Source organism: Streptomyces sp. NPDC043680 (genome assembly GCF_056436685.1).
In genome coordinates this window covers 62,402-118,971 of record NZ_JBWKCE010000010.1, presented here as the reverse complement: position 1 = coordinate 118,971, position 56,570 = coordinate 62,402, and the positions used below count along the sequence as shown (strand labels likewise).

At 72.0% G+C, this 56,570-nt stretch carries 52 protein-coding genes (2 of these 52 running past the window's edge); 22 read left to right on the top strand and 30 right to left on the bottom strand.

The window, feature by feature from the left end; translation table 11 throughout:
• Positions 1-4: the beginning of a polyprenyl synthetase family protein gene (locus tag AC0666_RS21305; protein WP_468584964.1), read on the bottom strand. The gene continues 1,007 nt to the left of window position 1, outside the view; the window shows 4 of its 1,011 coding nt (coding positions 1-4); its start codon is at positions 2-4; its stop codon lies off the left edge, out of view.
• Between the two features lie 237 nt (positions 5-241).
• Here AC0666_RS21305 and AC0666_RS21300 point away from each other — a divergent pair, with 237 nt between their 5' ends.
• The gene (locus AC0666_RS21300; protein WP_478708131.1) at positions 242-2,251 is read left to right on the top strand and encodes a CocE/NonD family hydrolase; all 2,010 of its coding nucleotides are present in this window, start codon (positions 242-244) and stop codon (positions 2,249-2,251) included.
• 40 nt (positions 2,252-2,291) lie between these two features.
• On the opposite strand, the gene AC0666_RS21295 is transcribed toward AC0666_RS21300, so the two are convergent.
• A complete protein-coding gene (locus tag AC0666_RS21295) occupies positions 2,292-3,131 on the bottom strand; it encodes an HAD family hydrolase (protein WP_468962769.1) in 840 nt (279 codons plus the stop codon).
• Positions 3,132-3,272: 141 nt separating this feature from the next.
• Here AC0666_RS21295 and fahA point away from each other — a divergent pair, with 141 nt between their 5' ends.
• From fahA to AC0666_RS21255, 8 genes are all read left to right on the top strand, one after another.
• A complete protein-coding gene (fahA, locus tag AC0666_RS21290) occupies positions 3,273-4,496 on the top strand; it encodes a fumarylacetoacetase (RefSeq protein ID WP_468584969.1) in 1,224 nt (407 codons plus the stop codon).
• A 139-nt stretch (positions 4,497-4,635) separates the two neighbouring features.
• Complete coding sequence (locus AC0666_RS21285; protein WP_468962767.1) at positions 4,636-5,406, top strand: GntR family transcriptional regulator; 771 nt, start codon at positions 4,636-4,638, stop codon at positions 5,404-5,406.
• A 66-nt stretch (positions 5,407-5,472) separates the two neighbouring features.
• Positions 5,473-5,700, top strand: a complete 228-nt coding sequence (locus tag AC0666_RS21280) for a 4Fe-4S dicluster domain-containing protein (RefSeq protein WP_030298062.1) — start codon at positions 5,473-5,475, stop codon at positions 5,698-5,700.
• A 14-nt stretch (positions 5,701-5,714) separates the two neighbouring features.
• Positions 5,715-7,070 (top strand): ABC transporter substrate-binding protein, encoded by a 1,356-nt coding sequence (locus AC0666_RS21275; RefSeq protein WP_468962766.1) that lies wholly within the window; start codon positions 5,715-5,717, stop codon positions 7,068-7,070.
• Entirely contained in the window at positions 7,067-7,990 is a 924-nt protein-coding gene (locus tag AC0666_RS21270; protein WP_468962765.1) for an ABC transporter permease, read from the top strand. Before AC0666_RS21275 ends, AC0666_RS21270 begins: the two co-directional genes overlap by 4 nt.
• Positions 7,991-8,195: 205 nt before the next feature.
• On the top strand, positions 8,196-8,951 hold the full coding sequence (locus AC0666_RS21265) for an ABC transporter ATP-binding protein (RefSeq protein ID WP_478708130.1): 756 nt from the start codon (positions 8,196-8,198) through the stop codon (positions 8,949-8,951).
• A 35-nt stretch (positions 8,952-8,986) separates the two neighbouring features.
• Positions 8,987-11,710 carry a fumarate reductase/succinate dehydrogenase flavoprotein subunit gene (locus tag AC0666_RS21260; protein WP_478708129.1) on the top strand — a complete coding sequence of 908 codons (2,724 nt, stop codon included), beginning with the start codon at positions 8,987-8,989 and terminating at the stop codon, positions 11,708-11,710.
• A 106-nt stretch (positions 11,711-11,816) separates the two neighbouring features.
• Positions 11,817-12,431, top strand: a complete 615-nt coding sequence (locus AC0666_RS21255) for a Uma2 family endonuclease (RefSeq protein WP_361718748.1) — start codon at positions 11,817-11,819, stop codon at positions 12,429-12,431.
• 63 nt (positions 12,432-12,494) lie between these two features.
• Here AC0666_RS21255 and nuoN read toward each other — a convergent pair whose 3' ends face one another.
• Genes nuoN through AC0666_RS21185 form a run of 14 tightly spaced genes read right to left on the bottom strand, consistent with a single transcriptional unit; the run spans position 12,495 to position 28,458 of the window.
• Positions 12,495-14,141 (bottom strand): NADH-quinone oxidoreductase subunit NuoN, encoded by a 1,647-nt coding sequence (gene nuoN, locus AC0666_RS21250; protein WP_478708128.1) that lies wholly within the window; start codon positions 14,139-14,141, stop codon positions 12,495-12,497.
• 5 nt (positions 14,142-14,146) lie between these two features.
• Positions 14,147-15,739, bottom strand: coding sequence for an NADH-quinone oxidoreductase subunit M (locus tag AC0666_RS21245; protein WP_468584980.1), 1,593 nt, complete (start codon positions 15,737-15,739; stop codon positions 14,147-14,149).
• 1 nt (position 15,740) lies between these two features.
• Entirely contained in the window at positions 15,741-17,681 is a 1,941-nt protein-coding gene (gene nuoL, locus AC0666_RS21240; RefSeq protein ID WP_468962758.1) for an NADH-quinone oxidoreductase subunit L, read from the bottom strand.
• 14 nt (positions 17,682-17,695) lie between these two features.
• The gene (gene nuoK / locus AC0666_RS21235) at positions 17,696-17,995 is read right to left on the bottom strand and encodes an NADH-quinone oxidoreductase subunit NuoK (RefSeq protein ID WP_356850827.1); all 300 of its coding nucleotides are present in this window, start codon (positions 17,993-17,995) and stop codon (positions 17,696-17,698) included.
• Entirely contained in the window at positions 17,992-18,807 is an 816-nt protein-coding gene (locus tag AC0666_RS21230) for an NADH-quinone oxidoreductase subunit J (protein ID WP_468962756.1), read from the bottom strand. Before AC0666_RS21230 ends, nuoK begins: the two co-directional genes overlap by 4 nt.
• Positions 18,804-19,436, bottom strand: coding sequence for an NADH-quinone oxidoreductase subunit NuoI (nuoI, locus tag AC0666_RS21225; RefSeq protein ID WP_468584986.1), 633 nt, complete (start codon positions 19,434-19,436; stop codon positions 18,804-18,806). Before nuoI ends, AC0666_RS21230 begins: the two co-directional genes overlap by 4 nt.
• On the bottom strand, positions 19,429-20,814 hold the full coding sequence (gene nuoH, locus AC0666_RS21220; RefSeq protein ID WP_468962755.1) for an NADH-quinone oxidoreductase subunit NuoH: 1,386 nt from the start codon (positions 20,812-20,814) through the stop codon (positions 19,429-19,431). Before nuoH ends, nuoI begins: the two co-directional genes overlap by 8 nt.
• Positions 20,811-23,333, bottom strand: a complete 2,523-nt coding sequence (locus AC0666_RS21215) for an NADH-quinone oxidoreductase subunit G (RefSeq protein ID WP_468962754.1) — start codon at positions 23,331-23,333, stop codon at positions 20,811-20,813. Before AC0666_RS21215 ends, nuoH begins: the two co-directional genes overlap by 4 nt.
• Positions 23,330-24,679, bottom strand: coding sequence for an NADH-quinone oxidoreductase subunit NuoF (nuoF, locus tag AC0666_RS21210; protein WP_468584991.1), 1,350 nt, complete (start codon positions 24,677-24,679; stop codon positions 23,330-23,332). The genes AC0666_RS21215 and nuoF overlap by 4 nt, the downstream gene beginning before the upstream one ends.
• A complete protein-coding gene (gene nuoE, locus AC0666_RS21205) occupies positions 24,676-25,401 on the bottom strand; it encodes an NADH-quinone oxidoreductase subunit NuoE (RefSeq protein ID WP_468962752.1) in 726 nt (241 codons plus the stop codon). Before nuoE ends, nuoF begins: the two co-directional genes overlap by 4 nt.
• 50 nt (positions 25,402-25,451) lie before the next feature.
• On the bottom strand, positions 25,452-26,795 hold the full coding sequence (locus AC0666_RS21200) for an NADH-quinone oxidoreductase subunit D (RefSeq protein WP_356850820.1): 1,344 nt from the start codon (positions 26,793-26,795) through the stop codon (positions 25,452-25,454).
• Positions 26,795-27,532, bottom strand: a complete 738-nt coding sequence (locus AC0666_RS21195) for an NADH-quinone oxidoreductase subunit C (RefSeq protein WP_468962750.1) — start codon at positions 27,530-27,532, stop codon at positions 26,795-26,797. Before AC0666_RS21195 ends, AC0666_RS21200 begins: the two co-directional genes overlap by 1 nt.
• Entirely contained in the window at positions 27,529-28,083 is a 555-nt protein-coding gene (locus tag AC0666_RS21190; protein WP_356850818.1) for a NuoB/complex I 20 kDa subunit family protein, read from the bottom strand. The genes AC0666_RS21195 and AC0666_RS21190 overlap by 4 nt, the downstream gene beginning before the upstream one ends.
• 15 nt (positions 28,084-28,098) lie before the next feature.
• Positions 28,099-28,458, bottom strand: a complete 360-nt coding sequence (locus tag AC0666_RS21185) for an NADH-quinone oxidoreductase subunit A (RefSeq protein ID WP_030028256.1) — start codon at positions 28,456-28,458, stop codon at positions 28,099-28,101.
• Positions 28,459-29,225: 767 nt separating this feature from the next.
• Between AC0666_RS21185 and AC0666_RS21180 the strand changes: the two genes are divergently transcribed.
• A complete protein-coding gene (locus tag AC0666_RS21180; RefSeq protein ID WP_468584996.1) occupies positions 29,226-30,053 on the top strand; it encodes a C40 family peptidase in 828 nt (275 codons plus the stop codon).
• A 93-nt stretch (positions 30,054-30,146) separates the two neighbouring features.
• Here the strand turns inward: AC0666_RS21180 and AC0666_RS21175 are convergent, their stop codons facing one another.
• Positions 30,147-31,127 (bottom strand): hypothetical protein, encoded by a 981-nt coding sequence (locus AC0666_RS21175; RefSeq protein ID WP_478708127.1) that lies wholly within the window; start codon positions 31,125-31,127, stop codon positions 30,147-30,149.
• 22 nt (positions 31,128-31,149) lie between these two features.
• Positions 31,150-31,596 carry a hypothetical protein gene (locus tag AC0666_RS21170; protein ID WP_478708126.1) on the bottom strand — a complete coding sequence of 149 codons (447 nt, stop codon included), beginning with the start codon at positions 31,594-31,596 and terminating at the stop codon, positions 31,150-31,152.
• A gap of 222 nt (positions 31,597-31,818) precedes the next feature.
• Between AC0666_RS21170 and AC0666_RS21165 the strand changes: the two genes are divergently transcribed.
• From AC0666_RS21165 to AC0666_RS21145, 5 genes are read left to right on the top strand one after another with little or no spacing between them, the layout of a single operon-like run.
• Positions 31,819-32,271 carry a hypothetical protein gene (locus AC0666_RS21165; RefSeq protein ID WP_468962744.1) on the top strand — a complete coding sequence of 151 codons (453 nt, stop codon included), beginning with the start codon at positions 31,819-31,821 and terminating at the stop codon, positions 32,269-32,271.
• Positions 32,268-33,863 carry a peptidoglycan-binding domain-containing protein gene (locus AC0666_RS21160; RefSeq protein WP_478708125.1) on the top strand — a complete coding sequence of 532 codons (1,596 nt, stop codon included), beginning with the start codon at positions 32,268-32,270 and terminating at the stop codon, positions 33,861-33,863. The genes AC0666_RS21165 and AC0666_RS21160 overlap by 4 nt, the downstream gene beginning before the upstream one ends.
• Positions 33,860-34,702 (top strand): ABC transporter ATP-binding protein, encoded by an 843-nt coding sequence (locus tag AC0666_RS21155; protein WP_468962742.1) that lies wholly within the window; start codon positions 33,860-33,862, stop codon positions 34,700-34,702. Before AC0666_RS21160 ends, AC0666_RS21155 begins: the two co-directional genes overlap by 4 nt.
• Positions 34,699-35,919 (top strand): ABC transporter permease, encoded by a 1,221-nt coding sequence (locus tag AC0666_RS21150; RefSeq protein WP_478708124.1) that lies wholly within the window; start codon positions 34,699-34,701, stop codon positions 35,917-35,919. The genes AC0666_RS21155 and AC0666_RS21150 overlap by 4 nt, the downstream gene beginning before the upstream one ends.
• A 47-nt stretch (positions 35,920-35,966) precedes the next feature.
• A complete protein-coding gene (locus AC0666_RS21145) occupies positions 35,967-36,314 on the top strand; it encodes a hypothetical protein (protein ID WP_468962738.1) in 348 nt (115 codons plus the stop codon).
• Positions 36,315-36,360: 46 nt separating this feature from the next.
• Here the strand turns inward: AC0666_RS21145 and AC0666_RS21140 are convergent, their stop codons facing one another.
• Positions 36,361-37,644: a geranylgeranyl reductase family protein gene (locus AC0666_RS21140; protein WP_356850809.1), complete on the bottom strand. Its 1,284-nt coding sequence runs from the start codon at positions 37,642-37,644 to the stop codon at positions 36,361-36,363.
• A 99-nt stretch (positions 37,645-37,743) separates the two neighbouring features.
• Between AC0666_RS21140 and AC0666_RS21135 the strand changes: the two genes are divergently transcribed.
• Positions 37,744-38,268, top strand: a complete 525-nt coding sequence (locus AC0666_RS21135) for a GNAT family N-acetyltransferase (protein WP_468585002.1) — start codon at positions 37,744-37,746, stop codon at positions 38,266-38,268.
• Positions 38,269-38,290: 22 nt separating this feature from the next.
• Here AC0666_RS21135 and AC0666_RS21130 read toward each other — a convergent pair whose 3' ends face one another.
• The 7 genes from AC0666_RS21130 to AC0666_RS21100 form a co-directional block, all read right to left on the bottom strand.
• Positions 38,291-39,202, bottom strand: a complete 912-nt coding sequence (locus AC0666_RS21130; RefSeq protein WP_361718689.1) for a glutaminase — start codon at positions 39,200-39,202, stop codon at positions 38,291-38,293.
• Between the two features lie 12 nt (positions 39,203-39,214).
• Positions 39,215-39,904 (bottom strand): demethylmenaquinone methyltransferase, encoded by a 690-nt coding sequence (locus tag AC0666_RS21125; RefSeq protein WP_361718686.1) that lies wholly within the window; start codon positions 39,902-39,904, stop codon positions 39,215-39,217.
• A 144-nt stretch (positions 39,905-40,048) separates the two neighbouring features.
• Positions 40,049-40,699 carry an imidazolonepropionase-like domain-containing protein gene (locus tag AC0666_RS21120; protein WP_468962735.1) on the bottom strand — a complete coding sequence of 217 codons (651 nt, stop codon included), beginning with the start codon at positions 40,697-40,699 and terminating at the stop codon, positions 40,049-40,051.
• A 7-nt stretch (positions 40,700-40,706) separates the two neighbouring features.
• Positions 40,707-41,906, bottom strand: a complete 1,200-nt coding sequence (gene mqnC / locus AC0666_RS21115; RefSeq protein ID WP_468585007.1) for a cyclic dehypoxanthinyl futalosine synthase — start codon at positions 41,904-41,906, stop codon at positions 40,707-40,709.
• A gap of 85 nt (positions 41,907-41,991) precedes the next feature.
• A complete protein-coding gene (locus AC0666_RS21110) occupies positions 41,992-43,701 on the bottom strand; it encodes a serine/threonine-protein kinase (protein WP_478708123.1) in 1,710 nt (569 codons plus the stop codon).
• A 79-nt stretch (positions 43,702-43,780) separates the two neighbouring features.
• Positions 43,781-44,629, bottom strand: coding sequence for an MBL fold metallo-hydrolase (locus AC0666_RS21105; protein WP_468962731.1), 849 nt, complete (start codon positions 44,627-44,629; stop codon positions 43,781-43,783).
• 250 nt (positions 44,630-44,879) lie between these two features.
• On the bottom strand, positions 44,880-45,749 hold the full coding sequence (locus tag AC0666_RS21100) for a menaquinone biosynthetic enzyme MqnA/MqnD family protein (protein WP_478708122.1): 870 nt from the start codon (positions 45,747-45,749) through the stop codon (positions 44,880-44,882).
• 237 nt (positions 45,750-45,986) lie between these two features.
• On the opposite strand from AC0666_RS21100, the gene AC0666_RS21095 reads away from it, so the two are divergent.
• Positions 45,987-46,190 (top strand): cold-shock protein, encoded by a 204-nt coding sequence (locus AC0666_RS21095; RefSeq protein WP_030012116.1) that lies wholly within the window; start codon positions 45,987-45,989, stop codon positions 46,188-46,190.
• Positions 46,191-46,367: 177 nt separating this feature from the next.
• Here the strand turns inward: AC0666_RS21095 and AC0666_RS21090 are convergent, their stop codons facing one another.
• Complete coding sequence (locus tag AC0666_RS21090) at positions 46,368-48,038, bottom strand: lytic transglycosylase domain-containing protein (RefSeq protein ID WP_478708121.1); 1,671 nt, start codon at positions 48,036-48,038, stop codon at positions 46,368-46,370.
• A gap of 259 nt (positions 48,039-48,297) precedes the next feature.
• Between AC0666_RS21090 and AC0666_RS21085 the strand changes: the two genes are divergently transcribed.
• Complete coding sequence (locus tag AC0666_RS21085) at positions 48,298-48,699, top strand: hypothetical protein (protein ID WP_468585014.1); 402 nt, start codon at positions 48,298-48,300, stop codon at positions 48,697-48,699.
• A 6-nt stretch (positions 48,700-48,705) separates the two neighbouring features.
• Here the strand turns inward: AC0666_RS21085 and AC0666_RS21080 are convergent, their stop codons facing one another.
• Entirely contained in the window at positions 48,706-49,149 is a 444-nt protein-coding gene (locus AC0666_RS21080) for a MarR family winged helix-turn-helix transcriptional regulator (protein ID WP_478708120.1), read from the bottom strand.
• 92 nt (positions 49,150-49,241) lie between these two features.
• Here AC0666_RS21080 and AC0666_RS21075 point away from each other — a divergent pair, with 92 nt between their 5' ends.
• Positions 49,242-49,688, top strand: a complete 447-nt coding sequence (locus AC0666_RS21075) for a VOC family protein (RefSeq protein ID WP_468962721.1) — start codon at positions 49,242-49,244, stop codon at positions 49,686-49,688.
• A 43-nt stretch (positions 49,689-49,731) separates the two neighbouring features.
• Positions 49,732-50,178 (top strand): SRPBCC family protein, encoded by a 447-nt coding sequence (locus AC0666_RS21070; RefSeq protein WP_468962719.1) that lies wholly within the window; start codon positions 49,732-49,734, stop codon positions 50,176-50,178.
• Positions 50,179-51,997: 1,819 nt separating this feature from the next.
• On the opposite strand, the gene AC0666_RS21065 is transcribed toward AC0666_RS21070, so the two are convergent.
• Positions 51,998-53,725, bottom strand: coding sequence for an AMP-dependent synthetase/ligase (locus AC0666_RS21065; protein WP_478708119.1), 1,728 nt, complete (start codon positions 53,723-53,725; stop codon positions 51,998-52,000).
• Between the two features lie 117 nt (positions 53,726-53,842).
• On the opposite strand from AC0666_RS21065, the gene AC0666_RS21060 reads away from it, so the two are divergent.
• Complete coding sequence (locus AC0666_RS21060) at positions 53,843-54,853, top strand: AraC family transcriptional regulator (RefSeq protein WP_468962715.1); 1,011 nt, start codon at positions 53,843-53,845, stop codon at positions 54,851-54,853.
• Positions 54,854-55,021: 168 nt separating this feature from the next.
• On the top strand, positions 55,022-56,200 hold the full coding sequence (locus AC0666_RS21055) for a lipase family protein (RefSeq protein ID WP_468962713.1): 1,179 nt from the start codon (positions 55,022-55,024) through the stop codon (positions 56,198-56,200).
• Positions 56,201-56,211: 11 nt separating this feature from the next.
• On the opposite strand, the gene AC0666_RS21050 is transcribed toward AC0666_RS21055, so the two are convergent.
• Positions 56,212-56,570: the final stretch of an alpha/beta hydrolase gene (locus tag AC0666_RS21050; protein WP_478708118.1), read on the bottom strand. The gene runs 1,279 nt beyond the window's last position; only the last 359 of its 1,638 coding nucleotides appear in the window; the start codon falls outside the window, past its right edge — the gene reads right to left on this strand; its stop codon occupies positions 56,212-56,214.

Below are 56,570 nucleotides of genomic sequence, written 5' to 3'. Positions count from 1 at the left end.
TCACGAGGGGTACTCCTGTCTGCTGACGATCACGCTGACGATCACCTGGATTGTCGATGTGTCGCTGCCATCACTCAAGCCAGCGTATCCGGTCTGTTTTCGATCACCGAGAGCGCCCGTCATGTCGCCGCCCGCGCACCGCCCGATACACGCCGGTATGTTTCATGATGGGGCGGAACGACCGGAGCATGCCTTTCAGCCAGAAGCGCGACCGACCTGGCGGACCGGGGAGTCGAATCCGATGATCATCCGTACCGACTTCCCCTACGACACCGCCCACGAGGACGTCCGCATCCCCCTGCAGGACGGCGTCGAACTGTACGCCCGGATCTGGCGCCCCCGGACGGACGAGGCGGTTCCGGCGCTGCTGGAGTACCTGCCCGGCCGGCTGACGGACCGGACCGCCCCGCGCGACGCACAGCGCCACCCGTGGTACGCGGGCCACGGTTACGCGTCGGTCCGGGTGGACGTACGGGGCCACGGCTGCAGCGGAGGGAGTCCCGGCGACGCGTACGGCGCCCAGGAGGCCGCCGACGGGGCCGCGGTGGTGGAGTGGCTCGCGCAGCAGCCGTGGTGCGCCGGCCCGGTGGGGATGTTCGGGATCGGGCGGGGCGGTACCGGCAGCCTCCGGATCGCCGCTCTGGCGCCGCCGGCCCTGAAGGCGGTGGTCGCTGTCTGCTCCACGGACGACCCCTACGAGAACGGCGTCCACTACTGGGGCGGCTCGGCGACGGCCGCGGGCATGTGCGCGCGGTCGGCGGCCCTGACGGCCTTCGCCGCGCGCCCGCCGGATCCGCTGTTCGCCGGCGACGGCTGGCGTGAGCAGTGGCTCGCACGGCTGGAAGCGGTCGAGCCGCCGCTCCACACCTGGCTGGCGCACCAGACCCGGGACGCGTACTGGCACCTCGGCAGCGCCGGTGAGGACCTCGGGGCGGTCGGCGCGGCGGTGCTGGCGGTCGGCGGCTGGCACGACCCCTTCCGGGACACGGTGCTGCGGCTGCTGTCCGCCCTGCCCGCCGACCGGGTGCGCGGGCTGATCGGCCCGTGGGCGCACCGGTACCCGGACCACGGGCTGTCGCCCGGCCCGGCCGTCGGCTTCCTCCAGGAGACGCTGCGGTGGTGGGACCACTGGCTCAAGGGCGCCGACAACGGGGTGATGGACGAGCCCCTGCTGCGTTCCTGGATCTCGGGGTCGCACCGGCCGGCGACGGCGTACGAGCACCTGGAGGGCCGCTGGGCCGGCGACCCGGCGTGGCCCTCCCCGGCCGTCGCCCCCGTCACCTACGGGCTCCAGGGCGCACCGGTGATCGTGGCCTCGCCCCAGCACACGGGCGTGGACGCCGGGCGGTTCGTCCCCTCCGGCGACGACGCCGACCTGCCGCCCGACCAGCGGGAGGAGGACGCGAAGTCGGCGTGCTTCGAGTTCCCCGTGCCGGACGCCGGCCCGGTGGAGGTCCTGGGCCGGCCGCAGGTCACCCTCCGGCTGCGGCTGGACGTGCCGTACGGGCAGGTGGTCGCGCGGCTGTGCGACGTGGCCCCGGACGGCGCTTCCACCCTCGTCACGCGGGGGGCGCTGAACCTCTCGGCACGCCGGGGCCGGGAGAAGGCGGTGCCGTGGCCGCTGGGCGCCTACGAGGACGTGTCCTTCGAGCTGAGCGCCATCGGGCACGCCTTCCCGCCGGGCCACCGGATCCGGCTCGCGCTCTCCTCGGCGTACTGGCCCTGGGTCTGGCCGCGGGCCGGTTCGGAGACGGGCTGGACGCTGGAACCGGCGGGCAGCGCCCTGACCCTGCCGGTGCGGTCCGCGGCTGCTGCCGCGGCGGACTCCGGGATCGTGTTCGAGGCCCCGGAACAGGCGCCGCCGCTGGCGGTGGCGGTTCCGGCCACGCTGGACGAGCCGGTGCCCGGGCGGCTCGTCGTACGGGACGTCGCGAGCGGGACGTGGCGCCTGGAGGTGGATCCCCGGTACGGGGGCACGCGCATCTACCCGGACGGACTGGAGGTCGTCGAGGAAGCGCTGGACGTGTACGAGATCCAGGAGGCGGATCCGTTGTCGGCGCGGACCCGCTCGGACTGGCGGATCCGCATGCACCGGCCCGAACTGGCGTGGGACACGCAGGTCGAGACCCATGCGGAGACCACCTGCGACGAGGGCGGCTTCGTCGTGGCGAACGAGGTGGTGTGCAGGGAGGGCGACGAGGTGGTCTTCCACCGCACGTGGCAGCGCCGCCTCCCCCGCGCGGCGACCTGAGGGCCGGACGGCCGGCGCCCGGACCTGAGGGGCAGCCCCCTCAGCCGAACAGCCGCTCCAGGACCACCGCGATGCCGTCGTCCTCGTTGGACAGCGTGACCTCGTCGGCCACGGCCACCAGCTCCCGGTGCGCATTGGCCATCGCCACCCCGCGCGCCGCCCACGCGAACATCGGGATGTCGTTCGGCATGTCACCGAAGGCGATCGTCGACCCCGCCGCCGCGCCCAGGACCTCCGCCGCCAGCGCCAGCCCGCTCGCCTTGTCCACGCCCGGCGGCTGGAGTTCCACGGTGTGCTCCCCCGCCATCGTCACGTTGACCAGGTCCCCGACCACCGACCGCGCCACCCGGGTCAGTTCGTCGTCGTCCAGTTCCGGGTGCTGGAGCAGCACCTTGTTGATCGGCGAGGCCCACAGGTCGGACCGGCGCCGCACCCGCACGGTCGGCAGGTGCGGGTGCCACATCCGGTAGCCGGGCCCTATCAGCATCTCCGCGTCCACGCCCTCCTGGTTGACCGCTGCGTAGACCTCCCCGATCTCCGCCTCGATCTTGCCCAGCGCCACCTCCGCCAGGTCCCGGTCCAGCGGAACGGAGTGCAACAGGCGCGCGCCCGCCACGTCGTACACCTGCGCGCCCTGCCCGCACACCGCGAGCCCCGTGTAGCCGAGGCCGTCCAGGACGTGCCGGACCTGGGGAACGGGGCGCCCTGTGACGATGATGTGCTGGGCGCCCGCGGCGCGCGCCCGCGCGAGCGCCGCGTACGAGCGGGCCGAGACGGTGTCTCCGGCCCGCAGCAGGGTCCCGTCCAGATCGGTGGCCACGAGTGCGTAGGGGAGGGCGGAATGCACGGCGGAATGCACGGAAGTCACGGCGGAAGTCACGGGCGCAAGGATACGGACCCCATTGGACAAGTCCTACAAATAGCGCCCGAATCCGGCCTCCCGCAGGCCCCACCAGCCACGTAACGTGTCAACAAGCCCCCGGGACACCCCCGGACCACATCGAAAGCGAGGCAGCACCCCATGCCCCAGCAGAGCCCCCTCGATGTCCCCGAGGGCGACCCGTTCGGGCCGCACAACCTCCCGTACGGCGTCTTCTCCACGCCCGAGGAGCCGCGCCACCGCATCGGTGTGCGCATCGGCGGCCACGTGCTCGACGCGGGGGCGGTCGCGGCCGCGCTCGGCTCCCCGTACGCCGCACTGCTCGGGCAGACCTCCCTCAATCCGCTGCTGGCCGCCGGCCGCCCCGTCTGGCGCGACGTGCGGCGTGCGCTGACCGCCTGGGTGACCGACCCGGGCCACCGCGCGACGGTCGAGCCGCACCTGACGCCGCTGGACGCCGTCACCCTGCACCTGCCCTACGAGGTCGCCGACTACGTCGACTTCTACGCGAGCGAGCACCACGCCACCAACGTCGGCAGGATCTTCCGCCCCGACGGCGACGCGCTGACGCCCAACTGGAAGCACCTGCCGATCGGTTACCACGGCCGCTCCGGCACCATCGTCGTCTCCGGCACCGAGGTCGTGCGCCCCAGCGGCCAGCGCAAGGCACCCGCCGACCCGGCGCCCGTCTTCGGGCCGTCGGTCAAGCTCGACATCGAGGCCGAGGTCGGCTTCGTCGTCGGCACCCCCTCCGAACTGGGCCGTCCGGTGCCGCTCGGCGAGTTCGAGGACCACGTCTTCGGGCTGTTCCTGCTCAACGACTGGTCGGCGCGCGACATCCAGGCCTGGGAGTACGTGCCGCTGGGCCCCTTCCTCGGCAAGTCCTTCGCCACCTCCGTCTCCGCCTGGGTGACCCCGCTGGACGCCCTGGAGGCCGCCCGGGTCACTCCGCCCGCCCGGGACTTCCCGCTACTGCCCTACCTCGACGACGCCGGGGCCGAGACCCCCGGCGGCTTCGACCTGCACATCACCGTCTCCATCAACGGGCAGGAGGTCGCGCAGCCGCCCTTCGCGTCGATGTACTGGACCGCCGCGCAGCAGCTCGCGCACATGACGGTCAACGGGGCCTCCCTGCGGACGGGCGACGTGTACGGCTCGGGCACGGTCAGCGGCCCCGAGGTCGGCCAGCGCGGTTCCCTGCTGGAGCTGACGTGGAACGGACGCGACGCCATCGAGCTCGCCGACGGCAAGCGCACCTTCCTGGAAGACGGGGACACCGTCACCCTCACCGCCTGGGCCCCGGGCCCCGACGGCACCCGGGTCGGCCTCGGCGAGGTCACCGGCCGCATCGTGGGATCCCGCTAGTCCGAACTGTGAACGGCGGGGTGGCGGATCTTTCCGCCACCCCGGCGAAACCGCAGGCCACAGCCCCGCCCCCGCACCGCGGGGTGGCGCAATACTGCTGCAACACCACTGTCGCCGCACCGCCGGTACGTTCCCTGCCATGCCAGCCGAACGCACCTCCGCCCACACCGCCCCGGTCGCCGCCGCGCGCCGGCGGCGACTGCGCGCGGACCAGGCGCGGCAGCTCGCCGACCTGCTGCGCCACCAGATCCTGGCCGGCGGCTACCCCGGCGGGGTCCTCCCCCTGGAGGACCGCCTCGCCGCCGAGTACGGCGCCGGGCGCAACACGGTCCGCCAGGCCCTCGACCTGCTGCGCGGGGAACGGCTCGTCGAACGCAGGCCCGGGGTCGGGACCGTCGTCGTCTGCGAGAAGTACCCGCACGGCCTCGACCGCCTCCAGGGCCTGGCCGAAACCCTGCGCGAGCACGGCAGGGTCACCAACGAGGTCCGCACGGTCGGCCCGGTGCGGGCCCCCGCCCCCGTCGCCGGCCGGCTGGGCCTGCCCGAGCACACCGAGGTGCTCTACATCGAGCGGCTGCGGCGCCTGAACGGCCTGCCGCTCTCCCTCGACCTCACGTACGTCCCGCTGGACGTCGGCACAGGACTGCTCGACTGCGACCTGGAGAACACCGACGTGTTCCGGCTGCTGGAAACCCTGTCCGGGCAGCCGCTCGGCCACGCCGAGATCACCCTGGAAGCCGTCAACGCCGACGCACACTCCGCCGCCGTCCTCAACGCCCCGCGCGGGGCCGCGGTCCTGCTGCTGGAGCGGCTCACCCACCTGCGCGACGGGCGCCCCGTGGACCTGGAGTTCATCCGCTTCCGCGGCGACCGGATCACCATGGGCGGCCTGCTCCACCGCTCCCTTTGAAGCCCCTCCCTCCCGTCCCCTCCTCGCCACGCCCCCCTTCGCCAAGACCCTTCCCTGGAGACAGCCATGCCTCTGGTCCCCCAGCGCGGCGACGTGCCCGTGACCATCGACGAGTCCCTGTGCATCGACGGCTGCACCCTCTGCGTCGACATGTGTCCGCTCGACTCGCTCGCGATCCACCAGGACAGCGGCAAGGCCTACATGCACGTGGACGAGTGCTGGTACTGCGGCCCCTGCGCCGCCCGCTGTCCCACCGGCGCGGTGACCGTCAACATGCCCTACCTGCTCCGGTGAAAGGCCCCCTCCCCATGCCCAGCACCAGAACCCCCGTACGCCTCGTCCCCCTCGCCCTCGCCGCCCTCCTCGCCCCGCTGGCCACCGCGTGCGGCAGTGCGTCCGGGGCGGACGGCGCCAAGACCGTCACCGTGACCGTCGGCTACCAGTCCAAGACCATCAACACCGTCACCGCCGGCACCCTGCTGCGCTCCCTCGGCTACTTCGAGCAGGAGCTCGCGGCCCGCGGCAAGAAGGACGGCGTCACGTACAAGGTCGACTGGCAGGACTACGCCACCGGCGCGCCCATCACCGCGCAGATGACCGCCGGGAAGGTCGACATCGGTTCGATGGGCGACTTCCCGCTGCTGATCAACGCGGCACGCGGCCGCGAGCTGAAGCAGCCCACCCGGCTGGTCTCCGTCACCGGCTACAACCTGCGCGGCGGCCTCAACACCGTGGTCACGGCCCCTGATTCGAAGCTGGAGTCGCTCGCCGACCTGCGCGGCAAGAAGGTGTCGACCTCCGTCGGCTCGGCCGCGGACGGCACCCTCGTACGGGCCCTGCAGCGCGCCGGGATCGACCCGTCGAGCGGCATCCAGAAGCTCAACCAGCAGCCCAGCGTGGGCGCTTCGGCCCTCCAGGCGGGCAGCGCGGACGCGCTGTCGCAGTTCGTGGCGTGGCCGGGGCAGCTGGCGTACGAGGGGAAGGCGAGAGCCCTCTACGACGGCGCCGAGCTGAACGTGCCGACTTTCCACGGGGTCACGGTGCGCGAGAAGTTCGCCGCGCAGCGGTCGGGGGTGCTGGACGACTTCCTGCGGGCGCAGCGCAAGGCGACCGACTACCTGCGGACGAACCCGGTCGCGGCGGCCGAGTCGGTGGCGAAGGAGACGGGGCTGCCGGCCGAGGTCGTCTACCTCTACAACGGCGCCCACGGCATCGCGACCTTCGATCCGGCGCTGCGCCCGGAGTTGGTCGCGGCGCTGAAGGCGGACGTGCCGGTGCTGAAGGACGCGAAGCTGGTGGCGGACGTGGACGTGGACGCGTTCGTGGACCCGGCTCCCCTGAAGAGGGTCGCCGCGGGCCAGGATTATCCGGTGGCCACGCCCGCCCGCGCCGAGCTCTGGCGGCGCGGCCAGGCCCGGGCGGAGTCCTTCGACTCCCCGCGCGAGCTCCTCAAGGCGGCGAAGGGGGCCGACGTCCGGGCGGCCTACGTGCCGGACGCGGTGACCGGAACCCTCTGGTTCGCGGACCAGGCGGTCTGGGTGGCCGAGGGCTCCGACCTGCGGGCCTTCGTCACCCGGGCGGGCGCCACGGCGTACGTCGACCGGCACCGGGAATCCGGGGCGCGGATCGTGGGCTTCGCCGAGGCCGGAGCCCTGGCCTCATGACCCCGGGGCGCCGACTGCTGCGCGCGGCCTCGCTCGGGGCGGCACTGGTCGCATGGCAGGGGCTGACCTCGTGGGACGTGAACCTGGGGCTGCTGCGGTTCGAGCAGTTCCCGACGGTGGGCGAGGTGGCGTCGAGGCTCCTGGAGCGGGCGTCGACCGGTCCGTACTGGCAGGACCTCGGCTCCAGCCTGAGCCGGATCGTGACGGGCTTCGTGCTGGCCGCGGTGCTGGGCGTGGCGGCGGGCACGGCCATCGCGCGCTCCCGGACGGCCGCAGACCTGCTGGGGCCGCTGGTGGAGGTGCTGCGGCCGATCCCGGCGATCGCGCTGGTGCCGGTGGCGATCCTGCTGTTCCCCTCGAACGAGCAGGGGATCGTCTTCATCACCTGCTCGGCGGCCTTCTTCCCGGTGCTGGTCTCGACCCGGCACGCGGTGGCGGCACTGTCGCCGGTGTGGGAGGAGGCGGTCCTGACGATGGGCGGTGGGCGGTGGCGGGTCCTGTTCTCGGTGATCCTGCCGGGCGCCCTGCCGGGCATCTTCGGCGGGCTGTCGGTGGGGATGGGGGTGGCGTGGATCTGCGTGATCTCCGCCGAGATGATCTCGGGGGAGTACGGGGTCGGGTACCGGACCTGGCAGGACTACACGGTGGTGGACTACCCGGCGGTGTTCGTCGGCATGGTCACCATCGGCGCGCTGGGCTGGCTGACCTCGACGGCGGTGGAACGGGCGGGCCGCCGCCTGACCCACTGGCTCCCGGCGCAGGGCCCGGCGGGGCCGGCGCCGCGGCCGGTCCCCCGGCTCCGCGGCCCACGCCCCGGCCAGGAACCCGCGGCCGACCCCCGGCCCGGGCAGCCCGATCCGCGCCACCGCCCCCGAACCTCGGCCCACACGGCTGACCCGGTTGCCCGCAGCACGCCCTGACCCGGTCACCTCACCCCCCCGACCCGGAGCTGGGGACCGGCCCCCCGCTCCGCACCCGGGCGCTCAGCCCGACGCGGCTGCGGGCGCGGGTCCCCTGGACGGGCCGGTTCGCCCGCCCTGCCGCCGCCCCGGAGGCTCCGCCCGAGCCACCCCGGCGGCGCCCCGTCCCGCCCGTACGCACCCCGCACTCGGAGGAAGGCAGCCCATGCCCGCACCCGTACCCGCATCCGCGCCCGCGCTCACGGCCGTTCCGGCCGGCGCCGCCCTCCGCCTCGACGGCGTACGGCTGGGCCGTCCCGGCGCTGCCGTTCTCGACCGGCTCGACCTCGACGTCCGGCCCGGCGAGGTGCTGGCCGTCGTAGGCCCCTCCGGCTGCGGGAAGTCGACGCTGCTGCGCACCCTCGCCGGGCTGCTGCCGCCGCTCGGCGGGAGGGCCGAGCAGGACGGCCGGCCCATCACCGGGCCGGACGCCGAACGGGCCCTCGTCTTCCAGGACGACGCCCTGCTGCCCTGGCGGACGGCCCGCGCCAACGTCGAACTCCCCCTCGCCATCCGCGGGACCCCCCGCGCCGACCGCCGCACCGTCGCCGCGGGCTGGCTGGTCCGCGTCGGCCTCGCCGACCACACGCACAAGCTCCCGCACCAGCTCTCCGGCGGCCAGCGCCAGCGCGTACAGCTGGCCCGCGCCCTCGTCGCGCGCCCCCGCGCCGTCCTCATGGACGAGCCGTTCGGGGCGCTGGACGCCCAGACCCGCGCGGAGATGCAGGACCTCCTCGTCGACGTCCTCACCGGGACCGGCGCGACCGTCGTCTTCGTCACCCACGACGTGGACGAGGCGCTGTTCCTCGGCGACCGCATCGCCCTCCTCGGCTCCGGCGGCGAGGTGCTCGACGTACCGCACCCGCGGCAGCGCGGCACCGACCGCTCACCGCTCCGGCAGCAGATCCTCAACTCCCTCTGAACCCGCAACCGCACCCGCACCCGAAGGGCCGCACCATGGACATCCCCGCGATCGCCGACGCCGAGGAACTCACCTGCGACGTCCTCGTCATCGGCGGCGGCACCGCCGGCACGATGGCGGCGCTGACCGCCGCCGAGCGCGGGGCCCGGGTGCTGCTGCTGGAGAAGGCGCACGTACGGCACTCCGGCGCCCTCGCCATGGGCATGGACGGGGTCAACAACGCCGTCGTGCCCGGCCGCGCCGAACCCGACGACTACGTCGCCGAGATCACCCGCGCCAACGACGGCATCGTCGACCAGTCCACCGTCCGCCAGACCGCCACCCGCGGCTTCGCGATGGTCCGGCGCCTGGAGTCGTACGGGGTGAAGTTCGAGAAGGACGAGCACGGCGAGTACGCGGTGCGCCAGGTGCACCGCTCCGGCTCGTACGTGCTGCCCATGCCGGAGGGCAAGGACGTCAAGAAGGTCCTCTACCGGCAGCTGCGCCGCCGCGAGATGCGCGAGCGGATCCGGATCGAGAACCGGGTGATGCCGGTACGGGTCCTCACCTCCCCCGAGGACGGCCGCGCCATCGGCGCGGCGGCCTTCAACACCCGTACCGGCGCCTTCGTGACCGTGCGCGCCGGGGCGGTGGTCCTGGCGACCGGCCCCTGCGGGCGCCTGGGCCTGCCCGCTTCCGGCTACCTCTACGGGACGTACGAGAACCCGACGAACGCGGGCGACGGCTACGCCATGGCCTACCACGCGGGCGCGGCGCTGACCGGGATCGAATGCTTCCAGATCAACCCGCTCATCAAGGACTACAACGGTCCGGCGTGCGCGTACGTCGCCAACCCCTTCGGCGGCTACCAGGTCAACCGGCACGGTGAGCGGTTCGTCGACTCCGACTACTGGTCGGGCCAGATGATGGCGGAGTTCGCGGCCGAGCTGGCCTCCGACCGGGGGCCGGTGTACCTGAAGCTCAGCCACCTCCCGGAGGAGTCCCTCGCGTCCCTCGAAACGATCCTGCACACCACCGAGCGGCCCACGCGCGGCACCTTCCACGCGGGCCGGGGCCACGACTACCGCACCCACGACGTCGAGATGCACATCTCGGAGATCGGCCTGTGCGGGGGCCACTCGGCCTCGGGCGTCCGGGTCGACGACCACGCCCGCACCACCGTGCCGCGGCTGTACGCGGCCGGCGACCTGGCCTCCGTACCGCACAACTACATGATCGGGGCGTTCGTCTTCGGCGACCTGGCGGGCGCGGACGCGGCGCGGTACACGGCCTACGAGGGTCCCCTGCCGGCCGATCAGCTGGCGGCCGCGCACGAGCTGGTCTACCGGCCGCTGCGCCATCCGGACGGGCCGCCGCAGCCGCAGGTCGAATACAAGCTCCGGCGCTTCGTGAACGACTACGTCGCCCCGCCGAAGACGGGCGCGAAGCTGTCGCTGGCGGTCGAGGCGTTCATCCGGATGGAGGCGGAGATCGCACGGATGGGGGCGCAGACCCCGCACGAGCTGATGCGGTGTGCGGAGGTGTCCTTCATCCGGGACTGCGCGGAGATGGCGGCCCGGTCCTCCCTGGCGCGGACGGAGTCCCGCTGGGGCCTCTACCACGAGCGCCTCGACCACCCGGAGCGGGACGACGCGGGCTGGCTGTACCACTTGGACCTGCACAAGTCGGCTTCGGGGGAAATGGAGTTCACGGCCCGACCGGTGGAGCCGTACCTCGTGCCGGTGGAGGGCTTCGCCCCGGCGGGCGGCCCCTCGCGCCACCTGGGCGCGGTGGAACCGCTCCCGGTGGCGACGGCGGGCCCGCGCGAAGCGGCGCCTGCGGCGCGTACGGCCACGGCGGCCGACGCGGGCGCAGCCACGGCATCCGGAGCCGCCGCGGCACCGGCCGGGCCGTCCCCCCGGATCCTCGACCTCCTGGCCTTGGCCGAGGAGTCCCCGGACCTGGCGGCCCTGCGCCCGTACCTCACCGACCCCGATCCGGCGGTACGGGCCGCCGCCGTGGCCGCTATCGGCGAAACCGTTCCGGCGGGGGCGGGCCCGGGGCTGGCGGCCCGCCTCGGCGATGCGGATCCGGCGGTACGGGCGGCGGCCGCGGCCGCGCTGCGGGAGTTGCTGGAGGTCCTGCCGGGCGACGCGGAACTGGGGGCCGCCCTGCGCGCCGCGCTGCCGGTTCCCGACCCGGCGGTCCGCTCGGCGGCGCTGGAGGCCCTGCGCGCGCTGCGCCTCGGGGACGCCGGCCTGTACGCGGAGTCCCTCGCGGACCCCGACCCGGAGGTCCGTATCCACGCGGTACGGGCGCTGGTCTCGGTGGACGCCGTCGAGGCCCTCGCCCGGGCCGCCGCCGACCCGGCGCGGGAGGTCCGGGTCGCGGTGGCCAAGGGCCTCGCGGCGGTCCACACCCCGGCCCCCGCCCCCCTGGACCCCCTCCTGTCGGACCCGGACCCGCTGGTCCGGGGCGCGGCCCTGGCGGCCCTGGCGGCGACGGGCTGCCCTGAGGCTTACGCGGCCGCCGCCGTGAAGGCCCTCGCCGACCCGGCCTGGCAGGTCCGCGCGGGGGCGGCGACGGCCCTGTCGGCCGCGACTTCGGATACCGCCGTGGCCGCCCTGGCCGAGGCCCTGAAGGACCCGAACGCGGACGTCCGCAAGGCTGCGGTCCTCTCCCTACGCGCCCACCGCACCACCCCGGAGGCCCGCACGGCCCTGGCCACGGCCACCTCGGACCCGGACGCCGACGTCCGGGCATATGCCAGTCGCCACTGACTCCGTCAATGGCACGGAGTGCTTTACACGTGCAGGCGGTCCGGAACGGATCTCCGGCGATACGCTGGACGGACTCGCGAGACTCCGTCCCATGGGAGCACTACACATGAGCGTCGATCCCGAGATCCCTGAGCGGGAGCCCTCGCTCCACTGGCCGATCCCCCCTGCGGGCGGCTGGACCGCCGACGACCTCGACCGGCTTCCCAACCTGCCTCCGCATACGGAGCTGATCGACGGGAGCTTGGTCTTCGTGAGTCCGCAGACTCTTTTCCACTCGCGCGCCGTGAGCTTCTTCGAATGGCAGCTTCAGTCGCTGCTTCCCGCAGGGCTGGAGGTGGTGCGCGAGTTCACCATCGACATCGACCGGAAGAACAGGCCCGAACCAGATGTCATCGTTGTCGACGAGGAGGTCGTGGACGATCCGTCGCTGACCCGCTTTCCCGCCTCCTGCGTCCACCTCGCCATCGAGGTGGTCTCCCCGGAGTCGGTCGAGCGCGACCGGGAAACCAAGCCCCTCAAGTACGCCCGCGCCAAGATCCCGCACTTCTGGCGAGTGGAGAACAGGGAGGGCCGGGCTGTGGTGTACGTCTACGAGCTCGACCCGGCAACAAAGGCATACGTGGCGACCGGCATCTTCCACGACCGCCTCAAGGTCTCGGTGCCGTTTCAGATGGACCTGGACCTGACCGCCATCACTCCGAAGCGCCGCGCCTCCGAATAGCACCACGTGCCAGGGCCCGGCTCCCCCTGCGGGAGCCGGGCCCTGACGCGGAACCGCCGGAGGCTACCGCACGAACGTGCTCGCCTGCCCCGCCAGGTCCAGGAAGTACTGCGGGGCCACACCCAGGACCAGGGTGACGGCCACGCCCACCGCGATCGTCGTCATCGTCAGCGGCGACGGGACGGCCACCGTGGGGCCGTCCGCCTTGGGCTCGCTGAAGAACATCAGCACGATGACCCTGATGTAGAAGAACGCGGCGATCGCCGACGAGATCACACCGATCACGACCAGCACGCCCGCGCCGCCCTCCGCGGCCGCCTTGAACACCGCGAACTTCCCGGCGAAGCCGGAGGTGAGCGGGATGCCGGCGAAGGCCAGCAGGAACACCGCGAAGACCGCCGCCGTCAGCGGCGAACGACGACCCAGGCCCGCCCACTTGGACAGGTGCGTCGCCTCGCCGCCCGCGTCCCGGACCAGCGTGACCACCGCGAACGCGCCGATCGTCACGAAGGAGTAGGCGCCCAGGTAGAAGAGGACCGACTTGACGCCCTCCGCCGACGTCGCGATCACACCGGCCAGGATGAAGCCCGCGTGCGCGATCGAGGAATACGCCAGCAGGCGCTTCACGTCGGTCTGGGTCACCGCGACCACCGCGCCGGCCAGCATGGTCACGATCGCCACGCCCCACATCACCGGCCGCCAGTCCCACCGCAGACCCGGCAGGACCACGTACAGCAGGCGCAGCAGTGCGCCGAACGCGGCCACCTTCGTGGCCGCCGCCATGAAGCCCGTCACCGGGGTCGGGGCGCCCTGGTAGACGTCCGGGGTCCACATGTGGAAGGGCACCGCGCCCACCTTGAACAGCAGGCCCATCAGGATCAGCGCGCCGCCGATCAGCAGCAGCGCGTCATTGCCCATGGTGTCGGCGAGCGCCGGGTCGAGCTGGGTGAGCTTGCCGTCCACCACGTCCGCGATCACCGCGTACGAGACCGAGCCCGCGTACCCGTAGAGCAGCGCGATGCCGAAGAGGAAGAAGGCGGAGGAGAAGGCGCCCAGCAGGAAGTACTTGACCGCGGCCTCCTGCGACATCAGCCGCTGACGGCGGGCGACGGCGCAGAGCAGGTACAGCGGGAGGGAGAAGACCTCCAGCGCCACGAACAGCGTCAGCAGGTCGTTGGCGGCCGGGAAGATCAGCATGCCGGAGATGGCGAACAGCACCAGCGGGAAGACCTCGGTGGTGGTGAAGCCCGCCTTGACCGCGGCCTTCTCGCTCTCGCTGCCCGGGACGGACGCCGCCTGCGCGGCGAAGGAGTCCACCCGGTTGCCGTGCGCGGCCGGGTCGAGGCGCCGTTCGGCGAAGGTGAAGACCGCGACGATCGACGCCAGCAGGATCGTGCCCTGCAGGAACAGCGCCGGGCCGTCCACGGCCACGGCGCCCATCGCCGCGATGTGCGCCTTGGAGCTGCCGTACCCGCCGGCGGCGAGGCCGACGACCGCCGCGAAGGCCGAGGCCAGGGCGGCGACGGCGAGGAACGTCTGCACGTAGTAGCGGGACCTGCGCGGTACGAAGGCCTCGACGAGGACTCCGAGGACCGCCGCGCCCACCACGATCAGCGTGGGCGCGAGCTGCGCGTACTCGATGTGCGGGGCGGGGATCTTCTCCACCGGCTCCGCGGCCGCCAGTGTCAGCAGCCCTTGGGCAGCAGCCATCGTGCTCACTTCGCCGCCTCCCCGTTCTTGGCCTCGACGGCCACCTGTGGCTTCGGGTCCTTCTCGTGGACGTCGGACAGGGTGTGCTTGACCGCCGGGTTGACGATCTCGGTCAGCGGCTTCGGGTACACGCCGAGCCCGATCAGCAAGGCGATCAGCGGGGCCACCACCAGCACCTCGCGCAGGCGCAGGTCCGGCATGCTCCGGACCTCCTCCTTCACCGGGCCGGTCATCGTGCGCTGGTAGAGCACCAGCGTGTAGAGCGCGGCGAGCACGATGCCGACGGTGGCGATGATCCCGACGACCGGGTACCGGGCGAAGGTGCCCACCAGCACCAGGAACTCACTGACGAAGGGCGCGAGGCCCGGCAGGGAGAGGGTGGCGAGGCCGCCGATCAGGAAGGTGCCGGCGAGGACCGGGGCCACCTTCTGCACACCGCCGTAGTCGGCGATGAGCCGCGAGCCGCGCCGCGAGATCAGGAAGCCGGCCACCAGCATCAGCGCCGCCGTCGACAGCCCGTGGTTGACCATGTAGAGCGTCGCACCCGACTGCCCCTGGGAGGTCATCGCGAAGATGCCCAGGATGATGAAGCCGAAGTGCGAGATCGAGGCGTAGGCGACCAGCCGCTTGATGTCGCGCTGCCCGACCGCGACCAGCGCGCCGTAGACGATGCTGATCAGGGCCAGGACGAGGATCACCGGCGTGGCCCACTTGCTGGCCTCGGGGAACAGCCCGAGGCAGAAGCGGAGCATCGCGAAGGTGCCGACCTTGTCGACGACCGCGGTGATCAGCACGGCGACCGGGGCGGTGGCCTCGCCCATCGCGTTGGGCAGCCAGGTGTGCAGCGGCCACAGCGGCGCCTTCACCGCGAAGGCGAAGAAGAAGCCGAGGAAGAGCAGCCGCTCGGTGTTGGTCGCCATGTCGAGCGTGCCGGCGGCGCGGGCGGCGGTGATCTCCTGGAGCGAGAAGTTCCCGGCGACCACGTAGAGCCCGATGACCGCGGCCAGCATGATCAGGCCGCCGACCAGGTTGTAGAGGAGGAACTTGACCGCCGCGTACGAGCGCTGCGCGGCCGCGTTCTCGTCGGACCCGGCATGTGCCCGGTCCCCGAAGCCGCCGATGAGGAAGTACATCGGGATGAGCATGGCTTCGAAGAAGATGTAGAAGAGGAAGACGTCGGTGGCCTCGAAGGAGATCACCACCATCGCCTCGACCAGCAGGATCAGCGCGAAGAAGCCCTGCGTGGGCCGCCAGCGCGTGGACTGCGTCTCCAAGGGGTCGGCGTCGTGCCAGCCGGCCGCGATCACGAAGGGGATCAGCAGGGCGGTGAGCCCGATCAGCGCCACCCCGATGCCGTCGACGCCCAGTTCGTAGCGGACGCCGAAGTCGGCGATCCAGGCGTGCGATTCGGTGAGCTGGTAGCGCGCGCCTCCGGGTTCGAAGCGGACCGCGACGAGCACGGCCAGGGCCAGGGTTGCCAGCGAGACGAGCAGCGCGAGCCACTTGGCGGCGGTCCGGCGGGCGGCCGGGACGGCCGCCGTGAGGACCGCGCCGACCGCGGGCACCGCGGCCGTCACCGTCAGAAGCGGGAAACTCATTTCACACCGCCCTCATCAGCAGGGTCGCGGCGATGAGGATCGCCGTGCCCCCGAACATCGAGACCGCGTAGCTGCGGGCATAGCCGTTCTGGAGCTTGCGCAGCCGACCCGAGGTCCCGCCGACCGAGGCGGCCGTCCCGTTGACCACCCCGTCGACGAGGCTGTGGTCGACGTAGACGAGCGAGCGGGTCAGGTGCTCCCCGCCGCGGACGAGTACGACGTGGTTGAAGTCGTCCTGGAGCAGGTCCCGTCGGGCCGCCCGGGTGAGCCAGCTGCCGCGCGGGGCGACGACCGGGACGGGCCTGCGGCCGTACTGGGCGTACGCGAGACCCACGCCGAGGAGCAGCACCACGACCGTGGCGGCGGTGATCGCACCGGCGCCGATGGGCGGATGCCCGTGCTCGAAGGAGGTGACCGGCTCCAGCCACTTCACGAAGGCCTCGTTCAGGCTGAAGAGGCCGCCCGCGAAGACCGAGCCGAAGGCCAGCACGATCATCGGGATGGTCATGGACTTCGGGGACTCGTGCGGGTGGGGCATCTCTCCGGGGCGGGCTTCGACGCCGGGCTCCACGCTGGGCGCGGTGGCCGGGTCGGGCGCCGGCTGCCAGCGCTTCTCACCGAAGAACGTGAGCACCATGACGCGGGTCATGTAGTAGGCGGTGATGCCCGCGCCGAGCAGGGTGACCGCCCCGAGGATCCAGCCCTCGGTGCCGCCCTTGGCGAAGGCCGCCTCGATGATCTTGTCCTTGGACCAGAAGCCGGACAGGCCCGGGAAGCCGATGATGGCGAGGTAGCCGAGGCCGAAGGTCACGAAGGTGACGGGCATGTACTTCCGCAGGGCCCCGTACTTGCGCATGTCCACCTCGTCGTTCATCCCGTGCATCACGGAACCCGCGCCGAGGAAGAGGCCGGCCTTGAAGAAGCCGTGCGTGACCAGGTGCATGATCGCGAAGGCGTACCCGACGGGGCCGAGGCCCGCAGCCAGGATCATGTAGCCGATCTGCGACATCGTCGAACCCGCCAGGGCCTTCTTGATGTCGTCCTTCGCGCAACCGACGATCGCACCGAAGAGGAGCGTGACCGCGCCGACCACGACCACTGCGGTCTGCGCGTCCGGCGCGGCGTTGAAGACCGCCCCGGACCGGGTGATCAGGTACACGCCGGCGGTGACCATGGTGGCCGCGTGGATCAGGGCCGAGACCGGGGTCGGGCCCTCCATCGCGTCACCGAGCCAGGACTGCAGCGGCACCTGTGCCGACTTGCCGCACGCGGCCAGCAGCAGCATCAGGGCGATCGCCGTCAGCTTGCCCTCGCTCGTCGCGTCCACCGCGCCGAACACCGGCCCGAAGGCGAAGGTCCCGAAGGTGGTGAACATCAGCATGATCGCGATCGACAGGCCCATGTCGCCGACCCGGTTGACCAGGAAGGCCTTCTTCGCGGCGGTGGCCGCGCTGGGCTTGTGCTGCCAGAAGCCGATGAGCAGGTACGAGGCGAGGCCGACGCCCTCCCACCCGACGTACAGCAGCAGGTAGTTGTCGGCGATGACGAGGAGGAGCATCGCCGCGAGGAACAGGTTCAGGTAGCCGAAGAAGCGGCGGCGGCGGTCGTCGTGCTCCATGTACCCGATGGAGTACACGTGGATGAGCGTGCCGACTCCGGTGATCAGCAGGACGAAGGTCATCGACAGCTGGTCGAGCTGGAAGGCGACGTCCGCCTGGAAGCCCTCGACGGGGATCCAGCTGAACAGCTTCTGGTGCATGGCCCGGTCCTCGGCGCCGCGCCCCAGCATGTCCGCGAACAGGGCCGCGCCGATGCCGAAGGAGACGGCGGCGAGCAGGGTGCCGAGCCAGTGGCCGGCCTTGTCGAGCCGCCGGCCGCCGCACAGCAGCACCGCGGCCCCGAGCAGGGGCGCCGCGACCAGCAGCGCAATCAGATTCTCCACTGTGTGAACGCCCCTTACAGCTTCATCAGGCTGGCGTCGTCGACCGAGGCCGAGTGGCGGGTACGGAACAGCGACACGATGATCGCCAGGCCCACCACGACCTCCGCGGCGGCGACGACCATCGTGAAGAAGGCGATGATCTGGCCGTCGAGGTTGCCGTGCATCCGGGAGAAGGTCACGAAGGCCAGGTTGCAGGCGTTGAGCATCAGCTCTACGCACATGAACAGGACGATCGCGTTCCGCCGGATCAGCACGCCTGCAGCGCCGATCGTGAACAGCAGTGCCGACAGGTACAGGTAGTTGACCGGGTTCACTTCGAGGCCTCCTCACGGCCGAGCCGCTCGGCGGCCCGCTGCTCCAGTGCCTTCATGTCCTCAATGGCCTCGCTGGAGACGTCCCGGATCTGGCCGCGGGCCCGCAGCGTCTTGTTGACGGTCAGCTCGGACGGGGTGCCGTCCGGCAGCAGACCGGCGACGTCGACCGCGTTGTGCCGGGCGTAGACGCCGGGCGCGGGCAGCGGCGGGAGCTGGACCCCTTCGCGTACGCGCCGCTCGGCGAGCTCGCGCTGCGTGGCGGCCCGCTCGGTGCGCTCGCGGTGGGTCAGCACCATCGCACCGACGGCCGCGGTGATCAGCAGCGCACCGGTGATCTCGAAGGCGAACACGTACTTGGTGAAGATCAGCGTGGCCAGACCCTCCACGTGCCCGGTGGAGTTGATCCGGCCGAGCCCGTTGAAGTGCTTCAGCGAGGCGTTGCCGATCCCGGCGACGAGCAGGACGCCGAAGCCGAGCCCGCACAGGACCGCCAGCCAGCGCTGCCCCTTGAGGGTCTCCTTCAGCGAGTCGGCCGCCGTGACGCCGACCAGCATGACCACGAACAGGAACAGCATCATGATCGCGCCGGTGTAGACGATCACCTGGACCACGCCCAGGAAGTACGCCCCGTTGGCGAGGTAGAAGACCGCCAGGACGATCATCGTCCCGGCCAGGCTCAGGGCACTGTGGACGGCCTTCTTCATCAGGATCGTGGACAGCGCGCCGATCACGGCGACCGTGCCGAGGATCCAGAACTGCACCGCCTCACCCGTGGAGGTCACCGTGCCGGCAGCCGCGGCGATCGCGCTCATGCCCCCACCCCCTCGCCCCGAGCGGATGCGCCCGACGTCTCGGTACCGGCGGGAGCCGCCGTCTCACCCTTGGACCGGGCGGCCTGGCGCTGCGTACCGGGAGCAGCGCCCGACACCAGCCCGCGGTAGTAGTCCTGCTCGTCCGTGCCCGGGTACATGGCGTGCGGTGCCTCGACCATGCCCTCGGTCAGCCCGGCGAGCAGCTGCTCCTTGGTGTAGATGAGCGATTCGCGGCTGGAGTCGGCCAGTTCGAACTCGTTCGTCATCGTCAGCGCCCGCGTCGGGCAGGCCTCGATGCACAGCCCGCACAGGATGCAGCGGGCGTAGTTGATCTGGTAGACCGCGCCGTACCGCTCGCCCGGGGAGTAGCGCTCCTCCTCGGTGTTGTCCGCGCCCTCCACGTAGATGGCGTCGGCGGGACAGGCCCAGGCGCACAGCTCGCACCCGATGCACTTCTCCAGACCGTCCGGGTGCCGGTTCAGCTGGTGCCGTCCGTGGAAGCGCGGGGCGGTGGTCTTCTGCTGCTCCGGGTACTGCTCGGTGAGGCGCTTCTTGAACATGGCCTTGAAGGTCACGCCGAAGCCGGCCACCGGGTTCTGCCACTTCTCGTTCGGGTCCGCGTCAGACATTCTCAGCACCCTCCTCTCGGTCACTGTCAGTATTCGTCCCGCCACTGACAATCAGCTCCCCCGCACCGCGGGGCCGCCTGCGCGGTACGGGGGCGAGCTGCTGGCCCGGCTTGGGCGGTACGGGGAATCCGCCGGCCAGCGGATCGAAGGACTCGGCTGCGGCGCCCTTGCCGGCGCCCCCTCCGGCGGCCTTCTCCTTGCGGTCGCGCAGCAGGTCCGCGACGAGGGACAGCAGCAGGATGGCGACGACCGCGCCGCCGACGTAGAGCACGATCTCCGAGAAGTCGTACCTCTCGTTGCGCAGCGCCCGTACGGTCGCGACGAGCATCAGCCAGACCACGGAGACCGGGATCAGCACCTTCCAGCCGAGCTTCATCAGCTGGTCGTAGCGCACGCGCGGCAGCGTGCCGCGCAGCCAGATGAAGAAGAAGAGCAGCAGCTGGACCTTGATGACGAACCAGAGCAGCGGCCACCAGCCGTGGTTCGCGCCCTCCCAGTACGTCGAGATCGGCGCCGGGGCCCGCCAGCCGCCCAGGAAGAGGGTGACCGAGACCGCCGAGACGGTGACCATGTTGACGTACTCGGCCAGCATGAACAGCGCGAACTTGATGGAGGAGTACTCGGTGTTGAAGCCGCCGACCAGGTCGCCCTCGGACTCCGGCATGTCGAAGGGGGCGCGGTTCGTCTCGCCGACCATCGTGACGACGTAGATGATGAAGGAGACCGGCAGCAGGACGATGTACCAGCGGTCGGCCTGCGCCTCGACGATCGCCGAGGTCGACATCGACCCGGAGTAGAGGAAGACCGAGGCGAAGGCCGCGCCCATCGCGATCTCGTACGAGATCATCTGCGCGCAGGAGCGCAGGCCGCCGAGCAGCGGGTACGTCGAGCCGGAGGACCAGCCCGCGAGGACGATCCCGTAGATGCCCACCGAGGCCACGGCCAGGACGTAGAGCATCGCGATCGGCAGGTCGGTCAGCTGCATCGTGGTGCGCTGCCCGAAGATCGAGACCTCGTTGCCCGAGGGACCGAAGGGGATCACCGCGATCGCCATGAAGGCCGGGATCGCGGCGACGATCGGCGCCAGGACGTAGACGACCTTGTCCGCCCGCTTGACGATGATGTCTTCCTTGAGCATCAGCTTCACGCCGTCGGCGAGCGACTGGAGCATGCCCCAGGGGCCGTGCCGGTTGGGGCCGATGCGCAGCTGCATCCAGGCGACGACCTTGCGCTCCCACACGATGGAGAACAGCACGGTCACCATCAGGAAGGCGAAGCAGAACACCGCCTTGACGACCACGAGCCACCAGGGGTCCCGGCCGAACAGGGACAGGTCCTCTGCGGCAAGTTGTACGAGGTCACCGTGTGCCGCGTTCACGCGTCCACCTCCGCGGTGGTGTCGGCTGCGCCGGCCGGGGTCGCCGGACCGATCCGTACGAGGGCGCCCGGGAGGGCGCCGGTGTCGGCGAGGACGCCGGAGCCGGCGGAGTTCAGCGGGAGCCACACCACCCGGTCGGGCATGTCGGTGATCCGCAGCGGCAGTTCCACGGAGCCGGCCGGGCCGGTCACCGCGAGGACGTCGCCGTCCTTGACGCCGCTCTCGGCGGCGGTGGCCGCCGACAGCCGGGCGGGGGCCTCGTGCCGGGTGCCGGCCAGGGCCTCGTCGCCCTCCTGGAGCAGGCCCAGGTCGAGCAGCAGCCGGTGGCCCGCCAGGACCGCCTCTCCGGCACCCGGGCGGGGCGGCGCCACGGTGTCCGCGGCCTGCGCGGTGGCCGTGGCACGCTCCCCCGTCCACGGGCCGAGGCCGTCCAGCTCGCGGCGTACGGCGTGGACGTCGGGCAGGGCGATCGGCCGGTCGGCGGCGTCGGCGAGCATGTGCAGCACACGGGCGTCGGCCGGGGCGAGCCGGCGGGTCATCTGGTCGGGCTTGAGCGCCGCCTCGAACGGCCGGACCCGGCCCTCCCAGTTGATGAACGCCCCCGCCTTCTCCGCGACCGCCGCGACCGGGAACACCACATCGGCGTGGTCGGTGACCTCGCCGGGCCGCAGTTCCAGGGAGACCACGAAGGCCTCCCGGAGGGCGACCCGCGCGCGGGCCGGGTCCGGCAGGTCGCGCACCTCGACGCCCGCGACCAGCAGGGCGGTCAGCTCGCCCCCGGCCGCCGCCTCGACGATCTGGCCGGTGTCCCGGCCGTAGCGGTGCGGGAGTTCGTCCAGCCCCCAGGCGGCGGCGACCTCGTCGCGGGCCCGCGGGTCGGTGGCCGGGCGGCCGCCGGGTAGCAGCGACGGCAGTGCGCCGGCCTCGACGGCGGCCCGCTCCCCGGCCCGGCGCGGGATCCACACGAGCGTGGCGCCGGTGGCGGTGGCGGCCCGTACGGCCGCGGTCAGCGCGCCCGGCACGCCCGCGAGGCGCTCCCCGACGACGATGACGGCGCCCGGCTCGCGCAACGCGTCGGCGGCCTCGGCGCCGCCGGCCTCCAGGCCGGTACGCGTGGCCAGTGCGTCCAGCCACTCGGGTTCGGTGCCGGGGGCGGCGGCCAGCAGGGTGCCGCCCGCCTTCTCCAGACCGCGGGTGGCGTAGGGGGCGAGGGCGAAGGTCCGCTGCTTGTGCTTGCGGTGGGCCTTGCGCAGCCGCAGGAAGACGCCGGGGGCCTCCTCCTCCGCCTCGATGCCGGCGAGCAGCACCGCGGGCGCCGCCTCCAGCGAGGAGTAGGTCACTCCGCTGCCGTCGAGGTCCTTGCCGGTGCCCGCGACGGCTGCGGCCAGGAACTCGGCCTCCTCCGCGCTGTGGATCCGGGCCCGGAAGTCGATGTCGTTGGTGTCCAGCACGACCCGGGCGAACTTGGCGTACGCGTAGGCGTCCTCGACGGTGAGCCGGCCGCCGGTCAGCACCCCGGCCCGGCCCCGTGCGGCGGCGAGCCCGGCGGCCGCGGCCTCCAGGGCCTCGGGCCAGCTCGCAGGGGCGAGGACGCCGTCGGCGCCGCGCACCAGCGGGGTGGTCAGCCGGTCGGGGCGCTGCGCGTAGCGGAACGCGAAGCGCCCCTTGTCGCACACCCACTCCTCGTTGACCTCGGGGTCCTCGGCGGCCAGCCGGCGCAGCACCTTGCCGCGCCGGTGGTCGGTCCGGGTCGCGCAGCCGCCCGCGCAGTGCTCGCACACGCTCGGGGAGGAGACGAGGTCGAAGGGGCGGGAGCGGAAGCGGTACGCGGCCGAGGTGAGGGCGCCGACCGGGCAGATCTGGATGGTGTTGCCGGAGAAGTACGACACGAAGGGGTCGCCCTCGCCGGTGCCGACCTGCTGGAGCGCACCGCGCTCCAGCAGCTCGATCATCGGGTCGCCCGCCACCTGCGTGGAGAAGCGGGTGCAGCGCGCGCACAGCACGCACCGCTCGCGGTCCAGCAGCACCTGGGTGGAGATCGGTACCGGCTTCTCGTAGGTGCGCTTCCTGCCCTCGAAACGCGATTCGGCGTTCCCGTGCGACATCGCCTGGTTCTGCAGCGGGCACTCGCCGCCCTTGTCACAGACCGGGCAGTCCAGCGGGTGGTTGATGAGCAGCAGCTCCATCACCCCGCGCTGGGACTTCTCGGCGACCTCGGAGGTCAGCTGCGTCTTGACGACCATGCCGTCGGTGCAGGTGATCGTGCAGGAGGCCATCGGCTTGCGCTGGCCCTCGACCTCGACGATGCACTGGCGGCAGGCGCCGACCGGGTCGAGGAGGGGGTGGTCGCAGAACCGGGGGACCTCGATGCCGATCTGCTCGGCGGCCCGGATCACGAGCGTGCCCTTGGGCACCGACAGCTCGATGCCGTCGATGGTCAGCGAGACCGTGTCTTCGGCGGCCTTCGGCCGCCCCGCCGCCTCCCCGCCACCGGCGGGAGCGTTGGTGGTGACGGTCATGCGTTCACCTCCGTGTCAGCCCAGAGGGTCGACTTCCTGGGGTCGAAGGGGCAGCCCCTGCCCGTGATGTGCTGTTCGTACTCCTCGCGGAAGTACTTCAGCGAGGAGAAGATCGGGCTGGCGGCGCCGTCGCCGAGCGCGCAGAAGGACTTGCCGTTGATGTTGTCGGCGATGTCGTTCAGCTTGTCGAGGTCGGACATCACGCCCTTGCCGGCCTCGATGTCGCGCAGCAACTGGACCAGCCAGTACGTGCCCTCGCGGCAGGGCGTGCACTTGCCGCAGGACTCGTGGGCGTAGAACTCGGTCCACCGGGTCACCGCCCGCACCACGCAGGTCGTCTCGTCGAAGCACTGCAGCGCCTTGGTGCCGAGCATGGATCCGGCCGCGCCGACGCCCTCGTAGTCGAGCGGGACGTCCAGGTGCTCGTCGGTGAACATCGGAGTGGAGGAGCCGCCCGGGGTCCAGAACTTCAGCCGGTGGCCGGGGCGCATCCCGCCGCTCATGTCGAGGAGCTGGCGCAGGGTGATGCCGAGCGGGGCCTCGTACTGGCCGGGGCCGGCGACGTGCCCGGAGAGCGAGTACAGGGTGAAGCCGGGGGACTTCTCGGTCCCCATCGCCTTGAACCAGTCCTTGCCGTTGTTGAGGATCGCGGGAACCGACGCGATGGACTCGACGTTGTTCACGACGGTGGGGCACGCGTAGAGCCCCTCGACGGCAGGGAAGGGGGGACGCAGCCGGGGCTGGCCGCGCCGGCCTTCGAGGGAGTCGAGGAGGGCCGTCTCCTCGCCGCAGATGTAAGCGCCCGCTCCCGCGTGCACCGTGATGTCGAGCTTGAGCCCGCTCCCGAGGATGTTCTCCCCCAGGTAGCCGGCCTCGTACGCCTCGCGCACCGCCTCGTGCAGGCGCCGCAGGACCGGCACGACCTCGCCTCGCAGGTAGATGAAGGCGTGCTCCGACCGGATCGCGTAACAGGCAATGATCATTCCCTCGATGAGGGAGTGCGGGTTGGCGAAGAGAAGGGGGATGTCCTTGCAGGTTCCCGGTTCCGACTCGTCCGCGTTCACGACGAGGTAGTGCGGCTTCCCGTCGCCCTGCGGGATGAACTGCCACTTCATTCCGGTGGGGAAGCCCGCCCCGCCGCGTCCGCGCAGACCGGAGTCCTTCACGTACGCGATGAGGTCGTCCGGGGTCATCGCGAGCGCCTTGCGCAGGCCCTCGTACCCCTCGTGGCGCCGGTAGGTCTCCAGCGTCCAGGACTGCGGCTCGTCCCAGAAGGCCGACAGCACGGGTGCCAGCAGCTTGTCCGGGGCGCCGTTCGTGTGCATTTCGGCGGTCACCGTCATCACTCCCCCTCCTCGGTGGCAGCCGGTGCCTCGCCACGCGGGTGCACGACCTTGCCCTGCTGCGGGCTTTCGCCCCGGGCGATCCGCAGTCCGATCAGCGAGGCGGGGCCGGCGCCGCCGCCCGCCTCGACGGCGCCCTCGCGCTCGTCGGGGAAGCCCGCGAGGATCCGGGCGGTCTCCTTGTACGTGCACAGCGGCGCGCCCCGGGTGGGGGTGACCGTGCGACCGGCGATCAGGTCGTCCACCATGGCCTTGGCGGACTCGGGGGTCTGGTTGTCGAAGAACTCCCAGTTGACCATCACCACGGGGGCGTAGTCGCAGGCCGCGTTGCACTCGATGTGTTCAAGGGTGACCTTGCCGTCGGGGGTGGTCTCGTTGTTGCCGACCCCGAGGTGTTCCTTGAGCTCCTCGAAGATGGCGTCGCCGCCCATGACCGCGCACAGGGTGTTCGTACAGACCCCGACCTGGTAGTCGCCCGAGGGCCGCCGCCGGTACATCGTGTAGAAGGTGGCCACGGCGGTGACCTCGGCGGTGGTCAGGCCCAGCGTCTCGGCGCAGAACCGGATGCCGGTGCGCGAGACGTACCCCTCCTCGGACTGCGTCAGGTGCAGCAGCGGCAGCAGCGCGGAGCGGCTGTCGGGGTAGCGGGCGACGATCTCCTTCGCGTCCGCGTCGAGCCGGGCGCGCACCTCGGCCGGGAAGTCGGGGGCCGGCAGCTGGGGCATGCCCAGGCTGAGGGGGCCCTGGGGCGTGGCCCCTCCGGAAGACACGGCTGTCATCGGTCGACGCCTCCCATCACGGGGTCGATGGAGGCGACGGCGACGATGACGTCGGCGACCTGGCCGCCCTCGCACATCGCTGCCATGGCCTGCAGGTTGGTGAAGGACGGGTCGCGGAAGTGGACCCGGTAGGGGCGGGTGCCGCCGTCGGAGACGACGTGCACGCCGAGCTCGCCCTTGGGGGACTCCACGGCCGCGTACGCCTGCCCGGCCGGGACCCGGAAGCCCTCGGTCACCAGCTTGAAGTGGTGGATGAGTGCCTCCATGGAGGTGCCCATGATGTTCTTGATGTGGTCGAGCGAGTTGCCGAGGCCGTCGGGGCCCATCGCGAGCTGCGCCGGCCAGGCGATCTTCTTGTCGGCGACCATCACCGGGCCCGGCTCCAGCCGCTCCAGGCACTGCTCGATGATCCGCAGCGACTGGCGCATCTCCTCCAGGCGGATCAGGAACCGCCCGTACGAGTCGCAGGTCTCGGTGGTCGGCACGTCGAACTCGTAGGTCTCGTAGCCGCAGTACGGGTCCGCCTTGCGCAGGTCGTGCGGCAGGCCCGCCGAGCGCAGGATCGGGCCGGTGGCGCCGAGCGCCATGCAGCCGGTGAGGTCGAGGTAGCCGACGTCCTGCATGCGTGCCTTGAAGATCGGGTTGCCGGTGGCGAGCTTGTCGTACTCCGGCAGGTTCTTCTTCATGGTCTTCAGGAAGTCGCGCAGCTGGTCCACGGCGCCCGGGGGCAGGTCCTGCGCGAGGCCGCCGGGCCGGATGAACGCGTGGTTCATGCGCAGCCCGGTGATCAGCTCGAAGATGTCGAGGATCAGCTCGCGGTCCCGGAAGCCGTAGATCATGATCGTGGTCGCGCCCAGCTCCATGCCGCCGGTGGCGATGCACACCAGGTGGGAGGAGAGCCGGTTGAGCTCCATCAGCAGGACGCGGATGACGGTGGCGCGGTCGGGGACCTGGTCGGTGATGCCAAGGAGCTTCTCGACGCCGAGGCAGTACGCCGTCTCGTTGAAGAACGGGGTCAGGTAGTCCATGCGCGTGACGAAGGTGGTGCCCTGCGTCCAGTTGCGGAATTCGAGGTTCTTCTCGATGCCGGTGTGCAGGTAGCCGATGCCGCAACGGGCCTCGGTGACCGTCTCGCCGTCGATCTCCAGGATCAGGCGGAGCACTCCGTGGGTGGACGGGTGCTGGGGACCCATGTTGACGACGATCCGCTCGTCGTCCGCCTTGGCGGCCGACTGGACGATCTCGTCCCAGTCGCCGCCGGTGACGGTGTAGACGGTTCCTTCGGTCGTCTCGCGCGCCGAGGCGTGGTCGGCGGAGGAGGCGTGGTGGGACGTGGACATCAGCTGTACGACCTCCGCTGGTCGGGAGCCGGGATCTGGGCGCCCTTGTACTCGACGGGAATGCCGCCGAGCGGGTAGTCCTTGCGCTGCGGGAAGCCCTGCCAGTCGTCCGGCATCATGATCCGGGTGAGGGCCGGGTGCCCGTCGAAGACCAGGCCGAAGAAGTCGTACGCCTCGCGCTCGTGCCAGTCGTTGGTCGGGTAGACCGCGACGAGCGACGGGAGGTGCGGGTCGCCGTCCGGAACGGACACCTCCAGCCGCAGGACCCTGCCGTGCGTGATCGAGCGCAGGTGGTAGACGGCGTGCAGCTCGCGGCCCGTGTCCCCGGGGAAGTGGACGCCGCTGACACCGGTGCAGAGCTCGAAGCGCAGTGCCGGGTCGTCGCGCAGGGTGCGGGCGACGCGTACGAGGTGCTCGCGGGCGATGTGGAAGGTGAGCTCGCCCCGGTCGACCACCGTCTTCTCGATGGCGTTCTCGGGGACGAGGTCCTGCTCCTCCAGGGCGCCTTCGAGCTCGTCGGCGACCTCGTCGAAGTACGAACCGTAGGGGCGGTGGCTGGCGCCGGGCAGCGCCACGGTGCGTACGAGGCGGCCGTAGCCGCTGGTGTCGCCGCCGTTGTTGGCGCCGAACATGCCCTTGCGGACGCCGATCACCTCGGGTCCGGCGGAGCCCCGGGGGGCAGGAACGTTGTTCCCGTTGCTGCCGTTGTCCGGGGGGGTCTGGCTGGTGTCGCTCACCGGAGCAGCCCCTTCATCTCGATGGTCGGGAGGGCCTTGAGGGCCGCCGCCTCCGCCTCGCGGGCCGCTTCTTCCCGGTTCACGCCGAGCTTGGAGCCCTGGATCTTCTGGTGGAGCTTGAGGATCGCGTCCATGAGCATCTCGGGGCGGGGCGGGCAGCCGGGCAGGTAGATGTCCACCGGGACGATGTGATCGACACCCTGGACGATCGCGTAGTTGTTGAACATGCCGCCCGAGGAGGCGCAAACCCCCATGGAGATGACCCACTTGGGAGCGGGCATCTGGTCGTACACCTGCCGGAGCACCGGCGCCATCTTCTGGCTGACCCGCCCGGCCACGATCATCAGGTCGGCCTGGCGCGGGGAGCCGCGGAAGACCTCCATGCCGAAGCGGGCCAGGTCGTAGCGGCCGGCGCCGGTGGTCATCATCTCGATGGCGCAGCAGGCGAGGCCGAAGGTCGCGGGGAAGACGGATGATTTGCGCACCCATCCCGCGGCCTGTTCGACGGTGGTCAGCAGGAAGCCGCTCGGCAGCTTCTCTTCCAGTCCCATGGGAAATTCAGCCCCTCAGTCCCATTCCAGGCCGCCGCGGCGCCAGACGTAGGCGTAGGCGACGAAGACGGTGAGCACGAAGAGCAGCATCTCGACGAGCCCGAAGATCCCCAGGGAGTCGAAGGTGACGGCCCAGGGGTAGAGGAAGACAACCTCGATGTCGAAGACGATGAAGAGCATCGCCGTCAGGTAGTACTTGATGGGGAAGCGACCGCCACCGGCCGGCGTGGGCGTCGGCTCGATGCCGCACTCGTAGGCTTCGAGCTTTGCCCGGTTGTACCGTTTGGGGCCGATCAGCGTGGCCATGACCACGGAGAAGATCGCAAACCCTGCGCCGAGGGCGCCGAGCACGAGGATGGGTGCGTACGCATTCACGCTCCTCGCTCCTTCCAGTCGTCCTTGACCGTTGGACCGCTGCGCCGGCGCGGGGGCCCCTCCCAGCGGGAGCTGGGGGAGTCCTGCCTCGCGAAGATCGTGTACATGTGAGGCAGTTCACAAGCCGGACTGATGCGCATCCTATGCCCGCTCGTCTGTGATCTGCGACACGGGTTGCAACACCGAGTTTGTGATCTCCACCACCCGACGAACGATCATGAAGGCTTCTAGGTGGCGATCTTTGTACGCGAAGGATTCACACGGCTACGAAAGGTGACATTAACTGCGTTACCGCAGGTAGAGAGGGACTGCCCCTATCAAACGATGGCCAGTGCAGGCAAATTCGCCTTGCGGGGCCCATCGGTGATAAAGGGATCCGCGTCGCCCGGTCGAGGGAGGCCGCGCGCACGGGAGTGGACGTGTGCATCCGTTCACGAACCCGGCGGGTTGTGCCCGGCCGGTTCACAGCGAGATCACGGGCGGGCCACAGACTCCCCGCGGTGAGACATTCCTGTGACCTGCGCCACGTCGAATTCGTGCCTCCGAAAGAGGGCTTGGCCAACTGTGCGCGGGGATGGTAGGCGGCGGATCAATTCGGACTAATTACTGAAACCCCATGATCACAGGCTTGTGAGGTGCTGTCCGATTCGTCCGTTACGGCGTCAATACGTCGCGCGACGCGCCCGGTTGCGCCCGAATCGCGCACAACTGTGGCGCACACCACGTTTCTTGAAGGGAACCGCGACCCCCTGATAGCGGTTGTACCCATGTCCCACACCGCTCACATACCCAGCCACCGGAAGCCCCGTCGCAGCGCCTCGAAGCTCGCGGTCCGCGCCGGAGTTGCCGGTGGCGTCCTCAGCACCCTGGCCATGGCCGGCACGGCGAGCGCGTCCCCGTCCGAGCCCGTGGCCGAGACGACGCTCGAAATGCCGGTCCTGAACCTGGATCTGGCCGCCGAGGTCTCCTCCGCCGTCACCACGGCCGCCGAGAACACGGCCGCCGCCGCCGTCACCGGCGAGCTGCACGCCCAGGAGGAGGAAGCCCGCACGGGCGCCGCCGCCGAGGCGAAGAAGGCCAAGGAAGACGCCGAGAAGGCCGACGCCGAGAAGAAGGCGAAGGAAGAGGCGGACCGCAAGGCCGCGGCCGAGCGCGCCACCCGCAGCTCCTCCCGCGCCACCCTGCAGAGCGCCTCCGCCTCCGGCAGCCTGGGCTCCGGCACCGTGACCGCCCCGGCCACCGGATCCGCGGCCGCCATCGTGAACTTCGCCCGCGCGCAGGTCGGCAAGGCCTACGTGATGGGCGGCACCGGCCCGTCCTCCTTCGACTGCTCCGGGCTCGTGCAGGCCGCCTACCGCCAGGCCGGCATCTCCCTGCCCCGCATGTCGCAGGACCAGTCCTCCGAGGGCACCTCGGTCTCCCTCAGCGCCCTCCAGCCGGGCGACATCCTGTACTGGGGCTCCCGCGGCAACGCCTACCACGTCGCCCTCTACGTCGGCGGCGGCAAGTTCGTCGGCGCGCAGAACCCCAGCACGGGCATCGTCGAGCGCTCCCTGAGCTACGACCGCCCGACGGGCGCCGTCCGCGTCCTCTGATCCCCGCTCCGCGGCACGCCGGACACCGCGAAGGGCCGGTACTCCCCCGCTCGGGGGCGGAGTACCGGCCCTTGGCCGTGCCCCGCTTCGGCTTCAGCCGAGCGACGCCGCCAGCTTGAAGCGGGCGTCGCGCTGCTTCTTGTAGAGCGCGAGCGTCTCGGCGTGCTCCTCGGTGAGCCGCTGCTGGTAGGCCTTGTCGACGGCGTACCAGACCCCCACGAGGTTCACCTCGTACTTGCACGCCACGTCGGCCTTGGCCGCCGAAACGGCCTTGGCGCCGCCCAAGTCGCTCTGCAGGCCCAGCTTCTCGACGACCTCGTACGGGGTTTTGAGCCCGGTATAGCCGGACTTGTCCATGCAAGCGGACCACTTGCGCAGGACCTCGACGACCCGGGAGTCGCCCTTGGAGCGGTCGTGCGCCTCGCCGGCCAGGCCGAAGGCGAAGAGGAGGTCCACGCTGTCCTTGGTCGGCGCGTACAGCTTGCGGTAGCCCTCCCGCCCACAGCCCCCGGCGGGCACCTTCTGCCCGCCGACCTCGATGCCGCTGTCCACGCGGGCGGCGTCCTCTTCGTTGAGCGCGTCGGGGGGCGGTTGTGCGCCCTGCCCGCCGCCGCCCGGCGGTTCCCCGTGCAGCACGGTGTACGCACTGTCGCTCAGCTTCGGGGCAGGCGGCTTGGCCGGCTTCCCCTCGCCCGAGGTCTTGTCGTACCCGTGGGCTGCCGCACGCGCCGGATCGGCCAGGCCGAACAGATAGGCGTGCCGGTCACCCGGCGCCCCGCCCGGAGAGCGCCCGACCGCCGTCACCCCCTCGTACGTGAACCCGTACCGGGCCATGCACGCGGCGACGAGGCCCTCCTGCACCCGGCCCATCCTCATGGTGTCCGCCTCGGTGTCCATGTACGCGTCCATGGGCAGGGACAGGGAGGACGTGGCCGGGTTCACGGCGACGGCACCCAGCTTCGGCTCCCCACCGCCGCCCCCCGGCCCGCCGCCGGCTTCCGAACAGCCCGCAAGGAGGACGGCCGCCAGCAGCGCCGCCGGGACGGGGATCCGGCGGACGCCGGCGGTGCGCATCGTGGAAAGCTCCCTCACCTGCTCAGGCGTGGAGGGTGTAGGTGGACGAGCTGATGGTGTTCTTGAAGGTGGCGGAGGCGTTGCCCTGGTAGTTCGACGGGATCTCGCCGACATTCCCGTCCATGTAGGCGTCGGTCGCCACCTTCCAGGCGTAGACATCCCGGTTCTTGTAGGACTCGGTGTTGTCGTTCACCAGCGAGGTGCCGCCCGTGCAACCGCTCTTGAAGTAGTTGTCGTTGAAGTTGAGGTCCTCGCCGTATAGGTCGAAGACACAACCGGACTGGTACTGGTTGTAGAAAAGCCCGAACTCGTCGACTTCGAGAATTCCGTCCTTCCCGTACGCGGCCGACGGGCCTGCCGTGCCCAGCAGAAGCGCGGCGGCCGAAACAGCGGTGAGACAACCCGTCGCCAGGTTGCGGAATACCTTCTCCATCATGTGCTCCTCGTCCTCGGGATGGAAAACACCCATGGGGTGGTGAACCGTGATCACGGTTCCTTCCGGCCGGGAAGTCAACAGGTCGGACGCCCTCCGGCAAAAGCCCCTTCTCACCTGATGGACAGTCATCTGAAGTTTCCGATAGGTAACTTGTGGCAGTGGATCTCCACTCCCTACTATCTGGCAGCGCGCTCCCCGCCACGTTTTACAACGGACGCGCACACCCCATCTCTACGGCCTTAGGGAATCGCCGACGTGCACGCACGCCACTTCGCTCCACTGCTCGCCATATGCCTTTCCCTGACGGCATGCGGAGGCGAAAAGGAGCCCAAGGCAATCGACAGTCCGCCGCCCACGCAGCAGGAAATCGCCTACCACGACTGTCTGAAAAAGCACGGCGTCCCCATCGTCTACCGGGGCAACGGAATGCCCTACGAGGACAAGGACCAGCCCTGGAACGAGGAAGCCCACACCGCGTGCGCTTCGCTTCATCCGGCGCCGCACAGTCCTGAACCGGCCGACCCCGACGTGCTCGCTGCCGCGCAGAAACAAGCCACGTGCATGCGGGCCGAAGGCATCTCGTGGTATCCGGACCCGGATCCGGTGACGGCCGAGTTCGACCAGAGCAAGGGCGGCACGCCCGAGCAGTGGTCCTCGCTCAAGACCGAGCACCTCGACACCCTTCGGAAGTGCCGGCCGGCGAGATGAGCGAAATCGGCCACACCGTGGGGACGGTGCAGGCCCCTGCGACCGTGGGGGACAAGATCGGCGGGCTCGACCGGGGCAGGCGTGCGGTCCTCGGCATCGTCGGCGGCGCCGCGCTGATGGCGGTCGGCGGTCTGCTGGCCACGGCACTGGTGAAGTCGCCCGCCCAGGTGGCGGCGGAGACCGGCCCGCCGGCCCAGGCTGCGCTGACCGCTGAGGTCGAGCGGCGGGTCCTCGCCGAGACCGTGGTGATGCGCGGGACCGTGGTCGCCGGTCAGAGCGTCGCGGTGTCGCCCCAGGGCGTGCGGACGGGTGAGGGCCAGGGGACTGCGGTGCTGACCAAGCTGCCGCTGAAGGCCGGGGATCCGGTCAAGGCCGGGCAACTGCTCGCCGAGGTGTCCGGGAGGCCCGTCTTCGCACTGCACGGCGGCCTGCCGATGTACCGGGACCTCAAGCCGGGCACCACCGGCGACGACGTCGCGCAACTCCAGCAGGCGCTGCGCGAGCTCGGGCACGGCACCGGCGCAGACGCCCAAGGGGTCTTCGGCCCCGGCACGAAGGCGGCCCTCGCCGCCCGGTACCAGGCCGTCGGGTACGACCCCCTGCCCGCGGTCGCGGACGGCGGCTCGGCGCTGAAGGCCGCCCGGGACGCGGTGCGGTCGGCGCAGTGGGCAGTGGAAGACGCCAGTGGCTCCGCCGGCGGAGCGGGCGGCGCCACGGGAAGCACCGGGAAACCCGGGTCCGGCGCGACTCCCGGTCCGGGTTCGGACTCCGGGGCGACCCCAGGCCCAAGCTCCGGCTCCGGCCGCGGCTCCGGCTCCGGCTCCGGCTCCGGCCGCGAACTCACGCGCGCCCGGCAGGCCCTTGCCGAGGCGCGGACCGCGCTGGCCGCGGCCGAGGCCGCGGACGGGCCGATGCTGCCCGCCGCCGAGACCGTGTTCCTCGGAGGTTTCCCCGCCCGGGTCAGCGCGGTCGGCGGGCAGGTCGGCGCCGCCGTGGCCGGGCCGGTGCTGACGCTCTCAGCAGGAGAACTCGTGGTGGAGGCCTACCTCAAAGACGACAAGAAACAGCTGCTGCGCGCCGGGATGACGGTGATGATCTCCTCCGAACTCACCGGCAGCGACGCCCGGGGCAAGGTGGCCTCGGTCGCCGCCGAACGGTCCGCCGCGCAGGCGGCCGGGGCCGGGCAGCCGCAGCAGGGGCCGGACCGGGGCGAGGGCCAAGGCCAAGGTGCCAAGGGCGGCACAGGCGGCACAGGCGGCGGGAGCAGCGGCGGCGAGGTCGGCTACCGCATGGTGGTCCGCGCCGACCAGCCGCTGCCGGCGGCATTCGCCGGGCAGGACGTACGGCTGACCATCGAGTCCGCCGCCACGGACGGTGAGGCCCTCGTGGTCCCGGTCACCGCGGTCTCCGCCGGTGCGGACGGGCACACCGTGGTCACCGTCCAGGGCGCCGACGGCGCACAGCGCCGTATCGAGGTCCGCATCGGCACCAGCGGAGACGGCTACGTGGCCGTGGCCCCCCTCCAGCCGGGCACCCTCACGGCCGGTACCCGCGTGGTCGTCGGAGCCGCACCCAAGGGGGCGCCCCGATGAGAGTCCGCCTGCGCCGCGGTCTCACCGGCCGCCGGCAGACCGGGCCCGGGCAGCCGGAGCCCGCCCGCCGTCCCGAGGACCGGGATCCGGAGCGCCCCCGCCGCCCCGCCGAAGCCCGGCCGCCCGAGGCCGACGCCCACGGCCCGGGGGCCGACGGGGCAGCGGAGCCCGACGCCCCCGTCATCGAGTTCCGCGGTGTCGGACTCACCTATCCCGGCCCGCCTCCCGTCGCGGCGCTGCTCCCCTTCGACCTGGTCGTGGCTCGCGGCGAGTTCATCACCGTCGTCGGGCCCTCCGGCTCGGGGAAGTCCACCTTCCTCAACGTCGCCGGGCTGCTCGACTCCCCGACCTCCGGCCGCTACCTCCTCGACGGGATCGACACCGCCGCGCTCGCCGACCGGGAGCGCACCGCCCTGCGCGGGCGCCGGATCGGCTTCGTCTTCCAGTCCTTCCACCTGCTCCCCCACCGGTCCGCCCTGGAGAACGTCACCCTCGCCATGCTCTACACCGAAGTCCCGCGCGCGCAGCGCCTCGTACGGGCCCGCGCGGCCCTGGAGCAGGTCGGGCTCGGGCACCGGGCGGACGCCGTCCCCGGGCGGCTCTCCGGTGGGGAGCGCCAGCGCGTCGCCATCGCCCGCGCGCTCGTCGGGCGCCCGTCGCTGCTGCTCTGCGACGAGCCGACCGGCAACCTCGACTCGGCCAACGCCGCCTCCGTCCTCGCCCTGCTCGACGAACTGCACGGCTCCGGCATGACCGTCCTCCTGATCACCCACGACCCCGGGGTCGCCGCCCGCGGCCGGCGGACCGTCACCATCCGCGACGGGCGGCTCTCCGGGTGAGCGCCGTCCGCCCCACCCGGCAGTCCCCGCGCGACACCGTCTCCGAGGCCGTCGCCGGCATGCTGCGCCGCCCCGGCAGGGCCGTGCTCACCGCGCTCGGCACCGTCCTCGGCGTCGGCAGCTTCGTGGCCGTGCTCGGCCTCACCGCCACCATCTCCTCGCAGATCGACGGCCGGTTCAACGTCCTCACCGCCACCGAGGTGACCATCGAGGACGTCGCCGCCCAGCAGAGCGAGTTCGCCGGGCCCGGCTTCCCCGCCGACGCCGAGCAACGGCTGCACGCCGTCGCGGGCATCGAGCACGCCGGGGTGCTGTGGACGGTACGACTGGACTCGCGGACCTCCCTCGGCTCCCTGCCGTCCGGCGGCGGAGAGTCCATCACCGGTGCGTCCGTGGTTGCCGCCTCGCCCGGGGCGGTCGCCGCCCTCGTGCCCACGCTCCGGGAGGGCCGCCTCTACGACGAGTTCTCCGAGCGGAGCCGACAGCGCGTCGTGGTCATCGGCGGCGGGCTCGCCGACCGGCTCGGCATCACCACTCTGGCCACCCGGCCCGCGCTCTACATCGGGCAGGAGCCCTTCACCGTGGCGGGGATCGTCTCCGACGTGGAACGCAAGCCGGAGAACCTGCTGTCCGTGCTCGTGCCCCGGGCCACGGCCGAAGAGCTGTGGGGGCCGCCCTCGCCCGGCAGTGCGAGCATGCTCATCGCCACCGAGCTCGGCGCGGCCCGGCAGGTCGCCGAGCTCGCCCCGCTCGCGCTGCGGCCCGACCACCCCGAGTACCTGAAGTCGGTGCCGCCGCCCGACCCCCGGCTGCTGCGCTCGGGAGTGACCTCCGACCTCAGCGCCCTGTTCCTGCTGCTGGCCGGGATCTGCCTGGTCATCGGCGCGGTCGGGATCGCCAACACGACCCTCGTCGCCGTCCTGGAACGGACCGGGGAGATCGGGCTGCGCCGTGCGCTGGGGGCCCGGGGGCGGCACGTGTCGGCCCAGTTCCTCGCCGAGTCCGCCGCGCTGGGGGCGCTCGGCGGCCTGGTGGGGACGTCCCTCGGCGAGCTGACGGTGGTCGGGGTGTCCCTCGTACGGGACTGGACGCCGGTGATCCACCCGCTGACGGTGGCCGCGGCTCCGCTCGTCGGGCTCGTGACCGGGCTGCTGGCCGGGGTGCATCCCGCCTGGCGGGCTGCCCGTGTGGAACCGGCCGAGGCCCTGCGAAGATAGCGGAGGCGCAGCGCCCGCCCCGATTTCACCTGAGGAGGTGGTGGCCCGTGCGGAGTGAGGAACGCCCCGAACACCTCGAACACCCCGAAGACGCCGCGGGCACCGCGTACACCGCAGACACCGCGCACACCGCGACCCCCGGGCACGGCAGCGGTGACCCCACCGCCGTGCCGGCCGCCACCGGGCTCTTCCTGCTCGCCGTCGGCGGCTGGCTCCTCAACACCACCCGCCCCTGGCACAAGCCCGGACATCCGCTCACCCTGGGCCTCGGCTGGGCCGCCGGCCTCACGATGCTGCTGTACGGACTGGTCCTGCTGACCCGCTGCGTGCGCTCCGTCCACGCAGCCGAAGCCGAAGGCACCCCCGGCAGCGCCCCGGACCGTTCCGCCTCCTGAGCGCCCCGGGCCGCACGGCCGTGCCGCGCGACCCCGCCTCGGCCGGTCAGGCCTTCGGGGCCACCTTCGAGAGGCCGTTGATGATGCGGTCCATCGCGTCGCCGCCCGCCGGGTCGGTCAGGTTGGCCAGCATCTTCAGCGTGAAGCGCATCAGCACGGGGTGCGTCAGCCCCCGCTGGGTGGCGACCTTCATGACCTTCGGGTTGCCGATCAGCTTCACGAAGGCGCGGCCCAGCGAGTAGTAGCCGCCGTACGTCTCCTTCAGCACCTTCGGATAGCTGTGCAGCGCCAGCTCGCGCTGGGCGGGCGTCGCCCGGGCGTGCGCCTGGACGATGACGTCGGCCGCGATCTGGCCCGACTCCATGGCGTACGCGATGCCCTCGCCGTTGAACGGGTTGACCAGCCCGCCCGCGTCGCCGACCAGCAACAGGCCCTTGGTGTAGTGGGGCTGGCGGTTGAAGGCCATCGGCAGGGCCGCGCCGCGGATCGGCTGCGTCATGTTCTCGGGGGTGTAGCCCCAGTCCTCCGGCATGGACGCGCACCATGCCTTGAGGACCTCGCGCCAGTCCAGCTCCCGGAAGGCGGAGGAGGAGTTGAGGATGCCGAGGCCGACGTTGGACGTGCCGTCGCCCATGCCGAAGATCCAGCCGTAGCCGGGCAGCAGCCGGTCCTGCGGGCCGCGCCGGTCCCACAGCTCCAGCCACGACTCCAGGTAGTCGTCGTCGTGCCGCGGTGAGGTGAAGTACGTACGGACCGCGACACCCATCGGGCGGTCCTCGCGCCGGTGCAGGCCCATCGCCAGCGACAGCCGGGAGGAGTTGCCGTCGGCCGCGACGACCAGCGGGGCACTGAAGGTGACCGGGGTCTTCTCCTCGCCCAGCTTCGCCTGCACGCCGGTGATGTGGCCGGTGCGCGGATCGCGGACGGGCTCGCCGACGTTGCAGCGCTCGTACAGCCGGGCGCCCGCCTTCTGTGCCTGCCGGGCCAGCGTCTCGTCGAAGTCGTCGCGCTTGCGGACCAGTCCGTAGTCCGGGAACGAGGCGAGCTCCGGCCAGTCCAGCTGGAGCCGCTGGCCGCCGCCGATGATCCGCAGGCCCTTGTTGCGCAGCCAGCCTGCCTCTTCGGAGATGTCGATGCCCATCGCCACCAGCTGCTTGGTGGCGCGCGGGGTCAGCCCGTCACCGCAGACCTTCTCGCGGGGGAACGCCGTCTTCTCCAGCAGCAGGACGTCCAGTCCGGCCTTGGCGAGGTAGTAGGCGGTGGTGGAGCCGGCGGGTCCGGCCCCGACGACGATCACATCCGCGGAGTGTTCGGAGAGGGGCTCGGTCACTGCGGGGTCTCCCGAAGGCTCGATAAAGGGTGCCCAACGGCACAGGACATGTGCAGTCTATGCAGCGAGAGAGATCGCGAATCCGAAGGGCTGCCCACTGTGACCACCTCGCCGACCCGGCCGCTCCCCGCCGTCCAGCTCCGCGTGCCCACCGACGAGGACGCGCACGCCTGGCACGCCGTCTTCGACGACCCCGACGTCATGGAGTTCCTCGGCGGTCCCGCCGAGCTGTCCCTGTACGAGGAGTTCACGGCGCGCCAGCGGATGCACGACGCACAGCTCGGCTACTGCCTGTGGACGCTGCTGGACGGTGAGGGCGCCGTCATCGGCTTCACCGGGGCGCAGCCCTGGCCCCAGGAGGAGTGGGGGCCGGTCGGCCAGATCGAGATCGGGTGGCGGCTGGGCCGGGAGCATTGGGGCAAGGGGTACGCGTTCGCCGCCGCGCTGGCCACGGTCGAGCGGATACGGGAGGCGGGCGTGCCGGAGGTGGTGGCGATGATCCACGCCGGGAACGCGCGTTCGGTGGCGGTGGCGGAGCGGCTCGGCATGCGGCTGGCGGAGGAGTTCCTGTCTCCGGGTGGCAACCCGGGCCGCCGCTACAGCCTGCAGCTCCGCCCCGAGTAGCCCCGGCCGTGCGAGCGGCGCGTCAGAAGACGGACAGGCCCGTCAGGGTGGTGAAGCGGTCCAGGGCCGCCACGGCCGCGACCGAGTTGCCGTGGACGTCGAGGCCCGGGCTCCACGCGGCCAGCGTGCAGCGGCCCGGGACGACCGCGACGATCCCGCCGCCCACCCCGCTCTTGCCGGGCAGGCCGACGCGGTAGGCGAACTCGCCTGCCGCGTCGTACGTCCCGCAGGTCAGCATCACCGCGTTGACCTGCTTGGCCTCGCTGCGCGTCAGCAGCCGCGAGCCGTCCGCCCGCAGCCCGTGCCGGGCCAGGAAGCGCCCCGCACGGGCCAGGTCGGCGCAGCTCATCTCGATGGAGCACTGCCAGAAGTAGTGGTCCAGCAGGGTCGGCACCGGGTTGTCGATGTTCCCGTACGAGGCCATGAAGTGGGCGAGGGCCGCGTTCCGGTCGCCGTGCTCGTGCTCGGACGCCGCGACCTCCGCGTCGAAGCCCATGTCCGGGTTGCCGCTCTCCAGCCTCAGGAACTCCAGCAGTTCACTGCTCGCGTCACCCGTCAGGGTCTGCAGCCGGTCGGTGACGACGAGGGCGCCCGCGTTGATGAACGGATTGCGCGGGATGCCGTTTTCGTACTCCAGCTGCACGAGCGAGTTGAACGGATTGCCCGAGGGCTCCCGGCCCACCCGCTCCCACAGGCTGTCGCCACCCTCCGCCAGCGCCAGGGCCAGCGCGAACACCTTCGTGATGGACTGGACGGAGAAGGGGACCTGCCAGTCCCCCACCCCGTGGACGTTGCCGTCGAGGTCGGCCACGGCCATCCCGAACTGCGCGGGGTCCACGGACGCGAGCGCCGGAATGTACGCGGCGGGCGCGCCGCTGCCCACCAGCGGGGCGACGTCCGCCGCGATCTGCTCCAGCAGCCCTTGGTAGTCCACCCGCCGCCGCGCTTACTTCGTGCCGCGGTGCAGCGCCACGATGCCGCCGCTCAGATTGCGCCAGGCCACCTTGGACCAGCCGGCCTTCTGCAGCAGCGCGGCCAGCCCGGGCTGGTCCGGCCACTCGCGGATCGACTCGGCGAGGTACACGTACGCGTCCGGGTTGGAGGACACGGCGCGGGCCACCGGCGGCAGCGCACGCATCAGGTACTCCATGTAGACGGTCCGGAACGGTGCCCAGGTGGGCTGCGAGAACTCGCAGATGACGACCTGACCGCCCGGCTTGGTCACCCGGTACAGCTCGCGCAGCGCGGCGTCGGTGTCCTGCACGTTGCGCAGGCCGAAGGAGATCGTCACCGTGTCGAAGACCTCGTCCCGGAACGGCAGCTTCGTCGCGTCACCGGCGGTCAGCGGCAGCCATGCGTGGCGCTTCTTGCCCTCCCGCAGCATGCCGAGGGAGAAGTCGCAGGGGACCACGTACGCGCCGGTCGCGGCGAACGGCAGCGAGGAGGTGGCGGTCCCGGCGGCCAGGTCCAGCACCGTGTGGCCCGGGCGGGCGCCGACCGCCTTGGCGACCTCCTTGCGCCACAGGCGGGCCTGGCCCAGGGACAGGACGTCGTTGGTGAGGTCGTACTTCGCCGCCACACCGTCGAACATGGAGGCGACTTCGTGCGGCTGCTTGTCCAGGGAAGCGCGGGTCACTGGCGTGGGCCCCTCAGGTGCGGTACGGGTGGGCTGATACCGGGCCATTCTCGCAGGCGCCCCCGCCCCCGGGCGCCGGGGGCAGGGCACACCCGGCGCGCAGGACGGCGGCGCCGGGGGTTCGCCCCGCGGCGGGCGGCCGGTTCAGCGCCGGCGGTGCAGCAGCCGGCCCCCGATGACCGTGGCCACGCACGTCGTCGCCCCCCGGGCGAGCAGCTCCGCCGGGTCCGCCACCGCGAACACCGCGAAGCGGGCCGGGGCGCCCGGCTCCAGGATCCCGTGGAAGGCCTGCGCGGCCGCGTCCCGTCCGGCGAACGGGTCCAGCGACGCGGCGTCGCCGTGGTGTCCGGCGGCGGGCGGCAGTACGGCCAGGCCCGAGCGGACCACCGCCGTCCGCACCGCCGGGACGGTGAGCCGCCCGGTCACCGCCACCACCCCGCGCGCCAGCAGCTTCTGCGTGGCCCGCCGGGCGCTGTGGCCCCAGCGGGCCTCGGTCATCTTCAGGTCGGCCAGCGCCTCGGCTCCGCTGATGGGCACGCTGCCCAGCTCGGTGACCTCGTACGGGTCGTCGGGGTAGTACGTCCGCTCCAGCAGCGCGTCCGCCCCGTGCACCAGCAGCCCCGGGGTCAGCACCCCGGGCCAGCGGCGGACCCGCGCGTACGGCCAGGCCGCGCCGAGCTCCTCGTACGGGCCCACCAGGATGATCCGGTCGCCCTCGACGAGGACCGCCCCGCCGGGCTGCGGCGCGCGGCCCGGCCCGGGGACGAGGAGGTCGGCGGTGTGAAGCGTCAGCACGGGGGCGTCAGTTGGAGGAGATGAGCTTCAGCTCGGGGTGCGCGGTGCCGCCCTCGATGGCCGTGGAGGAGATGTGAGAGACCACGCGGTCGTCGACCGGGTCGTTCGCCGGGTCGTCGTGCACCAGGAGGTGCTCGTACGTCGTCGCGCGCTGCGCCGGGACCCGGCCCGCCTTGCGGATCAGGTCGATGATCTCCTGGCGGTTCGAGCGGTGCTTGGCACCGGCGGAGGAGACCACGTTCTCCTCCAGCATGATCGAGCCGAGGTCGTCCGCGCCGTAGTGCAGGGACAGCTGGCCGGCCTCCTTGCCGACGGTCAGCCAGGAGCCCTGGATGTGGGCGATGTTGTCGAGGAACAGCCGCGCAATGGCGATCATCCGCAGGTACTCGAAGACCGTCGCCTGGGTACGGCCCTTGAGGTGGTTGTTCTCGGGCTGGTACGTGTACGGGATGAAGGCGCGGAAGCCGCCCGTGCGGTCCTGCGTGTCACGGATCATCGCGATGTGCTCGATCCGCTCGGCGTTGGTCTCGCCGGTGCCCATCAGCATGGTGGAGGTGGACTCCACGCCCAGCTTGTGGGCGATCTCCATGATCTCCAGCCAGCGCTCGCCGGACTCCTTGAGCGGCGCGATCGCCTTGCGCGGCCGCTCCGGCAGCAGTTCGGCGCCCGCGCCGGCGAAGGAGTCGAGACCGGCCGCGTGGATGCGGCGGATGGCCTCCTCGGCGCTCACGCCCGAGATCCGCGCCATGTGGTCGACCTCGGACGCGCCGAGGGAGTGGATGACCAGCTGCGGGAACGCCTTCTTGATGGCGGAGAAGTGCTCCTCGTAGTACTCCACGCCGTAGTCCGGGTGGTGGCCGCCCTGGAACATGATCTGCGTGCCGCCGAGCTCCACGGTCTCCGCGCAGCGGCGCAGGATGTCGTCGAGGTCGCGGGACCAGCCCTTCTTCGTGTCCTTGGGGGCCGCGTAGAAGGCGCAGAACTTGCATGCCGTGACACACACGTTGGTGTAGTTGATGTTGCGCTCGATGATGTACGTCGCGATGTGCTCGGTGCCGGCGTAGCGACGGCGGCGCACCGCGTCGGCGGCCTGGCCGAGCGCGTGCAGCGGGGCGTGGCGGTAGAGGTCGAGCGCCTCTTCCTTGGTGATGCGGCCCCCTGCGGCGGCGCGGTCGAGGACAGACTGGAGAGCGGCCTGGTCGGTCACCGGTGCGTCACCTTTCGGCGGTGTGTCAAGAGGTCCGGACCGATCCAGCCTACGCCAGCCCCGCTCACCGGATTCCAAGGGGCTCTCACGGGACGCGGGTCAGGTCGCCCTCCGGGTTTCCGGCGGGCACGTCACCCGACCTGTAGTGGAGTGTCCCGTTCGCGTTGAGGGTGAACCGCTCGTCGGCGGAGCCGTTGGAGCAGATGCCGGGCGCCGGGTTGGGGCCGCCCGAGGTGTCCAGGACGAGGGAGCGGTCGGTGGCGGAGGCGAGCTTCCAGTCGCCGCTGCAGTCGGTGCCCAGGAGGGGCAGGATCGACTTGTCCCGGGCGACGACCTCGCCGACCTTGCCGCCCTTGATGGTGATCTGGAACTCGCTGGGCACCCCCGCCCGGGCGGTGGTCACGGTGCCCTTCCAGGTGCCGGTCAGCTCCTTCGGGACATCGGTGCGGGTGCCCCGGGGCGGGGCCGAGCCGGTGGCGCCGCCCGTGGTCGGTGCAGTGGCCGCGGCCGAGCCGGAACCCGAGGGGGGCTCGGCGGCGTCGCCCGAAGCGTGCTGGTCCCTGCCGCCGCGCAGCAGGTCCAGCCCGTAGATCCCGCCGGACAGCACGGCCAGTACGGCCGCCGCGGCCAGGACCAGCGTGCAGCTGAAGCGGCGCCCGGCGGCCCTGACCGTGACCTGGCGGCCCGGGTCGGGGGCGGTCCGCGGCTGCGGCACCGCCGCCCCGGCGGTCTCGGTGGGCGGCCCGTAGGGCCCGTACTGCGCGTACGGGGCGCCCGTGCCCGCGCTGCCGTAGGAGGGCCCGTACGAGGGGTCGGGCGCCCCGAAGCTCCCGGAGACCGGGAACGGAACCGGGCCGGAAGCGGCTTCCACGACCTGGGCAGGGGCGGCCTCCACGGCCTGGGCGGGGGCGGCCTCCAGGTCGAGCAAGGCCACCGCGGCGCGGCTGGCCTCTTCCACCAGCGGGGCGGGGAGGCGGCCGGGGGCGGCCAGGGCGCCGTCCAGCGCCGCCGCGAGGTCCTGCGGCGCGGGCCGGTCGGCGGACGCCTTGGCCAGGCAGGCCGCGATCAGCTCGCGCAGCTCGCCCGCCGGGACCTCGGCGAGGTCCGGCGGCTCGTGCACCACCTTGTAGAGCAGGGTGGCCGAGTTGTCCCCGGTGAAGGGCGGCTGCCCGGTCGCCGCGAAGGCCAGGACCGCGCCCAGCGAGAACACGTCGGCCGCGCCGGTGACGCCCTTGCCGAGGATCTGCTCGGGCGCCATGTACCCCGGCGAGCCCACGGACACCCCGGTGGAGGTCAGCGAGGCGGTGCCGTCGGTGGCCCGGGCGATCCCGAAGTCGATCAGCCGGGGCCCGTCCAGGGTGAGCATCACGTTCGACGGCTTCACGTCCCGGTGGACCAGGCCCAGCCCGTGCACCGCCACCAGCGCGCGGGCCAGCCCCTCGCCGACGGCCCGCACCGAGCCCTGCGGCAGCGGCCCGTGCGCCGCCACGGCCCGGGCCAGGGACGGCCCGGCGACGTACCCGGTGGCCACCCACGGCACCGCCGCCTCCGGGTCGGCGTCCAGTACGGGCGCGGTCCACTCGCCGCCGACCCGCCGCGCGGCCTCCACCTCCCGGCGGAACCGGGCCCGGAACTCCTCGTCGGCGGCGAAATGCGGGTGCACGATCTTGACGGCGACGGTCCGCCCGCCCGCGCTGCGGCCCAGGTAGACGCGTCCCATGCCACCCGCGCCGAGCCGGCCGAGCAGCCGGTACGCGCCGATGGTCCGCGGCTCGTCCGCTTCGAGCGGCTGCATCGCGTTGCCTCCCCCGTGGTTGTGCGAACGCCAAGCAGCACCTTAGGGGGTGCGTGGTCGGGGCAGGCGGGGTTCGCGTTCACGTGGGGGTGACGGGCACCGCTCCTTCGGGTGCGGGGGCGGACGGCCCGCGGGGCTCGAAGCCGGCCAGCAACTGCTCCAGCGCCTGCTGGTCCGGGCCGACGAACGGGTCGATGCCCGCCGCGAGGCTCACCGTCCCGATCATCTGTTCGGTGATCCCGACGGCCGCCGGGAGGTGCGTGGAGACCACGGTCTCCGGGTCCATCTCGCGCAGCGGCGCCACCGTGGCGAGGTAGCGGTCGCGGTCCACGATGTGCACCCACGGGCTGTCCACAGAAGCCCACAGCAGCTGCGCGGCTTGCAGGTCCTCGGCACCGACCGCCGCCGCGTCACCGCCGTCGGCGAGGTCCGCGCTCGGCATCGGCGCGCCGAAGCAGTCCGAGCTGAAGCAGGCCCGCGAGCGGTCGTCGTAGAACCCGACGGTCGCGGGGTTGTCGAAGAGCGGCGGCCGGAACGCGGCGAGCGAACGGTCCCCGACGTCCAGAAACTGCCCGGGGTTGAGCAGGAAGACCCGGTCCATCGGCAGCGGCCGCTCGCAGGACATGATCCCGGCGGCGATGAACGTGGTCACGAGCCGTGCCTGCGGGGCGGCCTCCAGCAGGGCGAACAGCCCCCCGGTGTGGTCCCGGTCGGGGTGCGTCAGCCAGATCCACCGCACGTCGGCGGGGTCGAGCGCGGAGCCCAGCGCCTCCAGGAAGTCGCGGTCGGGCAGTCCGAGGCCCGTGTCCACGACGACGGGCTCCCGGGCGTGCAGGACGAACGCGTTGACCGGGAGGAAACCGATCCCGGGCACTTCGAGGCTGTCACCCAGGACGGTGATGTCTCGGCCGACCTTGCGATTGGTCATGGCGGAACTCCGAACGGCCCCCTTGGCGTATGACGCTCGCGGCCGGCGACGACAGGCGTCCCCTTGCCTTCCATGGTGGCCCCGCCCCGCCGCCCGCGCCGCCCGGAGCAGAGGAGACCCGGAGGAGAGGAGAGGAGGGCACCGGAGCACGTCGCACGCCGACCACCGCCGGCGCGAAGGCCGTCCCCGGGGGGATTCTCCCGAGGCGACGGGAATGCGAAAAGATCGCGAATTCCCGGGAAACGGCATATCAGCGCAGCGGATGCTCCGCGGCGGTCTTCAGGAGCTCCACGGTGACATCCGCGGGATAGCCCGTCGTCGCTCCCGTACGGCGTGCGAATTCCCGTACGCCGGCCAGCTGATCGGGTCCGAAGCGGAAGTCGAGCGTCGTGAAGTACCGCTGCAGCAGGTCGGCGTCGAAGGCCTCCCAGCGGGCCGCCTGCTCGGCGACCTTGGCGACCTCCTCCAGGGACAGGTCCCGGGAGGCGAGGAAGGCCTCGTGGACCTTGCGCACGACGACGGGCTCGCGGGCGAGGTAGTCCTTGCGGGCGGCCCAGACGGCGAAGACGAACGGCAGTCCGGTCCACTCCTTCCACATCAGCCCCAAGTCGTGCACGTCGAGGCCGAGCCGGGGTGCGTCGTGGAGCGAGGCGCGCAGCGCGACGTCACCGATCAGCACGGCCGCGTCCGCCTCCTGCATCATCACGCCCAGGTCGGGCGGGCAGGTGTAGTAGTCGGGCCGGACCCCGTACTGCTCCGAAAGCAGCAGCTGGGCGAGGCGCACGGACGTGCGCGAGGTGGAGCCGAGCGCGACCCGCGCGCCGTCCAACCGGGTCAACGGCACCTGGGAGACGATCACGCAGGACATGACCGGGCCGTCGCAGCCGACCGCGAGATCGGGGAAGGCGACGAGCTGGTCGGCGTTGCGGAGGAACTCCACGAGGGTGATGGGGGCGATGTCCAGCTGCCCGTCGACGAGGCGTTCGCTCAGCTTCTCGGGGGTGTCCTTGGTCAGCTCCAGGTCCAGCAGCGTGCCGGTTCTGGCCAGCCCCCAGTAGAGGGGAAGGCAGTTCAGGAACTGAATGTGGCCCACGCGGGGGCGACTGCGATAGACATCCACATCGCGAGACTAGCCGCCGGGCCTCCGTCAGCCTTCAGGCGGCCCTCAAACGTCCGAGTGACGTGATCTTTCCCTCTGGTCTCGGCCGCACTCTGCGTGCTAGGCTCGACGCAAGTTGCAGTTTGGTTTCCCTTGCAGTACGAGGCCTGCGGAGAATGTGACCCGCAGGCTTTTGTAGTTTTCAGACTTCTTAGCAGGTTCTGGAGCAGGGCGACCCTTTGGCCCATAGGAGGGCTCATGGCTACCGGAACCGTGAAGTGGTTCAACGCTGAAAAGGGCTTCGGCTTCATCGCCCAGGACGGCGGCGGCCCGGATGTCTTCGTCCACTACTCCGCGATCAACGCCTCTGGCTTCCGCTCCCTTGAGGAGAACCAGACGGTGAACTTCGACGTCACGCAGGGTCCGAAGGGCCCGCAGGCGGAGAACGTCACCCCGGCCTAGTCGCCTGGGCCAACCTCATCGCGGGTTGGATAGCAGTACCCAAGGAGCCCTGCCTCCTCCGTGCGAGCGGAGGTTGCGGGGCTCCTGCCTTTTGCGCCTTGACGGCTCACGGGGACGGCCCCCGTTCCGTGTCCCTGCCGGACACGGAACGGGGGCCGTTGCCTTCCCGTCGGCCGGCTACGCCGGCGGCGCGGTGATCTTGAGGTCCAGGATCAGGACGACCTTCTCCTTGGTGATCACGCGCAGGTGGTACGTGCCCGGCGCCACGTCCGCGGTGAACAGCTCCGGCAGTGCGATCGTGCCGTCGGCGCCCGTCGGGGCGAGGTCCAGGGTGAACAGCTTCTCGCCGTCCTTGCCCTTGAAGTACGGACCCTTCGTCTTCGCCGGATCCACCGGCACCCAGCCGCTGCCCGCCGCGTCCGGCTCGACGAGAGCGGCGGTGGCCTGCGTCCCCTCCACCGGCTTGCCCTGGGCGGTGGCCGTCAGCTGGACGCCCTTCAGGCTGGTGCCGGCGACGACCTCCAGCGGCTTCGCCGCATCCGGGCCGGTCCGGGTCAGCTTGTCCGCGACCGGGAGCGGCTTCGCCGTGACCGTGCCGGTGAGGTTCGCCGTGACCTTGGTCGTGGTGTCGTAGCCCGCGATCCGCAGGGTGAAGGTGCCCGCCTTGGCGCCGGCCTTGAGCTCGGCCGCCGCCGCGATGCCCTCGCTGTCGGTCTCCACCACCAGGTGGTCCTTGGCCTCGGCACCGAAGCCGGTGCCACCCGTGGTGTCGTCCTTGATCTCGAACAGCAGGCTCAGCTTGGCGGCCGGCTTGCCGTCGCTGAGCACCGCCTTGACCCGCGGCACGGTGATGGCGGCCCCGGCCTCGGCCTTCAGCTCGGCGCTCCCGAGCAGCTCCAGCTTGTCCAGGTGCGGGGCCGGCGGGGTCGGCTTCTGCGGCTCGGCCGGCTTCGACGGCGTGGGCGTCGGGGTGGGAGTCGGCGTCGGGGTCGGCTTCGGCGTGACGGGCTTCGTCTGCGCCGGCGGGTTCGACCTCGGGGTGGGCAGCACCGGAGTCGACGGGGTCGGGTAGCTGCCGACGGGCGGGTTCGGCACCTGGACGGCGCCGTTCTGGTACTGGTGCATGTACCCGAGCACGGTGTTCACGTACTCGCGGGAGTCGTTGTAGCTGAGGATCGCCTTGTCGAGCTTGGCCGGATCCGAGAGGTCGCGGTCGCCCGCGCACAGGTAGAGCCCGGTGCCCAGCGCCGCGTCGTAGATGTTGTTCGGGTCGCGCTTGCCGTCGCCGTTGCCGTCGGCACCCCAGGTGGCCCAGGTGGAGGGGATGAACTGCATCGGGCCGACGGCCCGGTCGTAGACGGAGTCCGCGTCCCACTCGCCCTTGTCGGTGTCCATGATCTTGGCGAAGCCGTTGCCGTCCAGACGGGGGCCCCGGATCGGCTTCTCGGTGGAGCCGTCGGCCTTCAGCCCGTAGCCCGAGGCGTGGACCGACTCGACCCGGCCTATGCCCGCGACCAGCTCCCAGGGAAGGTGGCAGCCGGGCAGCGCGGCGGCCACCGCGGTCTGGGCGCGCTGGTACGCGTCGAGGGCGGTCCCGGGTATGCCGCTGGCCCCCTCGCCCGCTCCGGCGGCGGGCGGCGCGGCCGGGTCGGCGACCGCGTCGGGCAGGTCGAGCCGCGCGTCGCCGCGGTCGGCGGCCTGCGGGCTGTCCGGCGTCGGCTCGGACTCGCCCGCGTCGGCGGTGGACGTGTTGGTCACCACGGCGGCGGTCGTCAGGCTGGCCGCGAGCGCGGCCGTGCACAGGACCTTGCGCGAGGTGTTGACGAGGTGACGGTGAAGCGGCTTCACAGTGCGGCGATCCCCCCAAGGCGGCCGGCAACGTATACGGCGGGTCGAGCCGTGAATATTCACTGTCTATCAGGTATTCGGGCGCGACTCGCCGCCACCCCGGCAGTTGTGGCACACCATTCGTCTCGACTTCACCGGGTCCGGCGACAGAACGCACAAAGACCCCACACAAAGACCTCACAGCCGTGCCGGAAAGGCCCCAAAGCCCGCCGGTTTGACCGTTCATGACCGCCGGTCCGCGCTGCTAGCGTCGGCGTACATGACAGCAGAGGCGACTGAGGTGCACGAGGCGGCCTTCCGCGCGCGTGCGGAGCGCAGGCGGACCGTCGGATTCGGCCTTCTTCTCGCGGCGAGCGGCATATGGCTCTGGCTCGCCTACCAGTTGTTCGTGCCGTTCACCCTCGACCACAACGGACGCAGCCACGACTGCGCCTCCCGGGTGTTCTACGACGACGGGGACTTCGGTACCCGCTCCTACGCCGACGCCGAGGGCGACCGTTGCGCCGGTGCGCGGGACTGGGCCGAACTGCTCGGCCTCCTGCTGGTCTCCGTGCCGCTGGCAGCCGGCGGGGTCTACCAGTACGCCTCCGGTGCCCTCACCGTCGCCCTGCGCCGTCACGAGGACGACACGGCCCAGATCAGGGCCATGTCCGCGCCCTGAGCCGGGTCAGCGGCCTGCGCCGTGCAGGTGCACGCGGAGCAGGAGCTCGTGCAGGGTGGCCCGTTCGGCCTCGTCCAGGGGGGCCAGCAGCTCGTCGCGTACGGCCGCCGTCTCCCCGGTCAGCTCCTCCAGGAGCCGGCGCCCCGGCTCGGCGATGCGCACCAGCACCCGGCGGCGGTCCGCCGGGTCGCGCTCGCGCTCGACGCGGCCGGTCCGGGCCAGCCCGTCGACCACCTTCGCCATGTCACTCGGGTGCACGTCGAGCCGCTCGGCGAGCTCGCGCTGCACCTGCGGGCCGTGGTCGGCGAGGGCGGCGAGCACCGCCATGTCCCACAGCCGCAGCCCGCGGGCCGCGAGCCGTTCGGCGACCAGGGCGCGGGCAGTCTTGCCCACCTTCGAGAGCAAGTAGGGCGTGAGCGCGGCCAGTCGGGGCGTCGCGGGGAAGGTCATGGACCTATCGTAGGGTGGAACCAATAGTAGGTGCCACCCTACTAATCCGCCCTACCAATCAGGCCTTCGCCATCCTTCGAAGGAGAGCCGGCATGGACGCCCTGCACCCCCGCCTCCTGACCGCCCGCTTCGACGCGGTCTTCCGCTTCTACGACGCCCTGCTCCCCGCGCTCCTCGGCGCCACCCGCACCCGCGGCACCGCCGAAGGCCCGTACGCCTCCTGGGACGTGGGCGACCAGGGCGTCCTGGCCCTGCTCGACCGGGTGGCGACCCCCGCCCCGGTGACACCCCGTCCCGCGGCCGCCCCCGACGACCGCACGATGCTGGTCAGTCGCGTCCCGGATGTGGACGCGGCCTACGCCGCCTGCCTGGCCCACGGCGCCGCCCCCGCGGCCCCGCCGGCCGACCGCCCGGAGTGGGGGCCGACGCTGCGCACCGCGCAGGTCCGCGACCCCGAGGGCAACCTGTGGGAGCTGCAGTCCTACGAGAACGCGCGGGAGCGGGTGTTCCGGCGCCCCGAGGAGCTTCCCGGCCACTAGGGTGACGGCCACGCTGGCGTCACGCACCGAGCCGGGAGCCGCCATGACCGCCGATCCGATCCGCATCCCCGACCTGTCGGACCGCCCGCACCGGTTGACCGTCGAACGCACGATGATCGCGAACGCGCACACCCTGTACGTGGCGTGGACCGCGAGGTTCGGCCGCTGGTTCGCCGCACCGGACTCGGTCCTCATGAGGCCGGAGGTCAACGCGCCGTTCTTCTTCGAGACGGAGTCCCCCGGGGCCCGGCACCCCCATTACGGGCGCTTCCTGCGCCTGGAGCCGGGCCGGCTGGTGGAGCTCACCTGGGTCACGGGCCGGGACGGAACGGCAGGGGCGGAGACGGTGGTCACCGTCGAGTTCGGCCCGCACCCCATCGGCACCCGCCTCCACCTCACCCATGCCGGCTTCTACGACGAAGCCGCCCGCGACCGGCACGAAGCCGCCTGGCACCAAATCCTGGCCCACCAGGACGACGTCCTGACCTGACCCCGCGCGGCCGCCGCGACGGGCGGGATCCCGCACTCGGGGGCGGGACGAGGCGGGGGCGGGTGGGGGTCGGGAATCCCCGCATGCGGGAGCGAAAGGCGAGGCGGGGGCGTCGGGGGTCGGGATGCCCGCACCCGGCATCAGGGAACGTCCGGGGGCGTCCCGTCAGTCCACTGTCCTTCCGTGTCGGTCCGGCCCGTCAAGGGCGCTCCTCCTCGTTCCTCGTCGTCGCGTCGCTTCGCGATGGCCTTCGGCCACCCTTGACTGCCCGGCCCGCCCCGGAAAGACAACAGACTGCCGGGAAGCCCCCGAAGGGTGGCCGGGGGGTCCGTGTTCAGGGGCGGGCCCGTCAGCGATGCCCGGGCCGTTTCCCGCCGCCAGTTCCCCATCCGGGGCCGACCGTCCCCTCTTCCCGAGCCCAGGTCGGGTCAAGCCGCAGACGACGCCCATCAGATGGGCAGCCGGGGCCCGCAGGGGCCACCATCGCGTCAGATCGCTACACAGCCGGTCTCGGCATAGCGTCTCCGGCCCGTCTGGGGTCGCTCATAGCCGCGACAGCTCGCTACACAGCTGATCTTGCTTTGGCGGCCGGCGACCGTCTGGAGTTGCTCATAGGCCGCCACAGACCCCACAGGGCTTCTCTCCGTTGGCGCCCGACGGCCGTCTGCGGCCGGGAGAGGCGCGCCAGATCGCTACACAGCCGAGGCCGGCATAGCGTCCGCGGCTCCTCTGGGGTTGATGGGACGTGACGACGAACTGTTCAGCACTACCGAGGCCCTGGGATGACTCGTGTGCCGTCTGCTGACATCAGACAAGCCGACTGACCGCAATCTGGACCGATCCGAGCGCCATTCAACCCCACGGCGGCCCTTTGAGGGCATTGGGGACCCTTCGTGGGCCTCTGGAGGCCCGAAAGGGCTCAGAAGGAGCCGGATGCCAGGCTTTTCGTCATCACGCGCGCAGTCAAGGGCCCATCCATCGACCAACTGGCCGCCAAATTGGGGCAAACAGGCCGCAGAGGCATGGCTGGCGTCATGCCTGCGTCGATGGCGCCCCTCCCCTCCCCCAGACGGCCGTCGGACGCCAAACCGAGCCCCGCTGTGTAGCGATCTATCGCGCCTTCCCCAGGCGGGCCGCGGACGCTATGCCGACATCAACTGTGTAGCGATCCATGGCGCCTTCCCCAAACGGCCGTCCGACGCCAATCAGGGCCTCGCTGTGTAGCGATCTGTGGCGGCTATGAGCGACCCCGGACGGGCCGGGGACGCTATGCCGTGACGGGCTGTGTAGCGATCTGACGCGATGGTGGCCCTTGTGGGCCCCGGATGCCCATCTGATTGGCGTCGTCTGCGACTTGACCCGACCTGGGCTCGGAAAGGGGATCTATCGGCCCCGGATGGGGACATGGCAGCCGGGATCGGCCCGTGGATCGCTGACGGGCCCGCCCCTGAACACGAACCCCCCGGCCATTCCCCGGGGGCTTCCCGGCAGTCTGTTGTCTTTCCGGGGCGGGCCGGGCAGTCAAGGGTGGCCGAAGGCCATCGCGAAGCGACGCGACGACGAGGAACGAGGAGGAGCGCCCTTGACGGGCCGGACCGACACGGAAGGACAGTCGACTGACGGGACGCCCCCGGACCCCCTCCGACCCCGGGTGCGGGCATCCCGACCACCCCGACCCCGGGCCTCCCCTGATGCCGAGTGCGGGCATCCCGACCCCCGAAGCCCCCGCCCCACCCTTCGATCCCGGGTGCGGGCATCCCCCGAAGCCCCCGCCCCGCCTCCAACCCCCGCACGCGGTCACCCCGCCCCCGACGCCCCCTCAGCCGTACAGCGCCTCGATCTCCGCCGCGTAGCGTTCCGCCACCGCCCCGCGGCGCAGTTTCAGGGTGGGGGTCAGGGTGCCCGACTCCACCGTGAAGTCCTCCGGCAGGATGTGGAAGGCGCGGATGCGGGCCGGGCGGGAGACCGTGGCGTTGGCCGCCGTGACCGCCTCCTCGATCAGGGCGCGGAGCACCGGGTGGGCTGTCGCCTCTCGGGGGGTCAGCGCCAGGCCCTCGCGCTTCGCCCACGCCGTGGTCTCCTCCGCGTCCAGGGTGATCAGGGCGACCGGGTGGGGGCGGTGATCGCCGATCAGGACCGCCCGGGAGACGTACCGGGAGCGCTGGAGGGCGAACTCGACCTCCGTCGGGGTGATGTTCTTGCCCGCCGAGGTGATGATCAGCTCTTTCTTCCGGCCGGTGATCCGCAGGTAGCCGTCCTCGTCCAGTTCCCCCAGGTCGCCCGTGCGCAGCCAGCCCTCCGCATCCAGGGCCTCCGCCGTCGCTGCGGGGTTCGCGTGGTAGCCCGGGAAGATCATGGGCCCCCGGGCCAGGACCTCCCCGTCCTGCGCGATGCGCACCTCGCAGCCCGTGATCGGGCGGCCGACCGTGCCGTGGCGGACGGCGCGCGGGTGGTTGAGGCTGATCACCCCGCCCGACTCGGTCATGCCGTAGCCCTCGTAGACGGCGATCCCGCAGGCCCGCAGGAAGTCCAGGGTCGCGGGGGCGATCGGGGCTCCGCCGGTCAGCGCCCAGGTCAGCCGGCCTCCGAACGCGCCGCGGACCAGGGAGTACAGCGATGTCTCCGCCTCCCGGTACACCTCCCGGGCCGACTCCGGCAGCCGGTTCTCCGCCGCCAGCAGCCCGAGCCGCACCGCCTCCCGGAAACGCTCGGCGCCGCCCTCCTGCGCCTCCGCCAGGGAGAGCACCACCGCGTGCACCTTCTCGAACAGCCGTGGCACCGAAGGCAGATGGGTGGGCCTGGCTTCGGCGAGCTCCGACAGCACCTCCTCGATCCGGCCGCCGAAATAGCACAGCTCACCGCCCTCCAGCAGGGTCGTGAACTGGATCAGCTGCGCCAGCAGGTGCGCGAGGGGGAGGTAGAGGTACGTGGAGTCGCCCGGGCCGCCCTGGACCAGCGGGAGCGTCGCGTCCTGGACGGCGCCCAGGTTGGCGTGGGTGAGGCGGCACCCCTTCGGCGGGCCCGTCGTGCCCGAGGTGTAGACGATTGCGGCGTCCGCGCCGGGCTCCACGGCATCCGCCCGAGCGAGGAGTTCGGGCTCCGGGGCCGGGTCGAGTCGCGGCAGCGCGTCCATCCGTACGACCGCGCGCAGCGCCGGCAGCTTCGCCCGCAGCGCCTCCACCCTTGCGGCCTGGGCCGCGTCGTCGCAGACCACGGCCACCGCCTCGGAGTCCGCCAGGACCCAGGCGAGCTCCTCCTCCCCCGCCGTCGGGTACACCGGTACGAGGACCGCCCCCGCCGCCAGGATCGCGAAGTGGGTGTACGTCCAGGCCGGCCGGGTCTCGGCCAGGACCGCCACCCGCTCGCCGGCCCCGACTCCCAGGCCGAGCAGGGCGCGCCCGGTCTGCCGTACCGCCGCCCCCAGTTCCGCATACGTACGGGTCTCCCACCCGCCCTGCTGTCCTCGGAACCGCAGCGCGGTCTCCTGGCCGTACCGCTCCTCGGTCCACTGGGTGAAGACCGCCAACGTGCTCGGCCGACCGTTCATCGCGCACCCCTCCCGGATCGGTGACCTTTGACGCTAGCCACCGCCGGACGGCCCCGGGCATGACCGGAAGCGTCACCCCCGCTGACCCCGGCGCTCATTGGGGCTACCGTCGAAGGCATGGGGAGGCGGACGGTCACCGTGCACCATGTGCGCGCCGTGCTGGCCGGGGCGGCGCGCAGCGGCATCGACACCGTGCCGCTGCTCCAGGAGGCGCAGATCCCGCCGCTGCTGCTCGGCGACGACCGGGCCCGGGTCACGTCGGCGCAGTTCGTCCGGCTGTTCCGGGCGCTGTACCGGAGCACGCAGGACGAGTTCCTCGGCCTGTCCTCCGTGCCGAGCCGGCCCGGCACCTTCGCGATGATGTGCCACGCCTCGCTGGGCTGCCGGGATCTCGGTGCGGCCGTGGAGCGGGCGGCGGCGTTCTACGGGCTGTTTCCGGGCGGGCCGGAGCTGGAGCTCGAAGTGGACGGCGCCGAGGCCCGCTTCACCGTGCGCAACGACTTCGCGCGGGACGAGGAGCGGTTCCTGACCGAGTGCGTGCTCGCCATCTTCCACCGGCTGAGCAGTTGGCTGGTCGGGCGCCGGATTCCGCTCGTGTCCGCCCGCTTCTCCTATCCGCCGCCGCCGCACCGCGACGAATACGCGGTCCTCTTCGACTGCCCGGTCCGTTTCGGGGAGGACCGGACGGGCGCGGTCTTCGAGGCGCACTGGCTGGCCGCGCCGCTCGTACGGGACGAGGCGGCGCTGGATGCGATGCTGCGCCGGGCCCCGTTCGACCTGCTGTCGCGGCCGGAGTACGGGACGACGGTCTCGGAGCAGGTGCGGCGAGCGCTGGCCGGGCAGTTGCGCGGCTCGCCGCGGCTGCCGGCGCTCGGGGAGGTGGCGGCGCGGCTGGCGGTGTCCCCGGCGACGTTGCGGCGGCGGCTGCAGCAGGAGGGGACCTCGTTCCAGCAGTTGAAGGACCACGTGCGGCGGGATGCGGCCATCGCGGGGCTGGCGGAGGGCGGTGAGCCGATCGCGGAGCTGGCGGCGCGGCTCGGCTTCTCGGAGGACACCGCCTTCCACCGGGCGTTCCGCCGGTGGACGGGGACGACGCCGGGGGCGTACCGGATCGCTTCGGGCGGCTGAGGCTGCGTTTCGGGCGGCTGAGGCCCCGTTTCGGCGGCGCGGGCGTGCCGGGTGGGGTGTGAGATCCCGTCAGGAAAGCTGAGCTGCGCGGTCAGCGACCTTCCGACCGGTCGGTCACTACCTTCTCCTCACCCACCCCGCACGGATCGAACCGTTGGGAGAGCCGCCATGCGTTTTCGAATCCCCCCGCGTCCGCGCCGCAGCAGCCTCGCCGCCGTGGCCGCCCTGGCCCTGACGGCCTCGGTGCCCGCCACCGCCGCCGCGGCGGAGCCGGCCGCGGAGGCCGGCCGCCCCGGTGACCTCGTCGCCGTCGCGCCCTCCGCCTTCCACCCGCTGCCCGGCCAGCCCACCGCCACCAAGGCCTGGAAGATCCAATACCGCTCCACCACCGCGGACGGTGCCCCGAACGTGGTCTCCGGCACCGTGATCGTCCCCCAGGACGGCCGCACCGGCCCGCGTCCCCTCGTCACGTACGCCGTCGGCACCGTCGGCATGGGCGACTCCTGCGCGCCGAGCAACAACCTCCCCCACGGCACCGCCATGGAGGCCAACCTGATCCAGCAGCTCACCCTGCGCGGCTGGGCCGTGGTCGTCACCGACTACGAGGGCCTGGGCACTCCGGGCGTCCACACCTACACCGTCGGCCCCTCCGCCGGCCACGCCATGCTCGACGCGGCGCGCGCGGCGACCCGGCTGCCCGAGGCGGGCCTCCCGGCCGACACCCCGGTGGGCATCATGGGCTACTCCCAGGGCGGCCAGGCCAGCAGCTGGGCCGCCGAGCTGCAGGGCTCGTACGCCCCGGAGCTGAAGGTGAAGGGCACGGCGACGGGCGGGGTCCCGGCCGACCTGATGGAGGTGGCCGACTTCAACAACGGCTCCTACGGGTCGGGGCTCATCTTCATGGCGGCCGCCGGGCAGGACGCGGCCTTCCCGGAGCTGAAACTGGACTCGTACCTCAACCCGGCGGGCAAGGCGCTGGTCGGCGGGATGAGAGACGGCTGCGTGGCCATCGACGCCATCGCCGGATCGTTCAAGCGGATCTCCGACCTCACCACCCGCAATCCGCTCGACCAGCCGGACTGGCAGGCCCGCCTGAACCAGAGCAGGCTCGGGCGGACGGCCCCGGCCGCGCCGGTGCTCCAGTACCACGCGCTCGGCGACGAGCTCATCCCGTACGCCGTCGGCCGGCAGTTGCGCTCCGAGTGGTGTGCGAAGGGCGCGAACGTGGAGTGGGACACGATCTGGGTCGGCGAGCACGTCAGCGGAGTGATCACGCACTCCCTCGCGGTCGGGAACTGGCTGGCCGACCGCTTCGCGGGGCGCTCGACGCACACCAACTGCCCGTAAGGAAGCGCGCGTTAAGACCCGGCGGGGCAGGAGCTGCGGCCTGCCGGGAGGCGGCCGTCGACCAGGAAGCGGGTCACGTGCTCCCGTACGCAGCGCGAGGCGGAGTAGCCGGTGCGGCCGACGCCGTGGTGGTCCAGGACCACCGCCGGGCCGCCGAGGCGCCGCGCCGTCTCCTGCGTCCAGCGGTACGGGGTCGCCGGGTCCGCGCGCGTGCCGACGAGCAGCATGCGCGGGAGCCCGGCCGGCTGGTCGATCCTGCGGAGGAAGTCGGTGCCTGCGGGGCGGCCGTAGCAGGAGAGCACGGCCGCCAGCTGCTGCGGCCCGAAGACCTGCGAGGCCCGGCGGAAGTCCTCCTCCAGCCCGTCGATCT

Excerpts from the sequence above, each read along its gene's own strand:
- AC0666_RS21300 (WP_478708131.1), top strand. The coding sequence starts at position 242 with ATGATCATCCGTACCGACTTCCCCTACGACACCGCCCACGAGGACGTC.
- fahA (WP_468584969.1), top strand. The coding sequence starts at position 3,273 with ATGCCCCAGCAGAGCCCCCTCGATGTCCCCGAGGGCGACCCGTTCGGG.
- AC0666_RS21285 (WP_468962767.1), top strand. The coding sequence starts at position 4,636 with ATGCCAGCCGAACGCACCTCCGCCCACACCGCCCCGGTCGCCGCCGCG.
- AC0666_RS21280 (WP_030298062.1), top strand. The coding sequence starts at position 5,473 with ATGCCTCTGGTCCCCCAGCGCGGCGACGTGCCCGTGACCATCGACGAG.
- AC0666_RS21275 (WP_468962766.1), top strand. The coding sequence starts at position 5,715 with ATGCCCAGCACCAGAACCCCCGTACGCCTCGTCCCCCTCGCCCTCGCC.
- AC0666_RS21270 (WP_468962765.1), top strand. The coding sequence starts at position 7,067 with ATGACCCCGGGGCGCCGACTGCTGCGCGCGGCCTCGCTCGGGGCGGCA.
- AC0666_RS21265 (WP_478708130.1), top strand. The coding sequence starts at position 8,196 with ATGCCCGCACCCGTACCCGCATCCGCGCCCGCGCTCACGGCCGTTCCG.
- AC0666_RS21260 (WP_478708129.1), top strand. The coding sequence starts at position 8,987 with ATGGACATCCCCGCGATCGCCGACGCCGAGGAACTCACCTGCGACGTC.
- AC0666_RS21255 (WP_361718748.1), top strand. The coding sequence starts at position 11,817 with ATGAGCGTCGATCCCGAGATCCCTGAGCGGGAGCCCTCGCTCCACTGG.
- nuoN (WP_478708128.1), bottom strand. The coding sequence starts at position 14,141 with ATGGCTGCTGCCCAAGGGCTGCTGACACTGGCGGCCGCGGAGCCGGTG.
- AC0666_RS21245 (WP_468584980.1), bottom strand. The coding sequence starts at position 15,739 with ATGAGTTTCCCGCTTCTGACGGTGACGGCCGCGGTGCCCGCGGTCGGC.
- AC0666_RS21230 (WP_468962756.1), bottom strand. The coding sequence starts at position 18,807 with ATGAGCGCGATCGCCGCGGCTGCCGGCACGGTGACCTCCACGGGTGAG.
- nuoI (WP_468584986.1), bottom strand. The coding sequence starts at position 19,436 with ATGTCTGACGCGGACCCGAACGAGAAGTGGCAGAACCCGGTGGCCGGC.
- AC0666_RS21215 (WP_468962754.1), bottom strand. The coding sequence starts at position 23,333 with ATGACCGTCACCACCAACGCTCCCGCCGGTGGCGGGGAGGCGGCGGGG.
- nuoE (WP_468962752.1), bottom strand. The coding sequence starts at position 25,401 with ATGCCCCAGCTGCCGGCCCCCGACTTCCCGGCCGAGGTGCGCGCCCGG.
- AC0666_RS21200 (WP_356850820.1), bottom strand. The coding sequence starts at position 26,795 with ATGTCCACGTCCCACCACGCCTCCTCCGCCGACCACGCCTCGGCGCGC.
- AC0666_RS21190 (WP_356850818.1), bottom strand. The coding sequence starts at position 28,083 with ATGGGACTGGAAGAGAAGCTGCCGAGCGGCTTCCTGCTGACCACCGTC.
- AC0666_RS21180 (WP_468584996.1), top strand. The coding sequence starts at position 29,226 with ATGTCCCACACCGCTCACATACCCAGCCACCGGAAGCCCCGTCGCAGC.
- AC0666_RS21175 (WP_478708127.1), bottom strand. The coding sequence starts at position 31,127 with ATGCGCACCGCCGGCGTCCGCCGGATCCCCGTCCCGGCGGCGCTGCTG.
- AC0666_RS21170 (WP_478708126.1), bottom strand. The coding sequence starts at position 31,596 with ATGGGTGTTTTCCATCCCGAGGACGAGGAGCACATGATGGAGAAGGTA.
- AC0666_RS21160 (WP_478708125.1), top strand. The coding sequence starts at position 32,268 with ATGAGCGAAATCGGCCACACCGTGGGGACGGTGCAGGCCCCTGCGACC.
- AC0666_RS21155 (WP_468962742.1), top strand. The coding sequence starts at position 33,860 with ATGAGAGTCCGCCTGCGCCGCGGTCTCACCGGCCGCCGGCAGACCGGG.
- AC0666_RS21110 (WP_478708123.1), bottom strand. The coding sequence starts at position 43,701 with ATGCAGCCGCTCGAAGCGGACGAGCCGCGGACCATCGGCGCGTACCGG.
- AC0666_RS21105 (WP_468962731.1), bottom strand. The coding sequence starts at position 44,629 with ATGACCAATCGCAAGGTCGGCCGAGACATCACCGTCCTGGGTGACAGC.
- AC0666_RS21095 (WP_030012116.1), top strand. The coding sequence starts at position 45,987 with ATGGCTACCGGAACCGTGAAGTGGTTCAACGCTGAAAAGGGCTTCGGC.
- AC0666_RS21085 (WP_468585014.1), top strand. The coding sequence starts at position 48,298 with ATGACAGCAGAGGCGACTGAGGTGCACGAGGCGGCCTTCCGCGCGCGT.
- AC0666_RS21080 (WP_478708120.1), bottom strand. The coding sequence starts at position 49,149 with ATGACCTTCCCCGCGACGCCCCGACTGGCCGCGCTCACGCCCTACTTG.
- AC0666_RS21075 (WP_468962721.1), top strand. The coding sequence starts at position 49,242 with ATGGACGCCCTGCACCCCCGCCTCCTGACCGCCCGCTTCGACGCGGTC.
- AC0666_RS21070 (WP_468962719.1), top strand. The coding sequence starts at position 49,732 with ATGACCGCCGATCCGATCCGCATCCCCGACCTGTCGGACCGCCCGCAC.
- AC0666_RS21065 (WP_478708119.1), bottom strand. The coding sequence starts at position 53,725 with ATGAACGGTCGGCCGAGCACGTTGGCGGTCTTCACCCAGTGGACCGAG.
- AC0666_RS21060 (WP_468962715.1), top strand. The coding sequence starts at position 53,843 with ATGGGGAGGCGGACGGTCACCGTGCACCATGTGCGCGCCGTGCTGGCC.
- AC0666_RS21055 (WP_468962713.1), top strand. The coding sequence starts at position 55,022 with ATGCGTTTTCGAATCCCCCCGCGTCCGCGCCGCAGCAGCCTCGCCGCC.